This is a genomic window from Halomonas sp. BC1 (assembly GCF_002078135.1).
Taxonomy (GTDB): Bacteria; Pseudomonadota; Gammaproteobacteria; order Pseudomonadales; family Halomonadaceae; genus Vreelandella; species Vreelandella stevensii.
The window spans coordinates 1-56,160 of the sequence record NZ_LFGS01000007.1 but is presented as its reverse complement, the minus strand read 5'-3'; the positions used below and the strand labels follow the sequence as shown (position 1 = coordinate 56,160).

The 56,160-nt window shown below is 62.2% G+C and carries 51 protein-coding genes, 1 tRNA gene and 2 pseudogenes; 38 read left to right on the top strand and 16 right to left on the bottom strand.

The genetic code is table 11. The annotated features are described in order from the left end of the window. Positions 1-120: 120 nt before the first annotated feature. Complete coding sequence (locus B7L72_RS06940; protein ID WP_081193414.1) at positions 121-405, bottom strand: exodeoxyribonuclease VII small subunit; 285 nt, start codon at positions 403-405, stop codon at positions 121-123. Positions 406-679: 274 nt separating this feature from the next. Here B7L72_RS06940 and serA point away from each other — a divergent pair, with 274 nt between their 5' ends. Further along, positions 680-1,924 (top strand): phosphoglycerate dehydrogenase, encoded by a 1,245-nt coding sequence (serA, locus tag B7L72_RS06935; protein ID WP_081193412.1) that lies wholly within the window; start codon positions 680-682, stop codon positions 1,922-1,924. Between the two features lie 53 nt (positions 1,925-1,977). Here the strand turns inward: serA and B7L72_RS06930 are convergent, their stop codons facing one another. Further along, a complete protein-coding gene (locus B7L72_RS06930; protein ID WP_081135902.1) occupies positions 1,978-2,667 on the bottom strand; it encodes a pirin family protein in 690 nt (229 codons plus the stop codon). 242 nt (positions 2,668-2,909) lie between these two features. On the opposite strand from B7L72_RS06930, the gene trhO reads away from it, so the two are divergent. From trhO to ybiO, 5 genes and pseudogenes are all read left to right on the top strand, one after another. Continuing rightward, a complete protein-coding gene (gene trhO / locus B7L72_RS06925) occupies positions 2,910-3,869 on the top strand; it encodes an oxygen-dependent tRNA uridine(34) hydroxylase TrhO (protein WP_081193410.1) in 960 nt (319 codons plus the stop codon). A 223-nt stretch (positions 3,870-4,092) separates the two neighbouring features. Then, positions 4,093-4,224 (top strand): annotated as a pseudogene (locus B7L72_RS18185) (enoyl-CoA hydratase); the annotation flags it as partial. A 101-nt stretch (positions 4,225-4,325) separates the two neighbouring features. Beyond that, positions 4,326-5,150, top strand: coding sequence for an IclR family transcriptional regulator domain-containing protein (locus tag B7L72_RS06920; protein WP_081193408.1), 825 nt, complete (start codon positions 4,326-4,328; stop codon positions 5,148-5,150). A 16-nt stretch (positions 5,151-5,166) separates the two neighbouring features. Then, positions 5,167-5,598 carry a YqaA family protein gene (locus B7L72_RS06915; protein WP_081135907.1) on the top strand — a complete coding sequence of 144 codons (432 nt, stop codon included), beginning with the start codon at positions 5,167-5,169 and terminating at the stop codon, positions 5,596-5,598. Positions 5,599-5,883: 285 nt separating this feature from the next. Then, positions 5,884-8,238 (top strand): mechanosensitive channel protein, encoded by a 2,355-nt coding sequence (gene ybiO, locus B7L72_RS06910; protein ID WP_081193406.1) that lies wholly within the window; start codon positions 5,884-5,886, stop codon positions 8,236-8,238. 66 nt (positions 8,239-8,304) lie between these two features. Here ybiO and B7L72_RS06905 read toward each other — a convergent pair whose 3' ends face one another. Continuing rightward, positions 8,305-9,054, bottom strand: coding sequence for an SDR family oxidoreductase (locus B7L72_RS06905; protein ID WP_081193404.1), 750 nt, complete (start codon positions 9,052-9,054; stop codon positions 8,305-8,307). Positions 9,055-9,311: 257 nt separating this feature from the next. On the opposite strand from B7L72_RS06905, the gene folK reads away from it, so the two are divergent. Then, the gene (gene folK, locus B7L72_RS06900; RefSeq protein ID WP_081135911.1) at positions 9,312-9,731 is read left to right on the top strand and encodes a 2-amino-4-hydroxy-6-hydroxymethyldihydropteridine diphosphokinase; all 420 of its coding nucleotides are present in this window, start codon (positions 9,312-9,314) and stop codon (positions 9,729-9,731) included. 82 nt (positions 9,732-9,813) lie between these two features. Continuing rightward, complete coding sequence (locus B7L72_RS06895) at positions 9,814-10,635, top strand: flagellin N-terminal helical domain-containing protein (RefSeq protein WP_081136028.1); 822 nt, start codon at positions 9,814-9,816, stop codon at positions 10,633-10,635. A 44-nt stretch (positions 10,636-10,679) separates the two neighbouring features. Here B7L72_RS06895 and B7L72_RS06890 read toward each other — a convergent pair. Continuing rightward, a pseudogene (locus B7L72_RS06890) lies at positions 10,680-10,910 on the bottom strand (BCCT family transporter); the annotation flags it as partial. 258 nt (positions 10,911-11,168) lie between these two features. On the opposite strand from B7L72_RS06890, the gene B7L72_RS06885 reads away from it, so the two are divergent. The 3 genes from B7L72_RS06885 to B7L72_RS06875 are packed head-to-tail and all read left to right on the top strand — an operon-like array spanning position 11,169 to position 13,787. Then, a complete protein-coding gene (locus B7L72_RS06885) occupies positions 11,169-12,221 on the top strand; it encodes an ABC transporter substrate-binding protein (RefSeq protein ID WP_254893771.1) in 1,053 nt (350 codons plus the stop codon). Continuing rightward, positions 12,221-13,003, top strand: coding sequence for an ABC transporter ATP-binding protein (locus tag B7L72_RS06880; protein ID WP_081135912.1), 783 nt, complete (start codon positions 12,221-12,223; stop codon positions 13,001-13,003). Before B7L72_RS06885 ends, B7L72_RS06880 begins: the two co-directional genes overlap by 1 nt. Positions 13,004-13,013: 10 nt before the next feature. Further along, a complete protein-coding gene (locus B7L72_RS06875; RefSeq protein WP_016915378.1) occupies positions 13,014-13,787 on the top strand; it encodes an ABC transporter permease in 774 nt (257 codons plus the stop codon). 9 nt (positions 13,788-13,796) lie between these two features. On the opposite strand, the gene B7L72_RS06870 is transcribed toward B7L72_RS06875, so the two are convergent. After that, entirely contained in the window at positions 13,797-14,543 is a 747-nt protein-coding gene (locus tag B7L72_RS06870) for a DUF481 domain-containing protein (protein WP_081135913.1), read from the bottom strand. 125 nt (positions 14,544-14,668) lie between these two features. On the opposite strand from B7L72_RS06870, the gene B7L72_RS06865 reads away from it, so the two are divergent. The 10 genes from B7L72_RS06865 to urtE all read left to right on the top strand — a co-directional run bounded on the left by B7L72_RS06865 (position 14,669) and on the right by urtE (position 26,480). Further along, the gene (locus B7L72_RS06865; RefSeq protein WP_016915376.1) at positions 14,669-16,363 is read left to right on the top strand and encodes an ATP-binding protein; all 1,695 of its coding nucleotides are present in this window, start codon (positions 14,669-14,671) and stop codon (positions 16,361-16,363) included. 43 nt (positions 16,364-16,406) lie between these two features. After that, positions 16,407-17,135: a response regulator gene (locus B7L72_RS06860; RefSeq protein ID WP_039178626.1), complete on the top strand. Its 729-nt coding sequence runs from the start codon at positions 16,407-16,409 to the stop codon at positions 17,133-17,135. Between the two features lie 154 nt (positions 17,136-17,289). Next, positions 17,290-18,285 (top strand): Bug family tripartite tricarboxylate transporter substrate binding protein, encoded by a 996-nt coding sequence (locus tag B7L72_RS06855; protein WP_081193400.1) that lies wholly within the window; start codon positions 17,290-17,292, stop codon positions 18,283-18,285. 91 nt (positions 18,286-18,376) lie between these two features. Next, on the top strand, positions 18,377-18,859 hold the full coding sequence (locus tag B7L72_RS06850) for a tripartite tricarboxylate transporter TctB family protein (RefSeq protein WP_016915373.1): 483 nt from the start codon (positions 18,377-18,379) through the stop codon (positions 18,857-18,859). A gap of 49 nt (positions 18,860-18,908) precedes the next feature. Further along, positions 18,909-20,408 (top strand): tripartite tricarboxylate transporter permease, encoded by a 1,500-nt coding sequence (locus B7L72_RS06845; protein ID WP_081135920.1) that lies wholly within the window; start codon positions 18,909-18,911, stop codon positions 20,406-20,408. 342 nt (positions 20,409-20,750) lie between these two features. Beyond that, entirely contained in the window at positions 20,751-22,103 is a 1,353-nt protein-coding gene (gene urtA, locus B7L72_RS06840; protein ID WP_081135922.1) for an urea ABC transporter substrate-binding protein, read from the top strand. Positions 22,104-22,183: 80 nt separating this feature from the next. After that, positions 22,184-23,791, top strand: a complete 1,608-nt coding sequence (gene urtB, locus B7L72_RS06835) for an urea ABC transporter permease subunit UrtB (RefSeq protein ID WP_081193398.1) — start codon at positions 22,184-22,186, stop codon at positions 23,789-23,791. A 6-nt stretch (positions 23,792-23,797) separates the two neighbouring features. Then, on the top strand, positions 23,798-24,940 hold the full coding sequence (gene urtC / locus B7L72_RS06830) for an urea ABC transporter permease subunit UrtC (protein WP_016915369.1): 1,143 nt from the start codon (positions 23,798-23,800) through the stop codon (positions 24,938-24,940). After that, positions 24,937-25,773 (top strand): urea ABC transporter ATP-binding protein UrtD, encoded by an 837-nt coding sequence (gene urtD, locus B7L72_RS06825; RefSeq protein ID WP_081193396.1) that lies wholly within the window; start codon positions 24,937-24,939, stop codon positions 25,771-25,773. The genes urtC and urtD overlap by 4 nt, the downstream gene beginning before the upstream one ends. Next, positions 25,773-26,480 (top strand): urea ABC transporter ATP-binding subunit UrtE, encoded by a 708-nt coding sequence (gene urtE / locus B7L72_RS06820; RefSeq protein WP_081193394.1) that lies wholly within the window; start codon positions 25,773-25,775, stop codon positions 26,478-26,480. Before urtD ends, urtE begins: the two co-directional genes overlap by 1 nt. Positions 26,481-26,496: 16 nt before the next feature. Here the strand turns inward: urtE and B7L72_RS06815 are convergent, their stop codons facing one another. Further along, entirely contained in the window at positions 26,497-26,961 is a 465-nt protein-coding gene (locus B7L72_RS06815) for an RES family NAD+ phosphorylase (protein WP_081193392.1), read from the bottom strand. Continuing rightward, positions 26,958-27,407 (bottom strand): type II RES/Xre toxin-antitoxin system antitoxin, encoded by a 450-nt coding sequence (gene parS / locus B7L72_RS06810; protein ID WP_016915365.1) that lies wholly within the window; start codon positions 27,405-27,407, stop codon positions 26,958-26,960. Before parS ends, B7L72_RS06815 begins: the two co-directional genes overlap by 4 nt. 212 nt (positions 27,408-27,619) lie before the next feature. Here parS and B7L72_RS06805 point away from each other — a divergent pair, with 212 nt between their 5' ends. Both B7L72_RS06805 and B7L72_RS06800 read left to right on the top strand, forming a co-directional pair. Continuing rightward, positions 27,620-28,984: a diguanylate cyclase gene (locus B7L72_RS06805; RefSeq protein WP_081193390.1), complete on the top strand. Its 1,365-nt coding sequence runs from the start codon at positions 27,620-27,622 to the stop codon at positions 28,982-28,984. An 18-nt stretch (positions 28,985-29,002) separates the two neighbouring features. Continuing rightward, entirely contained in the window at positions 29,003-29,548 is a 546-nt protein-coding gene (locus B7L72_RS06800) for a copper chaperone PCu(A)C (RefSeq protein ID WP_081193388.1), read from the top strand. A 21-nt stretch (positions 29,549-29,569) separates the two neighbouring features. Here B7L72_RS06800 and B7L72_RS06795 read toward each other — a convergent pair whose 3' ends face one another. Further along, positions 29,570-30,934, bottom strand: coding sequence for a PepSY-associated TM helix domain-containing protein (locus B7L72_RS06795; RefSeq protein ID WP_139788459.1), 1,365 nt, complete (start codon positions 30,932-30,934; stop codon positions 29,570-29,572). A gap of 265 nt (positions 30,935-31,199) precedes the next feature. Next, complete coding sequence (locus B7L72_RS18180) at positions 31,200-31,637, bottom strand: DUF2946 family protein (RefSeq protein ID WP_139788458.1); 438 nt, start codon at positions 31,635-31,637, stop codon at positions 31,200-31,202. A gap of 352 nt (positions 31,638-31,989) precedes the next feature. Here B7L72_RS18180 and B7L72_RS06790 point away from each other — a divergent pair, with 352 nt between their 5' ends. The 8 genes from B7L72_RS06790 to B7L72_RS06755 all read left to right on the top strand — a co-directional run bounded on the left by B7L72_RS06790 (position 31,990) and on the right by B7L72_RS06755 (position 39,702). Next, positions 31,990-32,874 carry an urease accessory protein UreD gene (locus B7L72_RS06790; protein ID WP_081193384.1) on the top strand — a complete coding sequence of 295 codons (885 nt, stop codon included), beginning with the start codon at positions 31,990-31,992 and terminating at the stop codon, positions 32,872-32,874. 33 nt (positions 32,875-32,907) lie between these two features. Beyond that, positions 32,908-33,210 carry an urease subunit gamma gene (gene ureA, locus B7L72_RS06785; protein WP_016915359.1) on the top strand — a complete coding sequence of 101 codons (303 nt, stop codon included), beginning with the start codon at positions 32,908-32,910 and terminating at the stop codon, positions 33,208-33,210. Positions 33,211-33,447: 237 nt separating this feature from the next. Then, positions 33,448-33,771, top strand: coding sequence for an urease subunit beta (locus B7L72_RS06780; protein WP_081193382.1), 324 nt, complete (start codon positions 33,448-33,450; stop codon positions 33,769-33,771). A 58-nt stretch (positions 33,772-33,829) separates the two neighbouring features. Next, a complete protein-coding gene (gene ureC / locus B7L72_RS06775) occupies positions 33,830-35,545 on the top strand; it encodes an urease subunit alpha (protein ID WP_081135936.1) in 1,716 nt (571 codons plus the stop codon). A 158-nt stretch (positions 35,546-35,703) separates the two neighbouring features. Further along, positions 35,704-36,291 (top strand): urease accessory protein UreE, encoded by a 588-nt coding sequence (locus B7L72_RS06770; RefSeq protein WP_081193380.1) that lies wholly within the window; start codon positions 35,704-35,706, stop codon positions 36,289-36,291. Continuing rightward, complete coding sequence (locus tag B7L72_RS06765; RefSeq protein ID WP_016915355.1) at positions 36,281-37,000, top strand: urease accessory protein UreF; 720 nt, start codon at positions 36,281-36,283, stop codon at positions 36,998-37,000. Before B7L72_RS06770 ends, B7L72_RS06765 begins: the two co-directional genes overlap by 11 nt. 23 nt (positions 37,001-37,023) lie before the next feature. Then, a complete protein-coding gene (gene ureG, locus B7L72_RS06760; protein ID WP_016915354.1) occupies positions 37,024-37,656 on the top strand; it encodes an urease accessory protein UreG in 633 nt (210 codons plus the stop codon). A gap of 273 nt (positions 37,657-37,929) precedes the next feature. Then, on the top strand, positions 37,930-39,702 hold the full coding sequence (locus B7L72_RS06755; RefSeq protein ID WP_081193378.1) for a methyl-accepting chemotaxis protein: 1,773 nt from the start codon (positions 37,930-37,932) through the stop codon (positions 39,700-39,702). Here the strand turns inward: B7L72_RS06755 and B7L72_RS06750 are convergent. From B7L72_RS06750 to B7L72_RS06740, 3 genes are read right to left on the bottom strand one after another with little or no spacing between them, the layout of a single operon-like run. Beyond that, entirely contained in the window at positions 39,699-41,663 is a 1,965-nt protein-coding gene (locus tag B7L72_RS06750) for an aconitate hydratase (RefSeq protein ID WP_081193376.1), read from the bottom strand. The two genes, B7L72_RS06755 and B7L72_RS06750, sit on opposite strands and share 4 nt — an antisense overlap. A gap of 60 nt (positions 41,664-41,723) precedes the next feature. Next, positions 41,724-42,632 carry a hydroxymethylglutaryl-CoA lyase gene (locus tag B7L72_RS06745; protein WP_081193374.1) on the bottom strand — a complete coding sequence of 303 codons (909 nt, stop codon included), beginning with the start codon at positions 42,630-42,632 and terminating at the stop codon, positions 41,724-41,726. A gap of 12 nt (positions 42,633-42,644) precedes the next feature. After that, positions 42,645-43,841, bottom strand: a complete 1,197-nt coding sequence (locus tag B7L72_RS06740) for a CaiB/BaiF CoA transferase family protein (RefSeq protein ID WP_081193372.1) — start codon at positions 43,839-43,841, stop codon at positions 42,645-42,647. A 210-nt stretch (positions 43,842-44,051) separates the two neighbouring features. Between B7L72_RS06740 and B7L72_RS06735 the strand changes: the two genes are divergently transcribed. From B7L72_RS06735 to B7L72_RS06710, 6 genes are all read left to right on the top strand, one after another. Further along, positions 44,052-44,960 carry a LysR substrate-binding domain-containing protein gene (locus tag B7L72_RS06735; RefSeq protein WP_039178548.1) on the top strand — a complete coding sequence of 303 codons (909 nt, stop codon included), beginning with the start codon at positions 44,052-44,054 and terminating at the stop codon, positions 44,958-44,960. Beyond that, entirely contained in the window at positions 44,950-45,672 is a 723-nt protein-coding gene (locus B7L72_RS06730) for a haloacid dehalogenase type II (protein ID WP_081193370.1), read from the top strand. The genes B7L72_RS06735 and B7L72_RS06730 overlap by 11 nt, the downstream gene beginning before the upstream one ends. Before the next feature lie 281 nt (positions 45,673-45,953). Continuing rightward, entirely contained in the window at positions 45,954-46,934 is a 981-nt protein-coding gene (locus B7L72_RS06725; RefSeq protein ID WP_081193368.1) for a TAXI family TRAP transporter solute-binding subunit, read from the top strand. A gap of 97 nt (positions 46,935-47,031) precedes the next feature. Further along, positions 47,032-48,984: a TRAP transporter fused permease subunit gene (locus B7L72_RS06720; protein ID WP_081193366.1), complete on the top strand. Its 1,953-nt coding sequence runs from the start codon at positions 47,032-47,034 to the stop codon at positions 48,982-48,984. Between the two features lie 159 nt (positions 48,985-49,143). Then, on the top strand, positions 49,144-50,133 hold the full coding sequence (locus tag B7L72_RS06715) for a TAXI family TRAP transporter solute-binding subunit (RefSeq protein WP_016915344.1): 990 nt from the start codon (positions 49,144-49,146) through the stop codon (positions 50,131-50,133). Positions 50,134-50,408: 275 nt separating this feature from the next. Then, positions 50,409-51,362: a D-2-hydroxyacid dehydrogenase family protein gene (locus B7L72_RS06710; RefSeq protein ID WP_081193364.1), complete on the top strand. Its 954-nt coding sequence runs from the start codon at positions 50,409-50,411 to the stop codon at positions 51,360-51,362. A 70-nt stretch (positions 51,363-51,432) separates the two neighbouring features. Here the strand turns inward: B7L72_RS06710 and B7L72_RS06705 are convergent, their stop codons facing one another. The 3 genes from B7L72_RS06705 to B7L72_RS06695 are packed head-to-tail and all read right to left on the bottom strand — an operon-like array spanning position 51,433 to position 54,211. Then, positions 51,433-52,695 (bottom strand): TRAP transporter large permease, encoded by a 1,263-nt coding sequence (locus B7L72_RS06705; RefSeq protein WP_081193362.1) that lies wholly within the window; start codon positions 52,693-52,695, stop codon positions 51,433-51,435. Beyond that, positions 52,692-53,213 carry a TRAP transporter small permease gene (locus B7L72_RS06700; RefSeq protein WP_081193360.1) on the bottom strand — a complete coding sequence of 174 codons (522 nt, stop codon included), beginning with the start codon at positions 53,211-53,213 and terminating at the stop codon, positions 52,692-52,694. Before B7L72_RS06700 ends, B7L72_RS06705 begins: the two co-directional genes overlap by 4 nt. Beyond that, positions 53,213-54,211, bottom strand: a complete 999-nt coding sequence (locus B7L72_RS06695) for a TRAP transporter substrate-binding protein (RefSeq protein WP_081193358.1) — start codon at positions 54,209-54,211, stop codon at positions 53,213-53,215. Before B7L72_RS06695 ends, B7L72_RS06700 begins: the two co-directional genes overlap by 1 nt. Before the next feature lie 154 nt (positions 54,212-54,365). Here B7L72_RS06695 and B7L72_RS06690 point away from each other — a divergent pair. After that, positions 54,366-54,442, top strand: a tRNA-Arg gene (locus B7L72_RS06690). Positions 54,443-54,692: 250 nt separating this feature from the next. Here the strand turns inward: B7L72_RS06690 and B7L72_RS06685 are convergent. Then, positions 54,693-56,111, bottom strand: a complete 1,419-nt coding sequence (locus tag B7L72_RS06685; RefSeq protein WP_081193356.1) for an IS1380 family transposase — start codon at positions 56,109-56,111, stop codon at positions 54,693-54,695. Positions 56,112-56,160: the final 49 nt, after the last annotated feature.

The following is a 56,160-nucleotide window of genomic DNA, read 5'->3' as shown; positions in this document are numbered from 1 at the left end:
GCATGGCTGCTTCCAGGCGCGCCTCGACGGCGGGCCGAGACTCGAACAGCGCCGCCAGGGTGGCATCGACGCGGGCGTTGCTGGCGCGGCGCAGCGTGACCAGCGGTGTGTCGTGGGCCGTTACCATGGGGGCGTTTCCTCGCTGTCGTCGTGTCCCTGAGCAGCTGACGGCTCTGGTGCAGCATGGAAGGGAGCCACGTCCAGCTTGCCTTCGGCGGCTTCGCTGAGCGCGCGCACTTTCAGCTCGGCACTGTCGAGGCGCTGCTGGGCATCGCGGGTGAGCCGCACGCCCTGCTCGAAGGCGGTCAGGGCATCTTCCAGTGAGAGTTCGCCTGACTCCAGGCGTTCCACGATGGTTTCAAGCTCGGTCACCGTGGCAGCAAAATCTTGGGGAGGGGTGCTCATGGTCAATGCCTACCGTTTGTCGTGGGCCCAGTGCTCGGTGCGGGCGGCGAAAGTGGCCGGATGCCAGTCAAATAAACGCACAGTATACACCGAGGCAAGGGGGTGGCGTCTGCCTCCCGCTGGCGGGATTCCTCGACGTGTGCCGGGTTCATCTTCAAAACGCAGACTTTTCATCATCCGGGAGCGCTAAGAAAGGCGGGGGCTGTGCTACCATACGGGCCTTCCGTGAACCGATACACGGCGCCTGCCGCCGACCATAGAGGTTGATTCAGCCATGGCCAAAACGTCCCTGGAAAAGAGCAAGATCAAGATCCTGCTACTCGAGGGCGTCCACCAAAGCGCGGTGGACAATTTTCACAACGCGGGTTACGAAAACATCGAGTCTCTCTCTACATCGCTGGATGAAGAGGCACTGATCGAGAAGATCCGTGATGTTCACTTCCTCGGCATTCGCTCCCGGACGCAGTTGACGGAGCGCGTGTTCGATGCCGCCGAGAAACTGGTCAGCGTGGGCTGTTTCTGTATCGGGACCAATCAGGTCGACCTGGATGCGGCGCTCAAGCGCGGTATCGCGGTCTTCAATGCGCCGTATTCCAACACTCGCTCGGTGGCCGAGCTGGTGCTGGCGGAAGCCATCATGCTGCTACGCGGCATTCCCGAGAAAAACGCGCTGGCGCACCAAGGGGGCTGGTTGAAATCAGCCAAGAACTCCCATGAGGCGCGCGGCAAGACGCTAGGTATCGTGGGCTATGGCAGCATTGGTGCTCAGCTGTCGGTGCTGGCGGAGTCACTGGGCTTCAACGTGATCTACTACGATGTGATCACCAAGCTGGGTATGGGCAACGCCAGCCAGGTCGCCAGCCTGGAGGAGTTGCTGGGTCGTTCGGACGTGGTCAGCCTGCACGTGCCGGACCTGCCCTCTACCCGCTGGATGATGGGGGCGAAGGAAATCGCCGCCATGAAGGATGGCGCGATCCTGATCAACGCCGCCCGTGGCAGCGTGGTCGAGATCGAAGCGCTGGCCGACGCCGTGAAGGCTGGCAAGCTGAACGGTGCCGCCATCGACGTCTTCCCGGTCGAGCCGAAGGGCAACGATGAAGAGTTCCAGAGCCCGCTGCGTGGCCTGCACAACGTGATCCTGACGCCGCATATCGGCGGCTCGACGCTGGAAGCGCAGGAGAACATCGGTATCGAAGTATCCGAGAAGCTGATCACCTACTCGGATAACGGCACCACGGTGACGTCGGTCAACTTCCCCGAAGTGGCGCTGCCTGCCCACCCGGACAAGCACCGCCTGCTGCACATCCACGACAACGTGCCCGGTGTGCTGTCGCAGATCAACCGCGTGCTGTCGGAAAACGGCATCAATATCTCCGGTCAGTACCTGCAGACCAACGACAAGGTTGGCTACGTGGTCATCGACGTCGACAAGGCCTACGGCCCGCAGGCGCTGGAGGCATTGAAGCAGGTAGAGCACACGCTGAAGATTCGCGTTCTCTACTCGGCGCAGAACAGCTGATATTACCGACCCGCGCAGCGTCATAAAACGGCCCGAAAGGGCCGTTTTGCGTATCAGGCCAGGTCGAACAGCAGGACTTCACTGGCCTCGCTGCCTGCCACTGCAAAGTCCTCGCCTGGGTTGAAAGCCACCGCGTCGCCGGTGCGCAGGGTTTCTCCGTTCACCTCGATGGCCCCTTTCACCACATGCAGCCAGGCATAACGGGAGGGCGGCGCCGCCAGCTGATCACCCGCGCTCACCAGGCTGGCGTACAGATTGACGTCCTGATTGACGCTCACTGATCCTTCTCGGCCGCTCTGCGACGCGACCAGGCGCCATTGGCCTTGGCGTTCGGCCGTGGGGAATGCCTTCTGCTCGTAGCTGGGCGCGATGCCCCGCTGGGCTGGCTGGATCCATATCTGTAAAAAGTGCAGGCCGTTTTGCTGGGAGTGGTTGAACTCGCTATGCACTACCCCTGTGCCCGCTGACATGCGCTGTACGTCGCCGGGGCGCATGACCTCGCCGTTGCCCATGTTGTCCTTGTGCTCCATCTCACCTTCGAGCACGTAGGAGATGATCTCCATATCCCGGTGGGGGTGGGCGCCAAAGCCGTGGCCCGGGGCGACCCGGTCTTCGTTGATCACCCGCAGGGCGCGAAAGCCCATGTGCTCCGGGTCCATGTAATTGGCAAACGAAAAGGTGTGGTACGAGCGCAGCCAGCCGTGGTCTGCATAGCCGCGCTCGTTGGAACGACGAATCTTCATGAACGGTACCTCGTTATTCAGTCAGGTTGTTGCCTACTCTATGTTGCCTACTATACGTTCGAGAGCGCCCTGCGTGGGGTGAAGCTTTCTCAATGATGGCGTTGAAATAATCGACGATTGAGGGCCGTCAGGAGGGTGGCTGGCAGGCGCGTGCAGATGCACGCGCGGCGCGCTTTTTGCTATCATGCGCGGGTTTATTCACCCGGTCCGCCCTTTACGAGGGCGACTACCAGGAGCACTGCATGACGACCCCTACTTCCACACCGCCCATCGTGGTGGCGGCGCTGTACAAATTTGTCACTCTGAACGACTTCGAAGCGCTGCGCGAGCCGCTGCACCAGACTATGCTGGCCAACGGCGTCAAAGGCACGCTGCTGTTGGCCGAAGAGGGCATCAACGGCACCGTGGCAGGCAGCCGTGAAGGCATCGATGCGCTGCTGGCCTGGCTGACCGCCGACCCGCGCCTGGCCGATATCGACCATAAAGAGTCGTTCTGCGACGAGCCGCCGTTCTACCGCACCAAGGTGAAGCTGAAAAAGGAGATCGTGACGCTGGGCGTGCCGGGCATCGACCCCAACGACACCGTGGGCACTTACGTCGAGCCGGAAAACTGGAACGACGTGATCTCCGACCCGGAAGTGCTGGTGATCGATACCCGTAACGACTACGAAGTGGCGATTGGCAGCTTCGAAGGCGCGGTCGACCCCAAGACCACCACCTTCCGCGAGTTTCCCGAGTACGTGCGCCAACACTACAACCCGGAGCAGCACAAGAAAGTGGCGATGTTCTGCACCGGCGGTATTCGCTGCGAGAAAGCCTCCAGCTTCATGCTGAAAGAGGGCTTCGAAGAGGTGTACCACCTGAAGGGCGGCGTGCTCAATTACCTGGAAAAGGTGCCGGAAGAGCAGTCGCTGTGGCGCGGCGAGTGCTTCGTGTTCGATAACCGCGTCACCGTGCGCCATGATCTCACCGAGGGCGAGCACGAGCAGTGCCACGCATGTCGCATGCCGATCTCTCAGGAAGAGATGCAGTCGTCGGCCTACGAGCCCGGCATCAGCTGCCCGCACTGCATCGACTCGCTGCCCGAGAAGACCCGCGCCGCCGCCCGCGAACGCCAGCGCCAGATCGAGCTGGCCAAGGCCCGCGGTGAACCCCATCCGCTGGGCTACAACCCTCGCCAGGCGGCCCACGACAAAGCGTAACCCAACCCCGTGGCCGCTTGCCCTGCAAGAGGCCACTTTGGCCGTCGTGAGCGATCAGCACGTCGGGCGGGCAGCTAGGCTGAGCAGCACGTTTTGCTCAGGAGCCTGCCATGCCCTCTTCACACATTGCTTCCCTCGACGACTGCCTGCTGCGCGGGGCATGATTTGAAGCAGATGCGCGCCCACTCCGAGCAGGCCTATTACCAGGTGCTGTTCGCTCGCCGTGGCGATGCCTTTGGGAGAAGCCTACGCCTTTGCCGGAGACACCATGGCCTGCAACATGCTGGCTGAGGACGTGGCCGAGGGCATCGATGCGTTTATCGAGAAACGCCCGCCGGTCTGGCGGCACCGCTAGCGATCCATTGGTGGAATTTGTTTCCGTAAACGCGACATGGCTGCCGGGGCGAGTTATCCTGCTGATTTATGAATGTTAACGCGCCCTCAGGAGAGTGCCAGGTGAGTGAAGTAAAGCGCAGGTCAGTCGGACGTCCGGCGGGAGCCACCAAAGCCAGCGGCGGGCATAGCCAATCGTTGGTACGCGGCCTCACGCTGCTCGAATACCTGGCGGCCAGCCCGCTGGGGATGGCGCTCTCGGAGCTTTCCGAGCAAGCGGACCTGGCACCTTCCACGACCCACCGGCTACTCCAGGCACTGCAAAGCCAGGGGTTCGTCACCCAGGAGAGCGAGCAAGGCCTGTGGCGCATCGACGTGAAAACCTTCCGCATCGGCAACAGCTTTCTGGAAGCCCGCGACGTGGTGGCGAAAAGCCGTCCGTTTTTGCGCCGCCTGACGGCAGAGACCGGCGAAACGGCCAACCTGGGCATTCGCGATGGCGCCACGGCGGTGTTTTTGGCCCAGAACGAATCGCCGCAAATGATGCGCATGATCACGCGGCTGGGGTCGCGGGCACCGCTGCACGCCTCTGGGGTAGGCAAGGCGCTGCTGGCCTGGATGAGCGAGGAGGAGCGCGACGCGCTGTTGGCGGGTGGGTATGAGCTGGCGCGCGTCACGGAAAACACGCGCTATCAGGTCGATTCGCTGTTGGCGGAAATGGCCGCCATTCGTGCCCAGGGCTTTGCCTGTGACCGTGAAGAGCACGCCATTGGCCTGCACTGCGTGGCCGCGTGTATTTTCGATGAGCACGCCACCCCCTTGGCGGCCATTTCCGTTTCCGGGCCCATGGCGCGCATTCCAGAAGATCGCCTGCTGGCGTTGGGGGCGCTGGTGCGTCGCACGGCCGACGACATCACCCTGCAAATGGGTGGCCAGCGGCCTCGTTAATTGCCGATGATTGCTCATGTTTAGTCTGTTTTGGGTGGCACTAGCCAGTGCCACACTACTGCCGGGCGGCTCTGAAGTGTGGCTGGCCAGGCTCTGGTGCCTGGGTGAGCCCGCGCTGGGGTTGTGGCTGGTCGCCACGGCGGGCAATACGCTGGGCAGCGTGATCAACGTGGCCATGGGCCGCTATGCCCGCCAGTTTCAGGACCGTCGCTGGTTCCCTGCATCACCGCAAGGGTTGGCCCGCGCAGAGCGTTGGTACCATCGCTTTGGTGAGTACAGCCTGCTGTTCTCGTGGTTACCGGTGGTGGGCGACCCGCTCACCGTCCTGGCCGGCGTCATGCGGTTGGCCTGGTGGCGGGCGCTGCTCTGGATCGTGCTGGCCAAGGGCGCGCGCTATGCGCTGTTGATCGTCATGGCCCAGCAGTGGCTGGCCCCTTACTGCCAATAAGGCACTGCTATGCGATTGCCTGAAAACTGCGCGAGGGTGTTTTCGTTGGTGCACCGAAAGCAGTCGCGATAACCTCTCTGGCAGTCAGGCATGTTACCCTAGCGTATGTTATGTCAGGTTTGCATTCCTGATGGATGCACTATTCTGTGTGGACGTGTCTGTGTGGACGTGTCTGTGCGGGCACGCATAGACAGGTTCTTGGCAAGTCGCAGGATCGCAAAAACTCACCCAAAGGGAGGTTATGGTGTGACGTCACTACGTTTACTACCTTGGCTAGGCGTCTGGATGCTGACGCTGTTCGCCTTGCTGGCCGGGCCAGCCATGGCGCAAACCACGCTAGGCGCTGACAATGAAGCGTCGAATACGAGTGCCGAGCAGCCGCCCTCGTATTCTGCGCTGGCGGACTTGCTGGAAGATGAGCAGGCTCGCCAGGAGCTGATCGAGCTGCTGCGCCATCAGGCATCGGCGCTACCCCCCGCACTGGCCAACGAGCTCTCCCCGGAAGCCGCGGCTGCCGGTGGCAATGTCTCTCCTGAAGACGTCTCGCTGCCGCGCCAGCTGGCAGAGTTGACCAGCCGCACGGTGAGCGATGTGGGTGGGCAGCTAGAGCAGGCCGTCTCGATCGTCGGCAACCTGTTCACGGGGCAGGGGGTCGGCACCTTCAATATGGCCGACTTCACCAATGCCGCGATCAATCTCGGCATTGTCATCATTGCCACGTTTGCCCTGTTCTTTACCTTCCGTCGTCTCGCCAAGACGCTGTTTACCAAGCTCAGTGCCTGGTCGTTGGCCGGTGGCAGCCTGACCCCGGTGCTGCGTCTCGTGCTATGCGTGGCGCTTGCCGCGGTAGTAGATGTGCTGCTGGTGGCGCTGGCCTACGTGGGCGGCAATCTGATCGCCACGTTTGCGGTGGGCGAAGCGGGCGAGCTGTCTACCCGGGCCTCGCTGTTCCTGAACGCGTTCCTGATCATCGAGCTGCTCAAGGCGGCAGTGCGCATGCTGTTCTCCTCCCGCTATGAGGGACTGCGGCTGCTGCATATTTCTGCCCAGGAAGCCTCCTATTGGAATCGCTGGATCGCCCGCCTGATCGGTATGGTGGGCTATGGCCTGATGGTGGTCGTACCGCTGGTCAACTATTACCTGGCCCCGACCTTGGGGCAGGCCGTGGGCACCTTCATCATGCTGCTGGCCTTCGTCTATGCCGTGGCGGTGGTGCTGAAGAACCGTGTTCGACTGCGGAATAACCTGAACCTGATGGGCGACCGTTCGACGCTGATGGCCAGTCGTGTCTCGCTGCACCTGTTCGCTCGTACGTGGCACCTGTTTGCTCTGCTCTACTTCCTGATGGTGTTCGTACTGACCCTGACCCGCCCGGGCGATGCGCTGCCCTTCGTGCTCATGGCCACGCTGAAAACGCTGGTGGCGGTGGTGGTGGGGCTGCTGCTGTCCACCTTCCTCACCCAAACCATCGGCCGCCGTATTCAGCTGTCGGATCACCTGCGTCGCAAGCTGCCGCTGCTGGAAGCGCGCTTGAACAGCTATGTGCCCAATGCCCTGCGCGTGCTGCGCACCATCATTGTCGTGGCTGTGATCATGGTGGTGCTGGATGCCTGGGGAGCGTTCAATCTCGCTGCCTGGTACGCCTCCGAGCGCGGTGCCAACCTGGTGGGCAACCTGATCAGTGTGGCGGTCATTCTGATCGTATCGCTGGGCGTATGGCTGGGGCTGGCCAGCCTGATCGAGCACAAGCTGAACCCCGAGACGGGCGACGGGGAGCCCTCGGCGCGTGCCAAGACGTTGCTTAGCCTGTTCCGTAATGCACTGGCCATTGCCATGGTGACCATTACCGGCATGATCGTTCTGTCGGAGATCGGCATCAACATCGGGCCGCTGATTGCCGGTGCCGGTGTGCTGGGTCTGGCGATCGGTTTCGGTGCCCAGAGACTGGTGCAGGATGTCATCACCGGCGTCTTCATCCAGGTCGAAAACGCCATGAATACTGGCGATGTGGTGACCGTGGGTGGCGTTACCGGTACGGCCGAACGCCTGAGCATTCGCTCGGTAGGCATTCGCGACCTTTCCGGCACCTACCATATCGTGCCGTTCTCCAGTGTGGACACGGTCTCCAACTACATGCGTGAGTACGGTAATCACGTGGGCGAATACGGTATTGCCTACCGCGAGAACATCGACGATGCCATTGCCCAGCTCCAGTTGGCCTTCGAAGACCTCAAAGCCAACCCAGAGCACAGTCACAAGCTGCTGGCAGACATGACCGTGGCGGGCGTTACTGCGCTGGCCGACAGCTCGGTCAATATCCGTGTGGTCATCAAGACCACGCCGGGTGACCAGTGGGGCGTTGGCCGGGCATACAACCGCCTCGTCAAGATGCGCTTCGACTCGGCGGGTATCGAGATTCCGTTCCCGCATACCACCCTGTACTTCGGGCAGGACAAGTCCGGCTCAGCGCCGCCTGCCAACCTGCGCATCATGCAACAGGACTTCACCATCGATGGCAGCCCGGCCGGTCAGCCCAAGCGAGCAGAGCTCGATGTGGATGACCGTCATCGCCCTCGGCGTGGTCAGGCACCTTCCGACCAGGCTGCCGAGCACCACAAGCCCGACGACGAGGATGTCTGATCCTCGCTGCATCAACGACAAGGCCGCCTCCGGGCGGCCTTGTCGTATTCATGGCAGGCTGTTGACTCAACTGCCCGAGTAGTTCTCCGAGTGACGTCCCACCAGGTTGATGGACTCCCCGCCGTCCACGAACAGCACCTGGCCCACCACGAAGTCGTTGTCCAGCAAGTAGTACAAGGCTTGTACGAGATGCGCTGGGCTTCCCTGGTGATCGGCAGGAATACCCTCGATGCGCCACTGAACATAGTCGCTGGTGCGCTGTGATGCGGGCAGCACGACGCCAGGGGCGATGCCATTGATGCGTAGGCGAGGTGCAAACTCCAGCGCCGCCATGCGCGTCATGTCTGCCAGACTTTTCTTGGATAGCAGGTAGGCCGCATAAGGGTACTGATGGTAAGCCACCTTGTTGTCGATGATATTGATGACCTGGCCGTGTTTGACCACCTCGGCAAAGTGGCGCGTCAATAGCAGCGGGGTGAACATATTGACCCGAAACTGGGTCTCCAGCATGGCCAGGTTTGTCTGGGCGATGGGCGCAGGCTCATAGGCTGAGGCGCTATTGAGCAGCACATTCAAACCGGGAAAGCGCGCTGTCGCCCGTTGAATCAGTGTTTCCGGTGAGTCGTTCAAAAAGTCGCAGGGAAGAATCTCGCACTCCCTCCCTTTACGACGAATCACCGTGGCCACCTCTTCAGCCTCCCCTCGGGAGCTATTCACGTGCAGGGCGATATCGAAGCCTTTGTCGGCCAGGGCTTCTGCAAAATGGCGTCCAAGTCGTGTGGCGCCGCCGGTGACCAGTGCCGCAGGTGTTGGCATGAAAAGTCCCTCGCTGTCGGTATGGTGAGTCATGATGGGGGTTTGATCACCAAGACTCTGCGTGAGCGCAGCGTTTGTCAATAAATTGTACAGAGCTTGAACAAAATGCGTGGCGGTTTACTCTGTAGAAAGCCTGAGTGAGCTATTTTTTGGAGTGCCATGGCGGTTCGACAGTGTCCTGAACTGGTTACCCCATCACGGTTTTTATATGGAATGCTGCTATGCCATCAACGTCGTCACATGGAGCGACTGACACCATGCATCATGAGTGCGTGATTTCACTGGGTTCCAATATCGAACCCGAGCACCATTTTGCCCGAGCACTGGACATTTTGAGCAGCGAGTGTGAGCTGGTCGCCCACTCGGAGGCTGTTCGTACGGCGCCGGTTGGCTTTCAGCAGCAGCCCGACTTTCTCAATGCTGCGCTGGTGGTTCGCACCACGCTGGAGCGGCGCGCCTTCAAGGCCTATTTGAAGGATGTCGAGCATCGCCTGGGACGCGTGCGTGGGCTGATCAAGTCGGGGCCACGTACCATGGATTTGGACATCGTGGCCTGGGATGGCGAGATAGTGGACGAAAGCTATTTTCAGCACGACTACGTGCGTGGCCCAGTCGATGCTGTGCTAGCCGACAGCGGGCGCTCGCTAATCAGTGCGGGCCCTGTCCGACATAATTGATGCGACAGGCCTCACGTTTTCGGGGGGGCGGCCGATAATTACGCTAACCGCGCCCTGCGCGTTTACTTTCGAGGTCATGCCCGTGCTTAGCCTTGCGACCAACATCACGTCGCTGCTGGTGATGAACAATTTACGTACTAGCCAGCAGGCCATGCAGACCTCCATGCAGCGCCTGTCTTCCGGCTTGCGTATCAATAGCGCCAAGGACGACCCCGCTGGTCAGGCCATTGCCAATCGCATGGGCGCGCAGATTCGAGGCATGACCCAGGCCATTCGTAACACCAACGATGGCATCTCCATGGTGCAAACGGCGGAAGGCTCGCTGAACCAGATCAACGACAACCTTCAACGTATCCGTGAGCTGAGCGTTCAAGCCCTCAACGGCACCAACTCTTCCGAAGATTTGGCCTCTATTCAGCTGGAAATCGATCAGCGCCTGGAAGAGATCACCCGTGTCACTGAGCAGAGTAACTTCAACGGCATTCCTCTGATCAACGCAGATCGGACCCTGAACATTCAGGTGGGTGCCAATGCGGGGGATGTGATTGGCATTCGTTTTTCCGCCATGGGGCTTCAGGCGCTTGGTCTGGAAGGTTTTAGCGTGCTGGACGATGGCACGGCCACCGGCAAGCCCATGGACGTGGTGGATGAAGCCATGAAGCTGGTCGACCGCCAGCGCAGCTACCTGGGCGCCGTGCAGAACCGCTTCGAAAGCGTGATCGACGGGCTCAATACCAACATCATCAACACCTCTGCTGCCCAGTCACGCATCCAGGACGCCGATTACGCGCAGGAAGTCTCCAACCTGATTCGTGCCCAGCTGTTGCAGCAGGTCGGCATCTCCATGCTGGCTCAGGTCAACCAGCAGCCGCAGGTGATTCTGCGGCTGCTGCAAGGCTTGTAAGTCGAGATCAATCGATGAGCCCTTGCTCCCGCGCCATGGCATAAGCCGCTTGCGGCCACGAAGATGGTGGTCAGCAGCAAGATGGCCATGGCCATCCAGGTGCCGCCAGGCAGTGCCTGGGCCACGGTGAGGGTAGCCACGTCGAACTGGAAGTTTTCGAGTGCCTCGGTGATATCGATCACGTCGGTCAATTGGTAGTAAATGCCGGTACCGCCCAGCAGCGTGAACCAGACGGTCGTCGCCAAAGGGGCGAGCACCGCCACCGCCAGAACCAAAAAAAAGCGCCATTCAATGAATGGCGCGAGGACAGGAAACTGAGCACAGTATACCGTCTGGTTAGACCAAAGTCTAACGCTTTGGCCAGAAATGTTTTCTAATGGTGCGCGGCCAATGCGCGGCGCACCATTTTGGCGCTTTCGAGGGCGCTGACTGATCCATTTTCAGGCCTAAGCGCATGAATGAACAGTAAAAAGCAAAAGATGGCAGCGTTGCTGCAAAGCATCATCAATATTGTATACAAGGTGCTCACTGCCATGCCGACTCGCTCCCGTACTGCCCGTTCCTCTTTGTTTCCGCTAGCGCTATTTGGCGCGGTGCTGATGATGCCGCTCGGCGCTGCTGCCGAGACGACCTCGATTCGCTTCCAGCTGGACTGGCGCTTCGAAGGCCCGGCAGCGCCGTTTCTGATGGCAGCCGAAAAAGGCTACTTCGCCGAAGAAGGTCTGCAGGTTCAGATCGATTCGGGAAGCGGCTCTGCAGGGGCGGTGAACCGGGTGGCCTCGGGCGCCTATGAGATGGGCTTTGGCGATCTCAACGCGCTGGTCGAATTCCTTGCGGAAAACCCGGAAGGCCCCGGCATCAAGGGCGTCTATATCGTTTATGACGGCACGCCCGCGGCGGTGTTTGCGCGCAAGGAGAGCGGCATCGAGAGCCCCGCTGACCTGGCAGGCAAGACCATCGCCGCCCCGGCCTTCGACACCGGCTATCGCGCCTGGGGCATCTTTGCCGCTGCCAATGGGCTGGAGACCGACGCGGTGGCGTGGCAAAACGTCGACCCTGTGCTACGCGAAACCCTGCTGACCCGGGGCGATGTCGATGCCATCACCGGCTTCTACTTCACCAGCCTGCTCAATCTGGAAGAGCGCGGCATGAGCGAAGACGAGCTGACCATCATGCCGTTCCCCGACTACGGCGTCCCACTGTACGGCAACGCGATTCTGGTCAGTGATGCCTTTGCCGATGCCAATCCCGAGGCCGTGCAGGGTTTTCTGCGCGCCTTCAACCGTGCGCTGGGAGAGACCCTGGCAGACCCCGAAGCGGCCATCGAGTACGTGCGTAACCGCGACGGCCTGATCGATGTCGAGATGGAAACGCGTCGCCTGAAGCTGGCGTTGGAGAGCGTGGTGGATACCCCCGATGCCCGTGAATATGGTGTGGGCGGTGTGGATGACGCGCGGCTGAGCCAGGCGATTCAGCTGGTGGCGGATGCTTACGATCTGCCCACGTTGCCATCCCCCGATCAGGTCTTTGACTCCCGCTACCTGCCGCCGGTAGAAGAGCGCATGCTGCTGCCGGAGGCGGAGTGATGTCGGCAGCGTTCGTCCGCTTCGATGACGTCAGCCTGGCGTACGACGGCTCGGGCAACGCCATCGAAGATATCGACCTGTCGATCCACGAAGGCGAGTTCGTCGCCTTCGTAGGGCCGTCAGGATGTGGCAAATCCACTTTCATGAAGCTGTGTACCGGCCTGCATGCCCCTACGCAGGGAAGCATTCAGGTGGATGGGCTGCCCGTGACCGGGCCTTTGAAAATCACCGGCATGGCGTTCCAGAATGCCAACCTGCTGCCCTGGCGTACCACTCTGGACAACGTGCTGCTGCCGCTGGAAATCGTCGAGCCCTATCGGAAGCAGTTTCGCAAGCGCCGGGAAGAGTTCAAAGGCTGGGCTCGGGCGCTGCTCGAGACGGTGGGCCTGGCCGAGCATGAAAACAAGTACCCCTGGGAGCTGTCGGGGGGCATGCAGCAGCGGGCGTCCATCTGTCGCGCGCTGATTCATCGGCCGCGCTTGCTGATGCTGGACGAGCCCTTTGGCGCGCTGGATGCGTTCACCCGTGAAGAGCTCTGGTGCGTCTTGCGTGACCTGTGGGAGGCCCAGCGCTTTACCGTGGTGTTGGTGACCCATGACCTACGCGAGGCCGCTTTCCTGGCCGACACCGTCTATGTCATGAGCCGTCGTCCGGGGCGCGTGATCGAGCGGCGCACCATCGAACTGCCTCGCCCTCGGGCGCTGGAAACCACTTACCAGAAACCGTTCATTGACCTGGTGCAGTCGCTGCGCGCCCAGATCGGTGAAGTGCGCAGCGCCTGAAGGAATGCCCATGAACCACAATCGCAAGCTGGCCGAGCGGCTGGCTCCCTGGATCGCCATGGCGGGGCTGGTGGTGATCTGGGAAGTGACGGTACGCCTGTTCAACGTGCCCAGCTTTATTTTTCCCAGCGCGCTGGACACGGTTCAGGCGCTGGTGACCTACGCCGGGCCCATCGGCAAGCACTCCTGGCAAACCTTCTGGACCACGTTGATTGGCTTTGGCCTGGGCGTTGCCGTGGGGCTGTTGCTGGGCTTCATCATCGGCTCGTCGCGCTTTTTGTACAACGCCTGCTACCCGCTGCTGGTGGGGTTCAACGCCATTCCCAAGGTGGCCTTCGTGCCCATTCTGGTGGTCTGGTTCGGCATCGGCTCGGTGCCCGCGATACTCACCGCTTTTCTGATCTGCTTCTTCCCCATCGTGGTGAACGTGGCCACCGGCCTGGCAACCCTGGAGCCTGAGATGGAAGATGTGTTGAGAGTGCTGGGCGCACGGCGCATCGATGTGCTGCTCAAGGTGGGCTTGCCGCGTTCGCTGCCGTACTTCTTCGCCTCGCTGAAAATCGCCATTACGCTGGCCTTCGTGGGCACGGTGGTGTCCGAGACCGTGGCCTCCAACCAGGGCATTGGCTACCTCATGATGAGCGCGGGCTCGCAGATGCGCATGGGGCTGGTATTTGCCGGGCTGCTGGTGATCAGTGCCATGGCCATGGTGATGTACGAGCTGTTCTCGCTGCTGGAAAAGCGCATGACCGCCTGGGCACACCGAGGGCAGCAGCGCCAGTAGCCGGTCAGGCTACCAGCGGTAGAGGAGCGACGCGCTGGTGGTATGGTCGGTACGCTCGCTGGCCTCTTCGGGGGGCTGGGAGTTGCGCTTGATCTCATGAGACAGGCGCAGCGACAGCCGCGAATTCAGGCGTGCCGTGAGGGCCGACAGCGAGCGCGAGGTGGTGTTCTCATGGGTATACTCCACCGACATCTCCTGGCGTAGATCCGCGAACTGGGAGAACTCCCAGCGGTAGTCCAGCGCCGAGTAGGCCACGCCCAGCCGCTCGTTCTCATCGTCACGCAGCCGGTCATGGCGATAGCCGGGCCCTGCTTCCAGAGAAAGATAGTGGCGCTCGCCATCCACGATCTGTCGACCATAGCCGCCAATGGCGGTGAGCTGCTGATCGTAGCCCGCAAAGCGGTCCTTTTCCCAGCGGGCAAACCCAAACAGATAATGCGGGCCGTTGAAGTCATAGCGCTCCCGCCCCGCCACGAGGTACTGCTCCGCGCTGGTGTTGCCATCCTTGCTGACATTGCGCACTTCTGCCCGAAACGAGTGGGTGAAGTCGCCGGTCAGCCAAGTGAGCAGTGTTTTGCCGATCAGCGTGCGGCTGTCGGTATTGCCGGAGAGCTGGTTGAAACCAAGCTCGGCGTCGCCGCTGAAGATGGGCGCATCTTCCTGGGGCGGCGGTGGCGCATAAAAGGGGTTGGCTGCGGCAGCCCCCGCCCACAGCGGGCAGCTGGCCAGTAACAGGTAGCGTGAAAGGTGTCGCACTTTTCTCCTCCTTGAGTGTTGCGGTGGGCAGGGAGTATATAAGCCGCTGGGTGAAAAAGCGCAAAGCCTAACGCCGCCTGGCGGTGCGTGCCATAATGACGCTCTTGCGCATCACGAGTTCCCTTATGACCGAGCCCCGCCCACGCACCCTGGCCGAACTGCAGCGCTGGCGTCGCACGCGCGCCAAGCGACGCTGGTACAAACGCAGCTTTCGCTTACAGGTCATGATCCTGGTGGGCCTGCTGCTGGCGGGTATGCTGCTGGCCCAAGGGACCTACCTGAACTACCGTAAAGCCGACATTATCACCTATCAAATGGGCGAGCGGGCGCTGGCGGTCGCCAAGACCGTGGCGGCCATGCCGCAAATCGTCGATGCCTTCTCCACGCCCGAGCCCTCCCACTTCATTCAGCCGCTGGCCGAGCGGGTGCGCCAGGAAACGGGCGCGCGCTACGTGGTGGTGGGCAACGCCCAGTCGATACGCTACTCCCACCCGGTGCCCGAGCGCATCGGCGAGCGCATGGTGGGGGATGATAATGATCAAGCGCTGATCTATGGTCAATCCTACGTGTCCGAGGCCACCGGCACCCTGGGCACCGCCATGCGCGGCAAAACGCCGATTTGGGATGAAGAGGGCAACATCATCGGCGTGGTTTCCGTCGGCTTCATGCTCGACCGCGTGGACATGGACGTGGCGCGCTACACCAAGCTGGGCTGGATACTGGTGGCCATGATGATCGTGCTCGGGTTTGCCGGCGCTTATTGGCTGTCGCAGCACCTCAAGAAGATCATTCTCGGCCTCGAACCCTACGAAATTGCCCGTCTCGCCATGGAAAAGGAAGCCATCCTGCAATCGATTCACGAAGGTATTCTGGCGGTCAATCGAGACGGCCACATTACCCTGGTGAACCAGCAGGCGCGCCGCTTTTTAGAGCTGCCCGACGAGCACGTGCTGTTGGGGCAGCCCATCCGCGAGGTAGTGCCCAACTCCCGCCTGCTGGAGGTGCTCAGACGCGGTGAACAGGAGTTCGACCAGGAAATGTGGCTGGGGGATCACCCGGTAGTGGTCAACCGTGTGCCCATCATTCACGAGGGCGAGATCGAAGGCGCCGTGGCGACCTTCCGTAGCCGCCGGGAAATCATCGACCTCTCCCAGGCGCTGACCCAGGCCAGCCGCGATGTGGACATGCTGCGCGCCCAGGCCCACGAGTTCTCCAACAAGCTCTACACCATTTCCGGGCTGCTGCAGTTGCAGCGCATCGAGGAGGCGCTGGCCCTGATTCATCAGGAAACCGAGCGTGCCCAGGCACAGATGAACTTTCTGATGCGCCATGTGGCCGATGCGGTGCTGAGCGGCACGCTGCTGGGTAAACTGACCCGCGCCCGTGAACTGGGCGTGGCACTGGAAATCGACGAACAAAGCTCGCTCTCCTGCCCGCTGACCGCAACGGGGCAAGAGGTCATGATGAGCGTGGTGGGCAATTTGCTGGATAATGCCTGCCATGCGGCACTGAACGGCCCCCACGCCAGCGAACCCAAGGTACGGCTGTTCTTCACCGATTTGGGCGAACAGCTGTTGGTCGAGGTCGAAGACAATGGGGCAGGGGTCCCTGCGGAGCACGCCGGGTCGATCTTCAAGGAGGGCTTTTCGACCAAGACCGGCAAGCACCGCGGCATTGGCCTGGCGCTGGTGGAGCGGCTGTGTCGCCAGCACGGTGGCGCGATCACCCTGGAAGAGAGCGAGCTGGGGGGCGCCTGTTTCATTGCCGTGCTGGACCGCTCGCTATGTGCCCGCAGCGATGAACCCGGCCCACCAGGCTAAACGGTTCACACTCATAATAACGAAGTCAACAAGAGGATGACGCATGTCTGCGACGCAATACGGCATTCTGGTCGTCGAAGACGATTTCCGCATCGCCGATATTCACCGCGCCTTCATCGAGCAAAGCGACGGTTTTTATGTGGTGGGTATGGCGCGCAACGGCAGCGAAGCCAAAGCGCTGATGGCCGAACACGCCTCGCAAATACAGCTGATTCTGCTGGATGCCTACCTGCCCGACGTGGAAGGGCTGGAGCTTTTGTGGTCGATTCGTCGCGACCATGTGCACGTGGATATCGTCATGGTGACGGCGGCCCGTGAGGTGGAGACCATCAGCGAGGCGCTGCGTGGCGGGGTGTTCGATTACCTGATCAAACCCATCGAAGCGGCAAGAATGAACCAGATGCTGGCGCGTTTTCGGCGCGAACGGGAGGCGCTGGCCAACCGAGCCGAGCTGAACCAGGACGAGCTGGACCATGTGCTGGCCCGGGTGACGCCCAGCGAGCCTGCACGCGCCCCTCAGCGCAGCTTGCCCAAGGGCATCGACCGCTTGACCCTGCGCCGTGTGGTAGAAGCCTTGGCAGCAGACAGCGGCGCCCTGACCGCCATGCAGGTGGCGCGTACCATGGGCGCCAGCCGTTCGACGGCACGCCGCTATCTGGAGTTTCTCGTGGCCGAGCAGGCCGTAGGCGCCGAGCTGGGTTACGGGGATGTTGGGCGACCCGAGCGGCGCTACCGCTTATTGAAGGGCGATCACGGCTGGCTGGATGCGTGAACAAAATGAACAAAACGACCATAAAGAACAATTTGTCGTTTATGGTCACAAGCTTGTCCTGAAAGGTGGCTTTCTTCTAACGTTCGCAGTGTAACCACAATTGCCGCGTGTCGATCACCGCGCATAACAACATAATTGACTGTGGAGAACGCCCATGATCTCGCTTTCCTTCAAGCGCGCCGCTGTATTTGCTCTGCCTCTGGCAGCCCTCGCCATGACCACTGGCGTACAGGCCCAGGAGTGGACCCCAAGCCGTTCCATCGAATTCGTCGCACCTGCCAACCCAGGCGGTGGCTGGGATACGCTGGTGCGTACCGTTTCCCGCGTGTTGCAGGAAGAGCAGCTGGCAGACCGTAACTTTGCGGCCATCAACGTGCCTGGCGGCGGCGGTGCCGTGGCATGGGCGCAGATCGCCCGTGACAGCGGTAACCCGCACAAGCTGTTCGCCACCAGTCCGCCCATCATCCTGGTGCCGCTGGCAGGTGCTTCGCGCTACGACCACACGGATTTCACCCCCGTGGCGCGCCTGATCACCGACTACTCCATCATTCTGGTAGCGGCGGATTCCGAATATCAGACCGTCACCGACCTGTTCGATGCGCTGAAAGAGAACCCGCGTCTGAGCGTGGGTGGCGGCAGTGCGCCAGGCTCGATGGACCACATCTCGGTGGCTGGCCTGGCCTCTGCGGCGGGTCTCGATGCTTCCTCGGTGAACTACATCCCCTTCTCGGGGGGTGGCGATGCCATGACCAACCTGATGGGTGGCCATATCGAGGCGGTCATTACTGGCGCGGGTGAGTCCGTGGGCCAGCTGGGCGAAGGCAGCCAACTGCGTGCGCTGGGCGTATCTGCCCCTGAGCGCCTGGGCGGTGCTCTGGCCGACGTGCCCACGTACCAGGAACAGGGTGTGGACTACACCTTCGATATCTGGCGTGGCGTGATGGGCACCCCTGACATGCCTGCCGAAGCCGTGGCCTACTACGAAGACCTGTTTGCCGAAATGCTCGAAACCGATGGCTGGCAGCAGGCTCGCGACCAGTTGGGCTGGATCGATGCCTACCAGGATAGCGAAGCGTTTGGCGCCTTCCTGGATGAGCAGAAAGAGCAGTTCAGCAGTGTCCTGAGCGACCTGGGCTTGCTGGCTCAATAACCCCCGTTTCACCGTGCTGCCCCGGGCCAGCCAGGCCCGGGGTCACTGCCTGTGACCGTAAGCGCAACCTGCGCCTTCGGAGAGACTCCCCATGACTCGATTGAACACTAATCAGTGGCTGGCCCTCGTGCTGGCGCTTCTAGCTGCCGCCTATCTAGCAATGGCCTGGCAAATTCCAACCTTTCCCCTGCCGCGCCCGGTGGATTCAGACCTGTTTCCAAAAGTGCTGGGAATTACCTTGTTATTGCTAGCAGGGCTGCTCTTCTTTGAAAAACCGGTACCGCTGGCAGGCGCTGACGAGATCGACGAAGAGGCCACCAACGGTCCGCTGCTGTTGACGCCCTGGGCGCGTGTGGTGGTCACCGCCGTGGCCATCGCCGCCTATGCCTTCCTGCTGGTGCCGCTGGGGTTCGTACTGGCGTCGACGCTGCTGTGCACCGGGCTGACGGCCTATTACGGGTATCGTCGTCATGGCATCAACCTGGCGGCTTCGCTGGGGGTAGTGCTGGCGCTGTATATCACCATGACGCGCGTCATGGATGTGTATCTGCCCACTGGCCTCCTGCCGTTCTGAATACGCCGTGCCCACGCACCTGCCGTAGTTTTTTAAGAGAGATACGCCCATGGATGCCTTGAACAACTTGATGTACGGCTTTGGCATCGCGCTCGAGCCCATCAACATCGCTTACGTCTTTGCCGGTGTGTTTGCTGGTACCATCATCGGTATGTTGCCGGGCCTCGGCCCGATCAGTGCCCTGGCGCTGATGATTCCGATCACCTTCTCAATGGAGCCTGCATCAGGCCTGATTCTGATGGCGGGTGTGTATTACGGGGCCATTTTCGGTGGCTCGACTTCTTCTATTCTGCTCAATGCGCCGGGGGTGGCGGGCACGGTCGCCACCTCTTTCGATGGCTACCCCATGGCCAAGCAGGGGTTGGCGGGCAAGGCGCTGGCCATTGCCGCCTACGCGTCGTTCATTGGCGGCACCGTCTCCATCGTCTTCTTGATGCTGGTGGCGCCGCTGCTTTCCAAAGTGGCGGTCAGCTTTGGGCCTCCCGAATATTTCGCGCTCATGGTGCTGGGCCTGACGGCGGTCGTCTCGCTGTCGGACAAATCGCTGGTGAAGGGCCTGATTGCGGCGGTGATCGGCGTCATGATCTCGATCGTCGGCATCGACATGCAAACCGGCACCGAGCGCTACACCTTTGGCTCGATTCAGCTGCTCGACGGCATCGACTTCCTGGTCGTGGCGCTGGGTATCTTCGCCCTGGCGGAAGTGTTCTACATGCTGCTGCGTGGGGGCGGTGGCAAGGAAGCGCCGCGCAATGCCATTGGCTCGCTCAAGCTGAGCGGTAGTGAAATGAAGCAAATCGCAGGTCCTGTCAGCCGCAGCTCGGTGCTGGGCTTCTTCACCGGCGTACTGCCGGGGGCCGGTGCCACCATTGGTTCTTTCCTGGGCTACAGCATGGAAAAACGCCTGGCCAAGGATGGTGACACCTTCGGCAAGGGCAACATCAAGGGCGTGGCAGCTCCCGAAGCGGCCAACAACGCTGCCTGTACCGGCTCGTTCGTACCGCTGCTGACCCTGGGGGTGCCTGGCTCGGGCACCACGGCGGTGCTGCTGGGTGCGCTGCTGGTCATGGGCGTGACGCCTGGCCCCATGATGCTGGAGCAGCGCCCGGACGTGTTCTGGGGGGTCATTGCCAGTATGTACATCGGTAATATTTTCCTGCTGGTACTCAACCTGCCGCTGATTCCGCTGATCGCCAAAATTCTCGATATGCCGCGTCCGCTGCTGCTCTCGATGATCCTGATCTTCTGCATGATCGGTGTTTACGGCATGAGCTTCAGCGTCTTCGACCTGCTGCTGCTGCTGGGCTTCGGCCTGATCGGCCTGGGCTTGCGGCTGTTCGGCTTCCCCACGGCGCCGCTGATTCTGGCGCTGATCCTGGGCAGCCTGATGGAAGAGTCCATGCGTCGCGCACTGCAGATTTCCGGCGGTGACTGGTCCATCTTCATCGACAAGCCTATTTCACTGTCACTGCTGATCATTGCGGCTCTGTCGCTGGGCATGCCGCTGCTGAAAAAGCGCCGCAAGCAGAAGGCCATGGCCGCCAAATAAGCGATTGTTGGGTGGTGGTGATGGAGTGAGTTTTGGCGTTGTCAGCGCCCGGGGGGAACCCCGGGCGCTTTTTTGTGTGCATGCACCCCTCTTTGGTGCAAGGCGCTTTGCTGGTGCATGACAACTGTGCATGGTGCCTCTCGGCTTGCCCTGAATTAGTGCGTCTGGCGCAATGCGGGTTTTTTTGAGTATCGCTAACTGTCTGATTGTCATTGTCTTAATAGGCTTTGATTCAATCTGGCGCACCCCTTGCAGTGTGAAAGGTGGATTAGCCCACGGCGGGCGAATGCCCGCTCTACGCGCCTATAACAAGCCCCTTCCAAGGGGTGCAAGGAGGTTCAAGTGACCACATCGCAACGCAAGACACACCCTCGTACCCTTGGCCGTTTTGCCACGGCCGCCTTGGCCGCCGCCATCATGGGCGCCAGCGCCCAGGCCGTTGCCCAGGACAACGACCCAATCAAGGTGGGTATTCTGCACTCCCTCTCTGGCACCATGGCCATCAGCGAATCGACTCTGAAAGACACCGTCGAAATGCTCATCGACCAGCAGAACGAAGCCGGTGGCCTGTTGGGGCGTCAGTTGGAAGCCGTGGTGGTCGACCCCGCTTCCAACTGGCCGCTGTTTGCCGAGCGCGCCCGCGAGCTGCTGGCCCAGCATGAGGTAGACGTGGTGTTCGGTAACTGGACCTCGGTATCCCGCAAGGCGGTATTGCCGGTGTTCGAAGAGCTGAACGGCCTGCTGTTCTACCCGGTACAGTACGAAGGGGAAGAGTCTTCCGAGAACGTCTTCTACACCGGCGCGGCACCCAACCAGCAGGCCATTCCTGCGGTGGAGTATCTGATCAACGAAGTCGGGATCGAGCGTTTCGCGCTGATCGGCACCGACTACGTCTATCCGCGCACCACCAACCGGATTCTGGAAGCCTTCCTGAAGGATGAGCACGGGGTGGCCGAAGAAGACATCATGGTCAACTACACCCCGTTCGGCCATTCGGACTGGCAGAACATCGTCTCTGAAATCCGTCGCTTCGGTGAAGAGGGCAAGCCCACGGCGGTGGTCTCCACCATCAACGGCGATGCCAACGTGCCGTTCTACCGTGAGCTGGCCAACCAGGGGATCGATGCCGCGGATATTCCCGTCATCGCCTTCTCGGTGGGTGAGCAGGAGCTGTCCGGTATCGATACCGGGCCGCTGGTGGGCCACCTGGCCGCCTGGAACTACTTCATGAGCGTGGACACCGACGCCAACTACGACTTCATCGACGCCTGGATCGACTGGACGGGCGATGAAGAAGCGGTCACCAACGACCCCATGGAAGCCCACTACATCGGCTTCAACATGTGGGCCGAAGCGGTGCGCAAGGCGGGTACCACCGATGTCGACGCGGTGAAAGATGCCATCATCGGCGTGACCGTGCCTAACCTTTCCGGTGGCTATGCCGCCATGATGCCCAACCACCACATCACCAAGCCGGTATTGATCGGTGAAGTGCAGGACAACGGCCAGTTCGACATCGTCTGGCAAACGCCGTCCACCGTGGCAGGCGATGCCTGGTCGGATTACCTGCCGGGTTCTCGCGACCTGATTGCTGACTGGCGTGCACCGATGCGCTGCGGCAACTTCAACGTCGCCAACGGCTCGTGCGGTGGCAGCACCGCAGCAGAAGAAGCCGAAGCGGCACTCGCCGAGTAACCCCCCTCCCTTGCCGCGAGCCTTCGCGGCAAGGGAGCACGCTATCTCTCCCCATTGATGATCACCAAAGGAAGAACCCCATGAGGCGTTTCCTTTCTGGGGTGTTGTGTCTGCTGCTGCTCAGCATGGCGACGTTGTCGCAGGCACAAACCCCCACCACACCTTCTGATGACGACGCGGCACTGGCGCTGCTGGAAGCGCTGGACGTGGAGAACTTCCGCGCCAAAGGCGAGGCCATCAACGCCATTGTGCAAAGCGACGACGAACGCGCCCGGGATTGGCTGCAAGCCTTGCTCGATGGCCGCCTGCAGCGCACCAGCGAGGGTCGCTTCGTCGTGGTGTTGAACAACACCGGGCGTGACTGGCCCGTGGCCGATGCCTTGACCGACGAGCCGCTGGGCGAGATGTCCCGCCGCGACCTCAACCGTATCGGCATCAACAACGCCCTGCGCAACCAGCTGCGCAGCGCCATCGCCGTGGTCGACCTCTACTCCCCCAACGTGGAACGCCGCCGTACCTCCGCCGAGCGCCTGCTGGGCGAAGTGGACGAGACGCTGGCCGAGCCTCTGGAAGCGCTGATTGCCGAAGAAGAGGATAGCCAGGTGCAGCGCCGGTTAGCGCAGGCACTGGCCATTTATCAAACCGAAGCGGGCCAGATGGAAGGCGTGGAAGCGCTGCGTGGCAGCCTGCATCCGCGTGCCCGTGTGGCGCTCAATCGCGCGGCCAATGGCGATGACCCGGTGGTCGCCGACGCGGCCAGAGAAGCGCTCCTCAGCATCGAGCAAAACCTCAAGCTCAATCGTGGCCTCGAAACGCTCTACTTTGGCCTGAGCCTGGGGTCGGTACTGGTGCTGGCGGCCATCGGCCTGGCCATCACCTTTGGCGTCATGGGCGTGATCAACATGGCCCACGGCGAGCTGATGATGCTGGGCGCCTATACCACCTGGATGATGCAGCAACTGCTGCCGGGCCAGCCGGGGCTGGCGCTGATTCTTTCCATTCCGGCGGGCTTCATGGTGGCCGCCCTGGTGGGCATTGCCATCGAACGGGGCGTGATCCAGTTCCTCAAGGGCCGCCCGCTGGAAACGCTGCTGGCCACGTTCGGTATCAGCCTGATTCTGCAGCAGCTGGTGCGCACGGTGATCTCTCCGCTCAACCGCACCGTGGTGACGCCCGAGTGGATGAGCGGCTCGCTGGTGATCAACGATGCGCTCTCGCTGACCCTCAACCGCATGTTCGTGCTCGGCTTTGCGCTGGTGGTGTTTGCCGGGCTGATGCTGATCATGCGCCGCACGCGGCTGGGGCTCGAAGTGCGCGCCGTGACCCAGAACCGCGCCATGGCACGCTCCATGGGCATCCGGGCCACTCGGGTGGACATCATGACCTTCGCGCTGGGTTCCGGCGTGGCGGGGCTGGCCGGTGTGGCGCTGTCGCAGCTCACCAACGTCGGCCCCAACCTGGGCCAGAACTACATCATCGACTCGTTCATGGTGGTGGTGTTCGGTGGCGTGGGTAACCTGTGGGGCACGCTGGTGGCGGGGCTTTCACTGGGTATCATCAACCAGGTGCTGGAGCCTTGGGCGGGTGCCGTGCTGGCCAAGATCATCGTGCTGGTGTTCATCATCCTGTTCATTCAAAAACGCCCGCGTGGACTCTTCCCGCAGAAGGGCCGGGCTGCGGAGGGCTAACCCATCATGATGACATCATCTTCTCAACGGTTCTGGCTGCTCCGCCCGTTCGGCGAACGGGCCACTCAGCTCTTTCTCGGCGTGCTGCTGGCCGCCCTGGTGCTGGTCACCGTACTGCACGTGGCAGTGCCGCAAGGGCATCCGCTGCATGTCAACGCCTACACCGTGAACCTGTTCGGCAAGTACCTGAGCTATGCGCTGCTGGCCGTGGCGGTGGACCTGGTGTGGGGCTATCTGGGCATTCTGAGCCTGGGCCACGGAGCGTTCTTCGCCATTGGCGGCTACGCCATGGGCATGTACCTGATGCGCCAGATTGGCGACCGTGGCACCTACGGCCACCCGGTACTGCCCGACTTCATGGTGTTTCTGAACTGGGACAGCCTGCCCTGGTACTGGCTGGGCTTCGATATGGCCTGGTTCGCCTTTGCCATGGTGCTGCTGGCCCCTGGCCTGCTGGCGCTGGTGTTCGGCTTCCTGGCGTTCCGCTCGCGGGTGACCGGGGTGTATCTGTCGATCATCACCCAGGCGCTGACGTTTGCCCTGATGCTGGCTTTCTTCCGCAACGAGATGGGCTTCGGCGGCAACAATGGCCTCACCGATTTCCGTGAGCTGCTGGGCTTCAACTTGCGCAGCAACGACACGCGGCTGGGGCTGTTCATTGCCACTGGGGTGGCGCTGGCGCTGGGCTACATCCTCTGCCGTGCCATTGTCACCAGTAAGCTGGGCCGCGTGTGCGTGGCCACCCGCGATGCCGAAGCGCGTACGCGTTTCATCGGCTACCGGGTCGAACGCTTCCAGCTGTTCGTGTTCGTGGTCTCGGCCATGCTGGCGGGCCTGGCGGGGGCGCTTTATGTGCCTCAGGTAGGCATCATCAACCCCAGCGAATTCTCGCCGCTGTTCTCCATCGAAATCGTGCTCTGGGTAGCACTGGGTGGGCGAGCCACGCTGTATGGGGCCGTCATTGGGGCGATTCTGGTCAACTACGCCAAAACCGTGTTTACCGGGGTCATGCCGGATGCCTGGCTGTTTGCCCTGGGCGCGCTGTTCGTACTGGTCACGGTCTTCCTGCCCAAGGGCGTCGCGGGCCTTTTGAGCCACGTGAAGCGCCGTCGCAAAGCCGAACAACCGCCTACGGAGGCTGCAGCATGAGCCTGATACAATCGCTGAAAGCACGCGACCGAGTGTTCGACTTCATGGCGGGGGAAGCCTCGCCGGTGGACGTTCGCCACGGCCCGATTCTGTACATGGAAGACGTGACGGTGAGCTTCGATGGCTTCAAGGCCATCAATAACCTCAACCTGACCATCGACGACGGCGAGTTGCGCTGCATCATTGGCCCCAACGGGGCCGGTAAAACCACCATGATGGATATCATCACCGGCAAGACCCGCCCCAACCAGGGCAGCGTCTGGTTCGGCAGCCGCCATAACCTGCTGCAAATGAACGAGCCGGAAATCGCCAGCCTCGGCATTGGCCGCAAGTTCCAGAAGCCCACGGTGTTCGAAGCGCTCAGCGTGTTCGACAACCTGGAGCTGGCCATGGCCGCCGACAAGCGCATCTTTCCCACGCTGACCGCCCGCATGACCAGCGAGATCAGCGACCGCATCGACGACGTGCTGGACACCATCGGCCTGACCGCGCTGCGCTTCCAGCCTGCCGGGATTCTCTCCCACGGCCAGAAGCAGTGGCTGGAGATCGGCATGCTGCTGATGCAGCGCCCGCGCCTGCTGCTGGTGGACGAGCCGGTGGCCGGGATGACCGAGCAGGAGATGGAGTGCACTGCCGAGCTGCTTACGGGGCTGGCTGGCAAACAGTCGGTGGTGGTGGTGGAGCACGACATGGGCTTTGTACGCTCGATTGCGCGCAAGGTGACCGTGCTGCACCAGGGCAGCGTGCTGGCCGAAGGCAGCATGGATCAGGTCTCCAATGACCCGAAAGTGGTCGAAGTGTACCTGGGCGCGGACGAGGAGGAGATGGCCTGATGCTGACCGTCGACAAGTTGAACCAGTTTTACGGCGAAAGCCACACCCTGTGGGATCTGGACCTGGAGGTGCCCACCGGGCAGTGCACCTGCGTGATGGGCCGCAACGGGGTGGGTAAAACTACCCTGATGAAAGCCATCATGGGGGAAGTGGCGGTGAAGAGCGGCCAGCTGCGCTACCAGGGCAATGATGGCGAGATCGAACTCACCAAAAAAGCCGTGGAGGCGCGCTCGCGCCTGGGTATCGGTTTCGTGCCCCAGGGGCGGCAGATTTTCCCGCTGCTGACGGTGGAGGAGAACCTGCGCACAGGGCTTGCCGCCCGAGGCGACGGGCTGAAAAAAATTCCCGAGCGCATCTACGAGCTGTTTCCGGTGCTCAAGGAGATGAAACACCGCCGTGGCGGCGATTTGTCCGGTGGGCAACAGCAGCAGCTCGCCATTGGCCGCGCGCTGGTCATCGAACCGAAACTGCTGATTCTGGACGAGCCCGGCGAGGGCATTCAGCCCAATATCGTCGCCCAGATTGGTCAGGTGATTCGCCAACTCATCAAAGAGGACGGCCTGACGGTGCTGCTGGTCGAGCAGAAGCTACCCTTCGCCCGCAAATACGCCGACCGCTTCGTGATCATGGACCGCGGCCGCCCGGTGGCCAAAGGCGATATCAGCGAACTCTCCAACGAGCTGATCAAACAGCATTTGACGGTTTGAGTTATCCACACCCGGTTTACAGCCGCGGATCGGGTTGAAACGGCAATTCCTCGACGCTGGCGACGGCGTGCTCGAACAAGGGGTGGGCCGGGTTGAGCATGTAATTAAGCTCTCTCGGCACCACCACGCTGGGCAGGGCCAGCGCCAGGCTCTGGCCGGAGGCTAGCCAGCCATCGCCCAGGTCGGCGGTTTCCGCAGGTGCTGGCGCTTCCCGCCAGTTTTCGGGTAAATCTTCCGTTCCAACGCTCAAAATGCTCTGATTGGGCAGCGTCAGTCGCAGCAGCGCATAGGCATTGAGCAGCCGATAGCTTTCCAGATGCACCATGATTTCCAGCAGTGCCAACGACTCTGAGCTGGCTACGTACACACAGGCATTGCCTGGGCTGTTCCAGCGCCCGCCGTAAAGCCGTGCGCCCTCGCCATCAAACGCGCTCTCCTGAAACTTGCGCTTCACCAGCCGGTAAGCGGTGACCTCGCTCATACCGAGACCCCGTGCTCCAACCGCCCGATCAGATTCAGCACCGTCTGGTACTCCGCCGAGGTGGCGCTCATTTCAACGGGGCGACGTCCGCCTAGCCCGGCATTGGGTTTGAGCAGCCAGGCGCGGGCACCCTCCGCGTCCCCCTCGAACAGATCCAGCGCCGCTTTGAAAAGCTCGGCAAAGCGATACAGCCGGTCGCTTTCCGCCATCTTGAAGCGGCCTGACTTGGCGCGGCGGCTCAGTGTGGCGGAAGGGATATCCACATAGCGCGCCAGCGCCTTCTGCTCGATACCGGATACCTTGGCAAGCCTTGGGTATACTCGGTACTCCACCCCCTCATGCAGCAGCTCATGCAGCTTACGCCCTCGGGCAGGCAGGCCAATTTGCTGCCAATAGCCGGAGGCCACGGCTTTGGTGGGTTGATATTGGGAGAAGGTAGCGGTCATTGGGGACCTCCTGTTGATATATTGCCTCTATATCAAATGGTATATTCGAGGTTGGTCTCCGCGTCAAGGCAGCGCTTGCCTCTGGGTGAGTGAACGATGAAGTTAGCGCCACAAACCGCACCAAAAGGCCCAAAACCTTGCTTTGGGTGCGTATTGACTCACCTTGTTTATGTGTAACATGGTCGCTTTCCGCAAAGGTTATCGGGTGGGGTATGCGCTACAAGGATAAACATCAGCTGGCTGCTGAGTGGTTGACGCTGCTGGAGCGTACGCCGGTGGCACTGCGCCAAGCCGTCGAGCAGCTGGCCCATGCCCGCCGGGCGCCGTTTGCCGAGCACTTTTACCGGGTCATGCTGGATGACCCCCATGCCTCGCTGTTTCTCTCCAACGAGCAGGTCGAAAAACGCCTGCATCCTTCCATGCAGCGTTGGCTCAGTGCCATGTTTGCCGTCGAGCACGCGGATCTCGAGGCGCTGGTAGAACACCAGGAGAAAATAGGCCAGATACATGCGCGCATCGACATTCCGGTAAACCTGGTGCTGAGCGGTGCCCGGCAGCTGAAGCAGGTGTTTTACGAACAGATCAATCGCTCGATCCAGGCGCCGCTGTCGGCGGGCGAGGCGGCCGTGTACGTTTCTGACCATATCGACATGGCCATGGAGATCATGAGCCATGCCTATTCGGTGGCCAATAATCGCCATGCGCGCACCGAAGAAGCCTACAAGCTTTTTTCGCTCACCCAGAGTATCGGTGATGAGCGCGAACGGCAGCGGGCGGCGCTGCTCAACTGGGAAAATGCGCTGATGTTTGCCGTGGCGGCGCAGCAGGAGACCAGCGCCTTGCCCCGCCTGGCCAGCTCCGAATTTGGCCTGTGGTATTTGCACAAGGCGTGCCATGCCTTCGAAGGCGCGCCGGAGGTTGCCGTCATTTCGCGACATATCCATCTGGTGGACGACCAATGGATGGCGCAGTTGACGGATGCCGACAGCGCATTGCGCCTGGCCGCGCTGAGCCATATTCGGGATGCAGCGCGCACGATTCTGATGCTGCTGGACGATATTCTGGACCGTGCCTCGGGGCTGGACGCGGGTCGCGATAGCCTCACTCGCTTGCTGAACCGTAAATTTCTGTCGGTGGTGCTGAACCGTGAAATCGAGCTGGCTCGGCGCTCGGAGAAGTGTTTTGCCTTGCTCATGGTGGACATCGATCACTTCAAGTCGATCAACGATACCCATGGCCATGATGCGGGCGATAACGTGCTGCAGCAGGTCGCCAGTATTCTGGATCGCTCTACCCGAGGCGGCGATTACGTGTTTCGGATGGGCGGTGAAGAGTTCTTGATTATTCTGGTGGATACGGACCCGGACGGAAGCCGCCTGTTCGCCGAGCGGCTACGCCAGGCGGTGGCCAAAGAGCCGATGCTGGCGGCGGCGGATACGCTGCTGAGCGTTACCGTGAGCGTAGGACTCACGTTGCACGACGGCCACCCGGATTATCAGCATTCCATGCAGCGCGCCGACCAGGCGCTCTATCAGGCAAAACGCAGTGGACGTAACCGTGTGGTATGCGTCAATTGAAAACAGGGAGTTCATCCAATGATACGCCGTTTGACCTTGGGTACCGCGTTGGCGAGTGCCATGATCATGCTGCAAGCCCCTCTGCTTGCGGCGCACCACGGTGGTGAACACCACGAAGTGGCTCCTGGGCATGCACCGGATATGGTGGTCAGTCAGCCATGGAGTCGGGCAACGCCGCCAGGGGCGGGGGCTGGGGGAGGTTTCGTGACGATCACCAATCAGGGCAATGCCGACGATACTCTGGTAAGTGCTTCCAGCCCGCTGACCGAGCGGGTGGAAATACACACCATGGAGATGGATGGCGATGTCATGCGCATGGCACAACTGCCTGGTGGCATTGAAATTCCGGCCGGTGAAACCGTCACCCTGGCGCCGGGTGGTCTGCACCTGATGTTCATGGAACTCGCGTCACCCATCGTCGAAGGGCAGGCGATTCCTGTGACACTGGAGTTTCGCCATGCCGAGCCAGTGGACATCACGCTCGAGGTGTTCCCGGCAGGTGAATCGCCGGAAGGTGGCCACCACGGGGATGGCCACACGCACTCGCATTCCCACACCCACTAGGTGCTGGAAACGGGCGTCTCGCTAGCCAGCGCCAGCGAGACGCCGGGCTTGCAACGGCCGCACGATGCACCAATCGATGACCAGCATCACCAACAGCGACGCGCCTACCAGCGGAAACAGCAGCCCGCCGATGACCAGCAGGGCGATGAGCCCGCGGAACACCCGCGTGTCGGCAGGCAGGGGCGGTACGCCCATGGCGCCCGAGGGGCGGCGTTTCCACCACATCACACCTGCCGCCACGCACATCACGATGATAGCCAGGCAGACGGCCAGCAGGAACAGCTGATTGGCCAGACCAAACTCCTGACCCAGATGGACGTTGATGCCGAACTCCAGCCAGCGGCCCAGGGGGCCGTAATCGGCGTAGCTCATGTCGATCAGCGGCTCGCCGCTGTACTGATCGAGATGGATTACCCGCTGCTGGGCCAGGTCATCCGGATAGAGGGAGCCGGTGTAGACGCCTGCCGCCGTCGTGGGCAGGTTGACGACATAGCCCTGCTGTAGCCCCAGCTCATCCAGAATGGCCACGATGCTGTTTAGCCCAAGGCGGGGCGTGGGCGCCGCCGGTGGGGTGGACTCCGGCACCTGGGCCTGCTCCAGCGACCAGCTGGTGGTGCCTTGTTCGCTCAGGTAAGCATTGGACATGGGCACTTCCACCCGCACCCCCGAGGAGTAGCCGAAGTTGTTGCCATTGGCCCACTGGTTGACCTGCCCACCCCATACGCCCGACCACGGCATGCCGGTAATGGCCAGAAACACGATAAACCCACCGATAAAGATCCCCAGCACCGCATGCAGATCACGCCAGAACACCCGGCTTTTGGGTTTGCCGCGCACGCTCACCACGCCGCCGCTGCCTTGGCGCGGCCACCAGAGGTAAATGCCGGTAGCGACCAGCAGGATCGACCAGCCCGCCGCTATCTCGATCAGCTTGCGCGGGGTTTGTCCGAAGAACTTGAAGCTATGCAGGTAGCGCACGGTCCACATCACCGTGCCCCGGTCGTCCAGCGAGCCCAGTACCTCGGCGGTATAAGGGTTCACATAGATCGCCAAGCGTTCGCCTGACAGCGTGTTGACGGTGATCTCTGCCGAGCTGTCGGGCGTGGCGGGGGACGTGTATTTCACCGCCGTGCCGGGGTACTCCTGCAGTGCCGCACTGACCTGAGCGGCGGCGGGCTGGGCGGTTTCTTGAACCGCCACGCGTTTGAGATCGGAGTGGATGAGGGCGTCCAGCTCGTCATCGAATAAGTACAGGGCGCCTGTCAGGGAGAGGGTGATCAGAAAGGGCAGTACCAGCAGCCCGGCATAGAAGTGCCAGCGCCAGACGGCGCGATACAGATCCAGCGCGGCTTTGCGCGTCGGGGGAGATGCGGAAATAGTCGACATGTGAGTGCTCCAGAGCCGCTGCATAGCGGCGAGCAGCAACACCTCCCGGAGGAGGCGTTGCCACTGGGTAACAGGTGGGCAAGGCGCTAAGAGGGTGTCTACAAACTACTGCGCTAGGCCATGCGGCGTTGAAATCAGCCTCAAAATGCTCATTTACACCTCGTAAACTCCGCTTTTTCGGCTGATTTAGCCTTGCCTTGCCTGGCCGTCGCTCGTGACATTTGTAAACACCCTCTGAGTGCGCCTGCCCCGCGCAGTCATGGGGTTAACTGGCCTGCTGCAAGGGGGGAGCACGCGGGCAAGCGTGGGGGTAATCGAGCCACACCACCGCCCGTTGGGAGAACGTGTTTGGCAATGGCGACGCGTCGATAAACGCCCTGCTGCCAATGGCTGGGAGGTGGTTGGGTGCCGAGGGTGACTGCTGCCAGACACCGCAGTAATCACACTGGTGGTGCCAGTGCTCCAGCGCGTGGGAAGAGGGTGGTATCGGGTCGGCGTGGCGGTGGCACAGGGCATGTTCGTCGTGATGGGCATGACCTGAGGCGTGGGAGGCCTGCAGTTGGGAGAGCAGCGGCCCGGCAAACAGCAGGTAGATCGCGACGAACGCCAGATAAAGCGCTGCGCGATACCAGAGAGAGTCGGCAGACCGAAATGGATGCATCCCTACCACACTGATGAACGTTGTCAGGGCAAATGATGTCATGCCACGAGCTTGGCATGACACGAATCTGGCCGTGAGAGTGCTGTACCCGCAAGCCACGCCCGCACAGTTTACAGGGTTCGCGCTGAACACAATACGGTTAGCTCATTGCGTCACGGTGTCGCGCGGACCTTGGCATGACTTTTTTTGGTGCGTACTTAAAGCGCCGCGCTTTTTTTATGTTCTTTTTTGGTGCAAAAAGCGACTGGTTTCCCTGGTGGGAGGGGGCCTGCCAGCAAAGAGCCTGTGCCGAGACAGGGGCTATGACAAGGGCTATGGCGGCGCTTTCACCATTTTGGCGCATTCCTTGCATTTATCAGGCCATGTCTTGTTCAACCAGAAGTGACGACACCCCATGACGACAAGCGAATCCGCCCTGCCAGAGGCTGCCTCTGGCCACCGCTTTGATGCAGAGCGCCGCTGGGCTGCGTCATTGGCGCTGCGCTTCGCGGATCGCCAAGGCGTGACGCGGCTCATACAAGCGCGCCACCAGGGGCCGCTACGGGTGCAGCGCCCGTTCTACCCGGAAGGCAGCCAGGAAGCGTGCCACGTTTACGTGTTGCACCCGCCCGGCGGGCTGGTGAGCGGTGATGCGCTGACCATCCGTGCCCATGTGGAACGCGGCGCCCACGCGCTGCTCACCACGCCCGCTGCCAACAAGCTTTACAAAGCCGACAGCCAAGGAGTTGCCTGGACCCAGCTCACCGAACTCACGGTGGAGGCGGGCGCTACCCTGGAGTGGCTGCCTCAGGAGACCATTGCATTCAATGGCTCCAGGGGCCACCAGCGCACCCATATTGCGCTGCACGGTGACGCCCGCTGCTTGGGCTGGGAAGTGATGGCGCTTGGCCGCCCGGCCAGCGATTTACCCTACGTTTCCGGGCAGATCGAGCAGCACTTCCGCCTGACTCTGGACGGCAAGCCGCTATGGCTGGAGCGCCAGCCGCTGGACCCCGCACACCCGCGCTTCGTGGGCCGCTGGGGGCAGGGCGGCGCGACGGTGCAGGCCACGCTTTGGGCCGTGGGGCTCGATGATGCCCCGGCGGCCATCGAAGCACTGCGCGAGGCGCTGCCGGATAACCCCCGCTGGGCAGTGACGGAGCGCCATGGCGTACTGCTGATGCGCTATTTAGGTGCATCCCGAAACGAAGCCTGGGCCCTGTGTGAACACGCCTGGCAGCTACTACGCCCGCGCTGGATCGAACGCGATGCGCATACCCCGCGTATTTGGCTAACCTGATTGGCAACACCTCGATGATGCTGGAGACACTCCATGGAACTGACCCCAAGAGATAAAGACAAGCTGATGCTGTTCACGGCCGCCCAGCTTGCCGAGCGGCGCAAGGCGCGCGGCCTGAAACTCAACTACCCCGAGGCGGTGGCGCTGATTAGTTTTGAAATTATGGAAGGCGCACGAGACGGCCGCAGCGTCGCTGACCTGATGAGTTACGGCCGCGAGATCCTCACCCGTGACGATGTCATGGAAGGCGTGGCCGAGATGGTCGATGAAGTGCAGGTGGAAGCCACCTTCCCCGATGGCACCAAGCTGGTCACCGTACACACCCCTATCAACTAGGCTCTACCTGAAAACTGGCTGCGCTTGACCATACGGCGTTAAAAATCGGCTCAAAGTACTCATTTACAGCTCGTAAACTCCGTCTTTGGACTCGCGACATCCTTGTCGCTCGCTCTTTGAGCAGCGGAGCTGCCCAAATCGTCAATCCTGACGATTTGTCGCCGATTTTTGCCTTGTCTGGTCTTCGCTCGCCGACTTTTCAGAAAAAGCCTAATCATCCACCGCTAGGAGAGCGCCATGATTCCCGGTGAGTATCAGTTGCACGAAGAGGATATCGAGCTGTGTGCGGGTCGCGAACGCATCAGCGTAGAGGTGGCCAATACCGGCGACCGCCCTATTCAGCTCGGCTCCCACTACCATTTTGCCGAAGCCAATCCGGCGCTGGTGTTTGACCGCGATAAAACCCGTGGCTACCGGCTGGACGTCGCCGCAGGCACCGCCATCCGCTTCGAACCCGGCCAAACCCGCGAAGTCACGCTGATACCGTTCGTCGGCAAGCGGGAAATCTACGGCTTCCGTGGCGATGTGATGGGGCCGCTGGATCGTCCTCTGAATAGCTAATGGCGTCAGGCGATTAGGCTCCCCACTGCCAAGCTTCATCTTTTAGGAGAGGCAATACATGAAACCGGTAAACAGAATCAGTCGGCGCGCCTACGCCGATATGTACGGCCCCACGGTAGGCGACCGCGTGCGCCTGGGCGACACCGAGCTATGGATTCAAGTCGAAAAAGACGCCACCCACTACGGTGAAGAAGTGAAGTTCGGCGGCGGCAAGGTGATCCGCGATGGCATGGGCCAAAGCCAGCGCCAGGATGCCTCGGTGATGGACACCGTGATCACCAACGCGCTGATTCTCGACTGGTGGGGCATCGTCAAAGCCGATGTGGGGCTGCAAAATGGCCGCATCGCTGCCATTGGCAAGGCAGGCAACCCCGACACCCAGCCCGATGTCGAGATCGTCATTGGCCCCGGCACCGAAGTGATTGCCGGTGAAGGCAAGATCCTCACCGCTGGTGGCATCGACGCCCATATCCACTTCATCTGCCCCCAGCAGGTGGAAGAAGCGCTGATGAGCGGCGTTACCACCATGCTGGGCGGTGGCACTGGCCCCGCCACCGGCTCCAACGCCACCACCTGCACCCCCGGCGAGTGGCACATTGGCAAGATGCTCCAGGCCGTGGACGACCTGCCCATGAACATCGGCCTGCTGGGCAAAGGCAACGCCAGCCTGCCGGAAGGGCTCGAGGCGCAGCTGGAAGCCGGTGCCATGGGCCTCAAGCTGCATGAGGACTGGGGCACCACCCCCGCCTCCATCGACACCTGCCTGAGCGTGGCGGAAAAGTACGATGTGCAGATCGCCATCCACACCGATACGCTCAACGAATCCGGCTTCGTGGAAGACACCCTAGCGGCCTTCAAAGAGCGCGGCATCCACACCTACCACACCGAAGGTGCAGGCGGCGGCCACGCCCCGGACATTCTCACTGCCTGCTCCAAGGAGTATGTGCTGCCGTCCTCCACCAACCCCACGCGGCCCTACACGGTGAACACCATCGACGAGCATCTCGACATGCTCATGGTCTGCCACCACCTGGACCCCAATATTCCCGAAGACGTGGCCTTTGCCGATTCACGTATTCGTCGCGAAACCATCGCCGCCGAGGATATCCTCCACGACCTGGGCGTGATTTCGATGATCGCCTCTGACTCCCAGGCCATGGGCCGGGTGGGTGAAGTGGTTTGCCGCACCTGGCAAACGGCCCATAAAATGAAAGTGCAGCGCGGCTTGTTGCCGGAAGATGAAGCGCTGGGGGCTGACAACCTGCGCGCCAAGCGCTATATCGCCAAATACACCATCAACCCCGCCATTACTCACGGCATCGCCCATGAAGTAGGCTCCATTGAAGTGGGCAAACTGGCCGATTTGGTGCTGTGGAAGCCCGCCTTCTTCGGCGTCAAACCGGCGCTGATTTTGAAAGGCGGCATGATTGCCGGAGCGCCCATGGGCGACCCCAACGCCTCGATTCCCACGCCGCAGCCGGTGCACTACCGCCCCATGTTCGGCACCTTTGGCCGGGCGGCCAGCCAGGTAAGGCTCAACTTCGTCAGCCAGGCGGCCATCGATGCGGGCATCAAGGAGCGGCTGGGCCTGCAAAGTACGCTGTCGGCCTGCAAGAACGTGCGCGGCGTGCGTAAAAAGGACATGAAGCTCAACGACGCCTGCCCAGAGCTCACCGTCGACCCGCAAACCTACGAAGTACGCTGCGACGGCGAACTGCTCACCTGCGAACCCGCCACTGAACTGCCGCTGGCGCAGCGGTATCACTTGTTTTGAATGTAAGACATATCCTAGGCGACACGAGAGCCGGGGGCAGCCCGTAGAGAGGGTCTTTTGCCATGGATGGCAAAAGTAGCGTACAGGGAGGTATTTACAGCGCCCTCTCGTAGGGCTGCTCCCGGCGAGCCCCCCAAGGCTATAACAGGACGATATCGATGTTGAAACTGATTGAACGCCTCGGCCCCGTAGATGAGGACACCGCCAGCGACACGCTGACACTGCCCTTCGAGCTGCGCATTCGTGGCCGCTTGAAAGCCGAAAGCGACAGCGGCCAGCCGCTGGGCCTGTTTCTGGATCGCGGCCCGGTATTGCGCGATGGTGACGGCTTGAAAGCCGAAAATGGCGAGATCGTGCGCGTTTGTGCCGCCATCGAGCCCGTGGTGACCGCGCGAGTGAGTACTGGCTTACCCCTAGCACGGCTGGCGTACCACCTCGGCAATCGCCATGTGCAGCTGGCGCTGGGAGAAGACCAGCAGGGCGGCTGGGTGCGTTTCCCACCCGACCACGTTCTCGAAGAGCTGGCCGAGCTGCTGGGCGCGACGCTCGAGCACCACAACGCCACCTTCGACCCCGAGCCGGGCGCCTATAACCAGGTGGGGGGTGGGCATTCGCACGGCCATGGTCATAGCCATGGCCACGGGCATTCCCATGCTCACGACCACGACCACGAGCACGACCACGAGCACGACCACGACCACGACCATGGACATGGACATGGACATGGACACAGCCATGCCCACTAAGCCAGACACCTCGCCGGACCTGGCGCTGCTGGGCTTGCTGCAACTGGTGAGCCCGGCGCTGCCCATCGGCGCCTTCGCCTTTTCCCAAGGGCTGGAAAGCGCCTTCGAGCTGGGCTGGGTCCGCGATGAAGAGAGCCTGAGCGAGTGGCTGTCTGGGGTGCTGGAAGATGGCCTGACCCGCTGTGAGCTGCCGGTGATCGACCGGCTATACGGCGCCTTTGCCGACCAGCAAGGCGACACGGTCGCCGAGTGGGACCACTGGCTGGCCGCTACCCGTGAAACCGCCGAACTGGCCGCAGAGGATAGCCGCCTGGGCGCGTCACTCACGCGGCTGCTGGGCAGCCTGGCGCTATTGCCAAACGATGAACGGCTGCCAGGTGAAGACTCACTGACGCCGCTTTTGCCACCGCAGGCGGGTTACGTCACGATGTTCAGCTGGGCGGCTTATCAACGGGGCATTCCCGTTCATCAGGCGCAGCTGGGGTTTGCCTGGGCCTGGCTGGAAAACCAGCTGGCCGTGGCCTGTAAAGCGCTGCCGTTGGGGCATACTGCGGCACAACGTATCATCGAGCGGCTACGCAGCGAACTGGTCGTGGCCGTCGACCGGGCGAAGTACCTGGACGACGACGCGCTGGGCCCCGTGCTGCCCGGTGTGGCCCTGGCCAGCGCCCTGCATGAAACCCAATACTCCCGCTTATTTAGAAGTTAACTGGCATCATTCAGGAGAAGACAATGACTCACTGTTTACGCGTTGGCGTGGGTGGCCCGGTAGGTTCCGGCAAAACCGCGCTGCTCAAGCAGCTCTGTTCGGCGCTGCGCGACCACTACGATATTGCCGTGGTCACCAACGATATCTACACCCGCGAAGACGCCGACTTCCTGCTGCGCCACGATGCGCTGCCAGCCGACCGCATCCTGGGGGTGGAAACCGGCGGCTGCCCGCACACGGCGATTCGGGAAGATGCTTCGATGAACCTGGCGGCCATTGACGAGCTGCACGCCCGCCACCCCAGCCTGGAGCTGGTGCTGGTAGAGTCCGGTGGCGACAACCTCTCCGCCACCTTCAGCCCCGAGCTTTCCGATCTCACCCTGTACGTGATCGACGTCTCCGCAGGCGACAAGATTCCACGCAAGGGTGGCCCGGGCATTACCAAGTCGGACCTGCTGATCATCAACAAGATCGATATCGCCGAGCAGGTACACGCGTCGCTGGAAGTGATGGAGCGAGATTCGAAGAAAATGCGCGGCGAACGCCCGTTCGTGTTCACCAACCTCTACGATGGCGTTGGCCTCGAAGAGATCATTCGCTTCATACTCGACAAAGGCATGCTGGAAGAGCGGCGCCCAGCGGCAGCAAGCGCCTGATAAAAAGCTGCCCTGACCAGGCGGTAAGCGGTCAGGGCAGCGGAAGAGTGTGGTCAGCCTCGTGCCAAAACGGGCCGTCCCTGGCCACCACTCAGCTACATTGAACTGATAAGTCCCTGATAGCCTTAACCCATGTTATGAAACCGCGTGTCAGCTATTAATTATTTGTTAGCAAAGTAATAAATGTCGAAAAGTGGCTAAAGATGGCACATTCCTGGTCGATATTAATTGGATAAAAAATCCAAATTTCCTCTGACCTCAAGGGATGTCTCCATGCCCACCCACGCTTCTCCTGCGTCTCGCTCCTTTGGCTTGCAAACCAAAGTATTGGCCCTCGTGCTGCTGCCCCTGCTGCTGGTGACCATTGCCCTGGTCAGCTTCGATGCTTACAGCCGTACTCAAGATACCCGCGCTTCGCTGGCGGAGCAGCGCGAGCTGCTGATTACCGAGCGGCGTAACTCCGTACGTGACATCGTCCAGATGGCCACCACTGCCATTGCGCCGATTTATGATGCTGCTGATGCCAACGATGCCGAAGCCAAGGCACAGGCGGCCGAGATGCTTCGGGCCATGCGGTTTGAAGGCAACAACTATGTGTTCGTCTATGAGTACGATGGCACCAATATCGTGCTGCCTTTTTCTCCGGACCGCCAGGGCACCAATCTGATCGACCTCCAGACACCTTCGGGTGACTACATGATTCGCGACATGATTCGTATCGCTCAGTCTGGCGGCGGCTTCTACGAGTATCCTTGGGAATACCCAGGCACCAGCGATGTGGAAACCAAGCACTCCTATATCGACCGCCTCGAAAAATGGGGCTGGATGATCGGGGCAGGCGTTTATGTGGTGGATGTCGATGTGTCGGTGGCCGAGCTGGAAGCGGCTGCCAATGCCAATCTGCGCGACTCGATTCTGTTTGCCTCACTGCTGGGTGCTGGGCTGTTTTCCGGGGTTGCCCTGTTGGCGTTTGGATTCGTGCGTCGCCTGGTGGGGCCCATCAAACGCACGGCCAGCGCCATGCATGATATTGCCCTGGGGCGCGGCGACCTGACGCGTCGCCTGGAAGTCGAAAGCCGCGATGAAATCGGCAATCTGGCGGTGCAGTTCAATGCATTCGTAGCGCGCATGCAGGAAACGCTGCGCGACGTGCGTCGCAGCACCGTGAGCGTCTACCACTCAGCAGGAGAGATTGCGCGCAGCTCCGAAGAGCTGGCTACCCGCACAGAACAGGCCGCTGCCAACCTGCAGCAGACGTCTGCCTCCATGGAAGAAATCACCTCCACCGTGAACCATAGCGCCGACAATGCGCAGCAGGCCAACAAGCTGGTGCAGTCGACGGCGGAAGTCGCCCAGCAGGGTGAGCGGGCCATGGGGCAGGTAGAGAGCACCATGCGCGATATCAATGACTCTGCTACGCAGATCAGCGACATCATCACCATGATCGATGCCATTGCCTTCCAAACCAACATCCTGGCACTCAATGCCTCGGTGGAGGCCGCCCGTGCGGGTGAGCATGGCCGTGGCTTTGCGGTGGTCGCCGAAGAAGTGCGCACCTTGGCCAGCCGTTCCAGCAGCGCCTCGAAAGAGATTCGGGCGCTGATCGATACGTCCGTGCAGCATACCCACTCGGGTGCCGAGCTGGTACGCAGCGCCGGCGCCACCATGCGTGAGATCGTCGAGAGCGTGTCCAAGGTGACCGACGTGATCGGGGAAATCAGCGCGGGTGCAAAAGAGCAGAGCAGCGGGATTGGCCAGATCAACACCGCCGTGGCCGAAATGGACACCATGACGCAGCAGAACGCGTCCATGGTGGAAGAGGCCACCACCGCCGCGGCGGATATGCGCCGTCACGCCGAGCATTTGAACGAGCTGATCAACTCGTTCGTGCTGGGAGAAGACAGCGCCTCGGCGCCGTCACGCAGCGGGGCGCGCCAAGCGTTGCCCGCCAACGGCATGGGGGCGGCCCAGGAACTCAAGCGCCCAGCCCTGGCCGCCAAGCCGTCGTCTGTCGGGCACAGTGCAGACGACTGGGAAGAGTTCTAAGCGTGACGCTGGCGCAGGTGGTTGATCACGCCACCTTGCGCAATCAGCTCCCGCTGGCGGGGGCTGAGCCCATGATGCAGCGTCAGCTCGCCCTTGCCGGGGATATGCGCGGTCAGCGTGTCCCCGCGTTCCAGCTGCGCGTAGAGCCCCTCGATCACCAGGCAGTCGCCCTGGGTTAGCCGGGCGCTGTCTTCCTCGCGGGTAAAGGTGAGGGGCAGGGCACCAAAGCAGATCAGATTTTGCCAGTGAATCCGCGCAAAACTCTTCGCGACCACCACCTGTAGCCCCAAATAGCGCGGCACCAGTGCGGCATTCTCGCGGCTGGAGCCTTGGCCGTAATTCGTTCCGCCGATAATCGCGTGTCCACCCTGGGTGCGAGTGCTTTCTGCGCGCTCGGCATAGTGCGGGTCGACTGCCTCGAAGGTGAAGGGGGCCGAGGCATACACGCTGCTCCAGTAGGGCAGCACCCGCTGCCCGGCAGGCATGATGTCATCGGTGGAGATATTGTCGCCGGTGACCAGGAGCACCGGCACTTCCAGGCGGTCCGGCAATGGGGCGAGCTCTGGCAGGGCCGGGGTGTTGTCGGTCTTCTGCAGCGCTTTCAGCTTTGCTTCATGGGGAGGCAGCGGCGCGTTGAACAGGGCACGGTTTACCTCGATTCGGGCGGGCTCCTGGGGGCGAGGGTAGGGCATATCGAGGGTGCGTGGGTCGGTGATCACCCCGGCCACCGCCGAGGCGGCGGCGGTTTCCGGGCTGCACAAAAATACGCTGTCTTCCCGCGTGCCGGAGCGCCCGGGAAAATTGCGCGGCACGGTACGCAGGCTGTTGAGCCCCACGGCGGGCGCTTGTCCCATCCCGATACAGCCATTACAGCCCGCCTGGTGCAGCCGTGCGCCGCTGGCGACCAGGTCGGCCAGGTAGCCCTGCTCGATGAGCGAGGTCAGCACCTGGCGGGAAGAGGGATTGATATCCAGCGAAACGCCGTCGGCCACCTGCTTGCCGCGCACGATCTCGGCCACCACGGCAAAATCGCGGAAGCCGGGGTTACCCGACGACCCGATGTACGCCTGATGCAGCGGCTGGCCCGCCGCCTCACGCACGGTGACGACGTTATCCGGGCTGGAGGGCAGCGCAATCATGGGTTCCAGCTGGCTGAGGTCGAGGGTCTCGTGCAGGTCGTAGTGGCAGCCGGGCTCGGCAGCCAGCGGGCTCCAGTCGGCTTCCCGGCCTCGGGAGGCCAAAAAGCGCCGGGTCTCGTCATCGCTGGGGAACACCGTGGCCGTTGCCCCCATTTCGGTGCCCATGTTGGCGAGCACATGGCGGTCCATGGCGGAAAGGTGCTTTAGCCCCGGCCCGTAATACTCAATCATGGTGTTTTTGCCGCCTGCCACGCCGTGGCGGCGCAAAAGCTCCAGCACAATATCCTTGGCTGAGACCCAGTCGGGCAGTTGGCCTTCAAGCTTAATGCCCCAGATTTTCGGCATGGTGATATACAGCGGCTCGCCCGCCATCGCCATGGCCACTTCAATGCCGCCTGCGCCAATCGCCAGCATGCCGAGCGCGCCTGCTGCCGTGGTGTGGCTATCGCAACCCACAATGGATTCACCGGGCACACCGAAGTTTTCCATATGCACCGGATGGCTGATGCCGTTGCCGGGGCCTGAATACCACACGCCAAAGCGTTCGCAGGCACTTTTCAGAAACAGGTAGGTTTCGGCGTTCAGGTTGTCGGCCTGGACGAGGCCGTGGTCGATGTACTGTACGCTGGGCTCGGTGTGTACACGGTCGAGCCCCATGGCTTCCAGCTCCAGCATCACCAGCGTGCCCAGCACGTCCTGCAGCAGGGCCTGGTTGATGCGCAGGGCGATTTCACTGCCAGGGGTCAACTCGCCGCTGACGAGATGGCGTTGGAGCAGTTGCTGGGCAAGGTTTAACGGTTGAGCAGGGGAGGTTGAGGTCATGGTCAGTTATCCGATTGTCGTTGTTATCGAAAGCTCAGAGGAGGTAGGGGAAAAACGTGTTCAGGGCAGGGCGTAGCAGCGGTCCGCGCTGCCGGCTTTCACCACCTGGCCGGGCGTGTCGTGGCCGATCAGCGCTGGCAAGGTGGCGGAAATATCCAGTAACGCGGGCAGGTTGACACCGGTGGCGACGCCCATCTGCTCGAACATGTGCACCAGGTCTTCGGTGCAGACATTGCCCGTGGCGCTGGGGGCAAACGGGCAGCCGCCCAGGCCACCCAGCGAGGCATCGAATCGCAGGATGCCCGCTTGCCACGCCGCCAGGGCGTTGGCCAGCCCCATGCCCCGGGTGTTGTGGAAATGCAGCGTGAACGGCACGCCGGGAAAACGCTCCAGCACCTGGCGGCATAGCGCGCCGACCTGGGCGGGGTTGGCCACGCCGGTGGTATCGCACAGCGTGATGCCTTCCACGCCTAGCGCCAGCTGCTGTTCGATCAGGCTGAGCACGCGGGCGTCGGGCACCTTGCCTTCGAAGGGGCAGCCAAAGGTGGTGGAGAGCGAGGCATTGATGAACACGCCGCTCCCCTGTGCCAGCTGAATGATCGAGGCGAACTGTTCGAGCGACGCCTCTGGCGTCATGCGCAGGTTGGCGCGGCCATGGGCGTCACTGGCCGACATTACCAGGTTGATTTCATCCACGCCGCAGGTCAGCGCCCGCTCGGCTCCCTTGACGTTGGGCACCAGCACGGTGACCTCCACGCCGTCGCGGCGCTGAATGGCATTCACCACGTCGGCGGCATCGCGCAGGTTGGGAATGGCCTTGGGCGAGACGAAGGAGGTGGCCTCGATGCGCGCAATGCCGGTGGCGGTGAGAGCGTCGATCAGCGCGACTTTCTGCTCGGTGGGGATAAAGCGCTCTTCGCTCTGAAAACCATCGCGGGGGGCCACTTCGTTGATTTGCAGGGTAGTCATGGGGGTCTCCGGTTAGATGATGCCCGCTTGGCGCAGCTTGTCGCGGGTGGCGGCATCGATGCCCAGCTCTTCCAGTACGTCATCGGTGTGGGCGCCCAGCGTCGGCCCGCCTTGCCCCAGCCTGCCGGGGGTGGCGCTCAGCTTGGGCAGCACGCCCGGCACCTTGAGAGCGCGGCCATCGGCGCGGGTGACGCTCTGGATCATCTCCCGGGCAAGGTAGTGGGGGTCGCTGGCGATATCGGCGGCGGTGTAGGGGAAGCCTGCCGGTACGCGGGCGTCGTCCAGGGCGCTGAGAATATCGTCGCGGCGGCGGGTCTGGGTCCAGGCTTCGATGGCCGCATCGATTTCGCTGGCGTGCTGGCTGCGGCCATCGTTGTGGGCCATGGCGGGGTGGTTGGCGAGATCCTCACGGCCAATCACACCCATCAAGCGCTTGAAGATGCTGTCGCCATTACCGGCGATCAGCACGTATTCGCCTTCGCAGGTGCGGTAGGCGTTGGAGGGCGTAATGCCGGGCAGCGCGCTGCCGCTGGGCTCCCGCACCTGGCCGGTGGCATCGAACTCCGGCAGCAGGCTCTCCATCATGGCAAACACGGATTCGTACAGGGCCACATCAATCTCTTGCCCCAGGCCGCTGCGCTGGCGCTCCTGCAGGGCCAGCAGGGTGCCGATCACCGCGTAGAGCGCCGAGAGCGAGTCGCCGATGCTGACCCCCACCCGCACCGAAGGCTCGCCGGGGTGGCCGGTCAAGTAGCGCAGCCCGCCCATGGCCTCGCCAATCACCCCAAAGCCTGGCTTGTTGCGGTAGGGGCCGGTCTGGCCAAAGCCGGAAACCCGCACCATGATCAAGCCAGGGTTCCGGGCTGCCAGCGTGTCGTAGCCTAGCCCCCAGCTTTCCAGCGTGCCGGGGCGAAAATTCTCGACGATCACATCGGCTTCGGCGGCCAGGCGGCGCACTACCTCCTGACCCTGTTCACTGCGCAGGTCCAGCGTCACCGAACGCTTGGTACGGCTCTGGACGTGCCACCACAGCGAGGTGCCCTCTTCGAGAATACGCCATTTGCGAAGGGGGTCGCCGGTGCCGGGAGGCTCGATCTTGATCACGTCCGCCCCGAACTCCCCCAGCAGCTTGGTGGCAAACGGACCGGCGATGAGCTGGCCAAGCTCTACGACTTTAAGTCCATCGAGAGGAAGCTGTCGCGTCGTCATAATAGAGACTCCTGGTAACGCTTGAGCGAGCAAGCGAGTCTGGATGCAGACTCGACTGTTGTTGTCCATCAAGCATCTGCGAGCCTGCCGAGCACCACAATTAGGCAATCAGGAAACGGGCGTTCGTCACTGGCGAACCCTGAGGCGACGCGCGGTACTTTTTCCAACGATGTTTTCGACCACGTTTCCAACCACTGACCAGGTAATGCCATGCTGCGATTCGATTTTGTCACGCTCAGACTGTTCGTCGCGATTGCCGACGAAGGGCGCCTGACCGCTGCGGCGGAGCGTGAGCACCTGGCGCTGGCGGCGGTCAGCAAGCGGGTCAGCGACCTGGAGACGTTGGTGGGCACCGAGCTTCTGTATCGTCGGCCACGCGGCGTTGAGCTGACCCCCGCTGGCAGGGCCTTCCTGCACCACGCCCGGCGTATTCTGGAAGATGTGGCTCGGCTGCAGGCCGAGCTGAGCGAGTACGGCGAAGGCGTGCGGGGCCACGTGCGGATTCATTCCAATACCTCGGCGATCATTGCTTTTCTGCCCCAGGACCTGAGCGCCTTTGCCCGGGAGTACCCGCAGATCAAGATCGACCTGCAGGAGCGCACCAGCAGCGAAGCGATTGCGGCAGTGCGCGACGGCGTGGCCGATATCGGCATCTTTGCCAGCCACGTGGCCGCCGATGAGCTGGAGGTGCGCCCCTATCGGCGGGACCAGCTGGTGCTGGTCACCCCGCAGGACCACCCGCTGGCGGAGCACGACAAGCTCTATTTGCACCAGGCGGCGGAGTACGATTTCGTGGGGCTGCAACAGGACGCCTCGCTGCAATCGCTGCTGCATGAACAGGCCAGCCAGGCCGGTAGAAACCTACGCATGCGCATACAGGTGCGCAGCTTCGATGCCATCTGCCGCATGATTCACTACGGCCTGGGCGTGGGGGTACTGCCCCAGCGCACGCTCTATCGAGACCTGAAAGACCTCAAGCTACGCATGATTCCGCTGGCCGACGAATGGGCTACCCGGGAACTGGTGATTGGCATGCGCCATCACGCGGGCCTTCCGGTGGTGGCGCGTCATCTGGTCGACCATCTGCTATCCCCTCAGGAGACACCCCATGACCACTGATTTCTTTGATGACATCAAGGCGCTCACCTTCGATGTGTTTGGCACCGTGGTGGACTGGCGCGGCAGCGTCATTCGCGAAGGCGAACAGCTCAACGCCGCCAAGGGCCTGGCCATCGACTGGCCGGCGTTTGCCGACCGCTGGCGGGCAGGCTACGCCCCGGCCATGAACCGCGTACGTCAGGGGGAGCTGCCTTGGACCAAGCTGGATGCGCTGCACCGCATGACGCTGGATACCCTGCTGGAAGAGTTCGGCGTGGCCGACCAGCTGAGCGAGGCCGACAAGCAGTACCTGAACCGCGTATGGCATCGCCTCACGCCCTGGCCGGATAGCGTCGAAGGGCTGCAGACGCTAAAGCAGCGCTTCATTCTGGCCACGCTCTCCAACGGTAACGTGTCGCTGCTGGTGAACATGGCCCGCCACGCGGGGCTTCCCTGGGACTGCGTGCTCTCCTCCGAGCTTGCCGGGCACTACAAGCGCGACCCCGAGGTGTACCACATGGCGGCCAATCTCCTCGACCTGAAACCCTCGCAGATTCTGATGGTGGCCGCCCACCAGGACGACCTGCAGGCCGCCCACCGGGAAGGCATGCGCACGGCGTTCGTGAAGCGCCCGCTGGAGTTTGGTCCCACGGCCACGCCGGACCTGAGCATCGACCCCTGCTTCGACCTGGTGGCCGAGGACTTCCTCGACCTGGCACGGCAGCTGACATGAAGCTCGACCCCACGTCACTCAGGCTGTTCGTCAAGGTCGCCCTCGACCTGCAGATGCGCGACTACGCCATCGGCCCCGCCTGAGTCATGACACCATGGTTCTGCTTTCGCGTTTGGAGAAGGCAGGTTCATCAATCACCAATATACAGCCTGTCGCTTTGGCGTTATCACTTTAAGCACCACTAAGCGATCCCCTTGCTTAACTGGTTATCGGGAGAGGCCCAGAGCCTTTCGCAGCACATAACAGCACAACATGCTTCCCGACGCTTCGAGGATATAACAATGACGACGCTAACCTTACGCCACTTGCTTCCCGCTTCCCTGCTTGCCGTAGGCGCACTGACTGCCGCCATTGCCCAGGCCAATACCTCGCTCAACATTGGCGCGGTGCCCACGGGAACCGGCTGGTTCTTCGGCATCTCCGAAGGCGCTCGGGTGATCAGCGCCAACACGGACTACGAAATCACCGTGCGTGAAACAGGCGGTACCCGCGAGAACGCCATCCGCCTGACCCGTGGCGAGCTTGACCTGGCCTTCACCGAGGCGCTGGTAGGCTACGAAATGTACAACGGCACCGGCCGCTTCGAAGACACGCCCAACCCCGATGCCCGCCTGATCTACTGGATTGCCCCCTCCACCATGCACTGGGCCGTGCGCGAAGACTCCGGCATCGAGAGTTTCGAAGGGCTCAACGGGGCGCGCTTCAACCCTAGCAGCATCGGCGGCGGCGGCGAGTACATCACCGAGCTGGTGTTCGATATCCTGAACATAGAACCCGACTTCCAGCGCATGCGCATCGATGATGCCGCCGAAGGGGTGATCGACGGACGCCTGGTCGGCTTCAGCTACAACGGCGTGCCGCCCATTCCCGCCTTCACCGAGGTGCACTCCTCTCGCACGCTGCGCCTGCTGTCGCTGACGGACGAACAGGTCGAGGCGGTCACCGAAGAACTGCCTTTCCTGGCCAGCACCGTGATCCCTGCCGACACCTATCGCGGCATGCCCGATACCACGTCGCTGGGCATCTACATGGGCGTGGCCGCTAACGCCAGCCTGAGTGAAGACTCGGTCTATGACATCACCAAGGCTTACTGGGAGAACCACGAGCAGGTGGCCAACTCCTTCCAGCCTGCCCAAGGGGTGACGCCGCAGGTGGTGATCGACAATGCGACCTTCCCACTGCATGCCGGTGCCCTGCGCTACTACCGGGACGACCTGGGGCTCGACATCCCCGAGGAAATCATCCCTCCTGAAGCGCAGTAACCCTCTACTTCTGCGGGCCCATCGCCCGCAGAAGCTTCTGATGCCCTTATCCTGACGCGCCGCCATCCTATCGTGCTGCGGTGCGGGAGCTATCCCAATGGACACCCCTGCAAACCCCAACGTCGTTGAGAAATATTCGGAGGACTCGGGCAAGCGCCAGCTGTCCGGCTTCTGGTTCATGGTCACGCGCCTGGCGGCGGTCTCCATGGCGCTGTTTCATCTCTATACGGCCCTCACCGGCCCCATGAACACCCAGAATGCGATCCACTTGCTGTTCGCGCTGCCGCTGATTTTTCTGGCTTACAGCTGCCGTAGCCGCGATGCCAACCGCATTCCCTGGTATGACCTGGTGCCGATCATCCTCGGCGTGGTCGTCAGCATCTATTACGTGATCCACTTTGACCGAATCATCTATCAGCTGGGCTATTTGATGCCCACCCAGTTGGATATCATTTTTGGTGTCTCGGCCATTCTGCTGCTGCTGGAAGCCTGCCGCCGAGCCATCGGCCTTGCTTTCCCCATCCTTGTACTCATCGCGCTCTCCTATGCCGCCTTCGGCCAGCACCTGCCGGGCGTTTGGGGGCATGGCGGCTTCCGCTGGGATGACCTGGTAGCGACCTTCTACCTGAGCCCTACCGGCGTCTACGGTAGCCTGATGCGCACCTCGTCCACGGTGATCGTCGTGTTCATCATGTTCGGCGCCCTGCTGGTGACCACCGGCGGCGGCGACAGCTTCATGCGCCTGGCCAATGCCGCCACCGGTCGCCTCTCGGGCGGCCCCGCCAAGGCCGCCACCCTGTGTAGCGCCATGTTCGGCAGTATCAGCGGCAGTACCGCTGCCAACGTGGCCACCACCGGGGTGTTCACCATCCCGATGATGAAGAAGAACGGCTACAGCCCGCGCTTTGCTGCGGCCACCGAGGCAGCTGCCTCTACCGGTGGTCAGATACTGCCGCCCATCATGGGGGCCGCCGCCTTCGTCATGGCCGACGTCATTTCGACCAGCTACCTCGCTATCATCAGCGCCGCCCTCATTCCCGCGCTGCTCTTCTATCTCGCGATCTGGATGAGTGTGCACTTCGAGGCCAAGCGCCTGGGTCTGTCGCCGATTCCCAAATCCCAGCGCCCCAGCCTGCGCGAGGGTCTGTTCAACATCGAGACCCTGTTGATTCCTCTGATCGTGCTGATCACCCTGTTGGTGATGCGCTATACCCCCACCACGGCGGCGGTGGCCGCCTACTTCACCGCCATGGCGCTTTACCTATTCTCCTGGCGCAGCCCGGGCACCTTCGTGGAGCGCCTCAAGTCGCTGCCCGCAGCGCTGGAGGCGGGTGCCATGACCGCCGCCATGATCGCGGTCATCATCGGCAGCGTGGCGATCATCGCTTCGGTGATCAGCCTGACCGGCCTGGGGCTGAAGGTTTCCTCGGTCATTCTGGTGGTCAGCGGTGGTGACGTGCTGGTGACCCTGGTGCTGGCCATGGTGGTGGCGATCATCCTCGGTATGGGGCTGCCCACCGTGGCGGCTTACATGCTGGCCGCCTCGGTGGTGGCAGGGGCCTTCATCGAAGCCGGGCTGCCGAGCCTTTCGGCGCACCTCTTCATTCTCTACTTCGCGATTCTCTCCGGGGTCACGCCACCGGTGGCGCTGGCCGCCTATATCGGCGGCGCCATCGCGGGCTCCCACTGGTTCCGCACCGCCTTGACGGCCACCAAGATCTCGCTGGGCGGCTTCCTGATTCCCTACATGTTCATCTTTCACCCGCCGCTGCTCGGCAACGGCACAGTGCTGGAGATTGCCCTGGCGGTGGGCTCCGGGGTGATCGGTATCACGGCGCTAGCGGCCTCCACCATCGGCTACTTCCTGCGCCCCTGCTCCTGGCTGGAACGCGGCCTGCTGTTCGCGGCAGCGTTGATGCTGATCAGCGGCCAACTGATCACCGACGTGGCGGGTATTGGCGTCATCGGCGGGTTGTTCGCCTGGCAGTACCTTAAAAATCAGCGCTCAGAGGTAGCTATGACGCCCCCCACCCACAAGGAGTCCGCCTAATGAGTGATCGACAGGACACATTGGACCCGAATGGCCTGGCCACCCGCCGCGAGGTGTTGGCCGCCTGGCGAGAGGAGCAGAACGGCCGCTGAGGCCGTGTTTCGACGACCCGGCCGCCACCGGGCGAACGACAACAATAACTGAGTATGGAGAACTGCCATGACGCTATTCCCAAAACGTCTGCTCACCCCGTTGGCCACCGCGGTGCTGACCGCCGGTGTCGCCTCGGGTGTGGCTACCCAGGCCGTGGCCAACGAGGCCCTCGGCATCGGCGTGGCACCGGCGGCTTCTGGCTGGTACTTCGGCTTTTCGGAACTCTCGCGGCTGGTGAGCGGCGATTCACCGCTGGAAGTCTCGGTGCGCGAAACCGGTGGTTCCAGGGAGAACGCCATCCGCCTGGGCCGTGGCGAGATTGACCTGGGATTGATTGACGCCCCGGGCGCCTACGAGGCCTACAACGGTGAGGGCCGCTACGAGAACGACGCCATCGAGCAGATGCGCGTCGTGCTGTGGGTGGCACCTTCCACCATGCACTGGGCCGTGCGCCAGGACAGTGGCATCGAGACCTTCGAGGGCCTGGAGGGCGCGCGCTTCAACCCCAGCAGCATTGGTGGGGGCGGCGAGTACATCACCGAGCTGGTGTTCGATGCGCTGGGAATCTCGCCTGACTTCCAGCGCATGAGCATGTCGGACGCCGCCGATGCCGTGGTGGATGGGCGCATCGTCGGCTTCAGCTACAACGGCATTCCGCCTATCCCGGCGTTCACCGAAGTGCACTCCGCCCGCCCGCTGCGGGTGCTCTCGATGACTGAGGATCAGGTGTCCACCGTCACCGAGGCGCTGCCTTTCCTGGCCGCCACCGAAATTCCTGAAGGCACCTACCGAGACATGACCGCCGCCACCACGCTCGGCACCTACATCGGCATCGCCGCCACCCATGAGCTCTCTGAAGAGGCGGGCTACGCATTCACCCGTGCCTACTGGGAGAACATCGAACGGCTGGGCGAAACGTTTGCCCCCGCCCGGGGGATGACGCCGGAGATCTCGGTGGAGAACACCACCACGCCGCTGCACGCCGGTTCGCTGCGCTACTACCGCGAGATCGGTATCGAGGTGCCCAGCGACCTCGTGCCGCCGGAGGCGGAATAAACCCAGCAACCATGTGCCTGTGGAGTCATGGTATGTCGGCAGCGTGACCTCGAATGCCGCCACGAAAATGTCCTTGGGCGGCTTCCTGATTCCGTTTATTGTTGACGAGCGGGCAGGCCCTCAGCGCCCAGGTGGGCAGGGCGCTGACCTTGAGGTATGAGCGTGAGGTATGAACGTAAGGTACGAGCGAGAGGTATCTGCCTGACAGCGTGATGTCAGCCATGCCGTGAAACAGGGCACTTCCCTAAGCAGGCAGCAAGCAAGGAGCCGCTTTGATGAACATTGTCATTCCCGATGATTACCAGGATTGTGTGCGCGACCTGGATGCCTTCGCCAAGCTGGCGGGCCACCAGGTGACGATTTACAACGACACCGTCACCGATGAGGACGCGCTGGTCGAGCGCTTCAAAGACGCCGACGCGCTGGTGCTGATTCGTGAGCGCACGCCGATTACCGCGTCCCTGCTGGCGCGGCTGCCCAGGCTCAAGCTGATCAGCCAAACCGGCGGCGGCGCGGCGCATGTGGACATGGCAGCCTGCCGCGAGCACGATGTGGTGGTGCTGGCCGGTACCGGCTCGCCCTATGCGGCGGCGGAGCTCACCTGGGGGCTGGTGCTCTCGGCCATGCGACGCATTCCCGAAGAGGTGGCAAACCTCCAGGCAGGCCGCTGGCAGCGGACCCTGGGCATGGGCCTGAAAGGGCGCACCTTGGGCGTGTTTGGCTACGGCAAGATTGGCCAACTGGTGGCCCGCTACGGCCAGGCGTTCGAAATGAACGTGCTGGTATGGGGCCGCGAGGGCACCCGCCAGCGGGCCGCCGAGGCGGGGCTGGAAGTCGCCACCTCGCAGGAAGCATTCTTCGAACGCAGCGATGTGCTGAGCCTGCACCTGCGACTGAACCCGGAAACCCGCGGGATCGTCACCGCCGCCAACCTGGCCAGCATGAAGCCGACCGCCGTGCTGGTGAATACCAGCCGCGCCCCGCTGATCGAAGCGGGTGCACTGGAAGCGGCGCTGAAGGCTGGCCGCCCCGGCATGGCCGCCGTGGACGTGTTCGACGAAGAGCCGGTGACCGAGCATCCGCTGCTGGCGCTGCCCAACTTCCTGGCCACGCCCCACCTGGGCTACGTGGAGAAAGACAGCTACGAGCTCTACTTTGGCGATGCGTTTGAGAACGTGCTGGCATTTGACGCAGGCACGCCAGGGCGTAATCTGGCAGAAGAGGGCTAAGCCTCTAACGCATATCCCGCGAGCGGTGAAAGGTCACCGCCCGCGAGGTGATAGAGGCCGAGGCGTAGGTTCAGTGGCCCGACCAGCCCAGCAGGATGGGCACGTAAACCACCAGCAGCAGAACGCCAATCAGCCCTAGCAGGTACGGCAGGATGGCTTGCGTAATGCGCTCCAGCGGCAGCTGGGTCACCGACGAGGCCACGTACAGGTTGATGGCCACGGGGGGAGTAATCATGCCAATCGAGAGCCCCACCACGATGATCAGCCCGAAGTGGATCGGGTCGATGCCCAGCTGCAGCACCAGCGGCAGCAGCACCGGGGTTAGGATGATCAAGGCGCTGGCCGTCTCGATGAACACCCCGGTCAGCAGAATCACCGCCACCACCAGCAGCATGATCACGTAGGGGTTGGTGGAGAGCGACAGCACCGACTGGGCAATCGCACCGGGCACCTGCCAGCTGGAGAGCGTCCAGCTCAGCACCGCCGACATGGCAATCACCAGCATGATCACGGCGGTGGTCATCGCCGAGCGGATCAACAGCTTGTACACCTGGGGCAGGGTCAAGTCCCGGTACACGAACAGCGACACCAGCAGCGCGTAGTTCACCGCCACCACCGCCGCTTCCGACGGCGTAAAAATCCCCGAGAAGATACCCCCCAGAATGATCACCGGCGTCATCAGCCCCCAGCTGGCCGCTTTCAACGTGCGCCAAATGGTGGCCAGCGAGAGCGGTGTGCCTTTCGGGTACTGGCGCTTGTACGCCTGGGTGATGGCAATGGCCATCAGCGCCAGGCCCATGGCCAGCCCCGGCAAGAAGCCGTTCAGGAACAGCTTGGAGACCGACTGTTGGGCGATCACCGCGTAGATGATCATCGGCACCGAAGGCGGGATCACCACGCCGATGGTGCCGCTGGCGGCGATCAGGCTGGCCGCCGAGGCGGGGTCGTAGCCCTTGCGCTTCAGCTCCGGCACCAGGCTAGACCCCACCGCCGCCGTGGTGGCCGCCCCCGAGCCGGAAATGGCCGCGAAAAACATGCCCGCCATCACCGAGACCACCGAGAGCCCGCCGCGCATGAAGCCCACCAGCGAATCGGCAAAGCTCACTAGCCGCTCGCTGACCTTGCCCTGGGCCATCAAATCACCGGCCAGGATAAACATGGGAATGGCCACCAGGGCGAACGAGTTGATGCCCTGGAACATCTGCTGGGTGACCACCATCAGTGGCACCCCCGACTGATGCAGGGCGTAGAGCGTGCTGGCGCCAATGGCAAAGGCAATCGGCACGCCCAGCAGCATGAACAGGAAGAACAGCCCGAACAGCACCAGCGTCATAGCACTTCCTCCTGGGCGGTGATGGGCTGCCCGTGAACCAGCACCTCGACCATGTCTACCAGCGCATACCACGCCATGATGCCCGCCGAGAGCGGAATGACGGCGTAGACGTAGGTCATCGAGAGACGCAGCGCGGCCGACTTCTGAAAGCTTTGTACCTGCATGTAGCGATGGCCGATGACCACTAGCGTGACCATGAAGGCCAGCACGATGGCCAGCGCGGCCAACCTGGCCAGCTTGCGCAGCGGCAGGGGCAGGGCATCCACCGCAAAGGTGACCGCAATGTGCCGCCCACGCTGGAAGGCCAGCGTGCCCGCGAGAAAGGTGATCCATACCAGCAGAAACCGCGCGACCTCTTCGGTCCAGCCCACGGCACTGAAAAACACCCGGGACACGATTTGTAGCGTGATCACACCGATCAAAGCTGCCATGCCCGCAAACACGACGGGCTGGATGATGGCATCCAGCCCACGTTCAATGCGTTGCAGCAGCGTCAAAAGAGGCTGTGCAAAGGGCATCACTGATTCAGCGCCTCCTGAATGCGCGGCAGGTAATCACCGAACTGCTGGCCGTACTTCTCATAAACCGGCGCAACGGCGGCCTGGAAGGCTTCCATATCGGGGGAGTCGTTGATTTCCATGCCCGCCTCGCGCAGGGCAGCCAGCTGTTCGGCTTCCATATCGGCGTTCACCTGACGCTCATGCTCGGCGGCTTCCTGGGCGGCCTGGCGGATGACGTCCTGGGCGGCTTCCGGCAGCTGGTTCCAGGCGGGCATGCCCATCACGAAAATTGCCGGGGCGTAGGTGTGGCGTGAGAGGGTCATGTAGTTCTGGGTTTCATCCAGCTTGAACGAGTGAATCACGTTCACCGGGTTTTCCTGGCCGTCGATGGTGCCCTGCTGCATGGCGGTCAGCGCTTCGGTCCAGGCCATCGGGATGGCGTTGGCCCCCAGCTCGCGGAAGGTATCGGTGTAAACCGGGTTTTCCATCACGCGAATGCGCAGGCCATCCAGGTCTTCCGGCGAGTTCACGGCGCGCTCGCTGTTGGTCAGGTTGCGGAAGCCGCGCTCGGCGTAGGCCAGGCCTTTCAGGTTCACGTCGGCCAGCTTGTCCAGCAGCTCCTGGCCGATGGGGCCATCCAGCACGCCATAGGCGGCTTCGGGAGTGGGGAACAGGAAGGGCAGTTCGAAGACCGCCATCTCTTCCACGAAGTTGGCCACCGGCCCGTTGGTGATCACGCCCATGTCCACGGTGCCGATCTGCATGCCTTCCAGCAGCGTGCGCTCATCGCCCAGCGAGGCGTTGGGGAAGATCTCGATGTTCACCTTGCCTTCGGTGCGCTCTTCCACCAGCTCTTCGAACTTGGTGGCGGCAATATGGAAGCCATCCTGCTCGTTCACCACGTGGGCCAGGCGAAGGGTGACGGGGTTCATGTCGGCAAATTCGTTGGCGTTCGCGGCGCCAACCAGCGCCAGTGAGATGCCCAGTGCCAGCGTACTACGTGCAAATGTTTTCATTTATTATGTTCCCAAACGGATCAGGGTAGGTGCGAGGCGCAAAAGTGCCCCCAGAGCATGCACCACCGCAGGGAAAACGGTCAATCATCTACGCACCGAAAACCGCCAAGCGGCTGGACACCACGCGCCCACACGGGTACGATACGCACCCAAAGCGCCCGTAGCTCAGTTGGATAGAGTGTCGGCCTCCGAAGCCGAAGGTCGCAGGTTCAATTCCTGCCGGGCGCGCCAAACATATCAAGAGCTTACCCCGCCTTATTCATGAGGGCGCTGGCTGAGTGGATTTTCAGCCCTCGCTGCCAACACCGGCCCACCGGCACCGCCGTTGGCAGCATGAGAACCCGCTGTCATATGCAAAAAAGCGCAAATTCTCGCTCTATTTATAGCCTAAAGGAATGAATTGCCGTCATTCGTGCAGCCGTCACCGTCAGCCGAAGTAGAGCTGCTTGGCGCAGGGATCGGGGGTGATATCGCCGACGAGTCAGCCCAGCGCGGTCAGCTTCGGCAGCCCCTTCAGCAAGGCAGGCCACCATTTGTCAGCCGCATCGCCGAGGTGAACGGTGATGCGCCGGGCGTGCAGCTTCAGCGTGGCGGCGACCTTGAGTACCTGCTCGCGCAGCCGGCTCAGGCTCCAGCCCTGCCGGGTCTGACGCACCAGCAAGCAGCGCAGGCCATGCAGGACCTGGTAGGCGTAGAGGCTCAGCAACAAGCTCACCTCGTTGCGGGCCATGACCTCCTGAACCGTGGAGGCACCGCGATCCGTCGACGACAGGTGCACGTCCAGCGCCGACTTCACCTCGCCCATGTGGGCCTCGGCGCTCCCGCGCTTGCGGTAGAGCGCCAGGACCTTCTCTGGCGGCCAGTCGAACTTGCCGAGGTTGGTGACCAGGAAGAAGGCATGCAGCAGCAGGTCATCGGGGCGCTCCTGCACCACCAACACCACGCGACGCGGTGCCGACCAGGAACCCGCTTGGTACTCAAGGTCATGGCACCATTCTCGAGGCTGTTCAGGCGGTCGGCCGCGGGGCCGCTTCAGGAAGGGCGCTGCCAGTTTTTGAAGGCCCTTGTGGCTACGTAACCGGCCCAGGTACTCGATGTCGCGCGCTTCCAGCGCCTCCAGCGTGTCATTGTCGGTGAATCCGGCATCGATACGCACCCGAACCTGGGCACCGGTGCTCTCGTTGAGCCGCTTCACCAGGTGGGGGATCCAGGTGTCAGCATTCTCGGCCGGGCCGGCGTTGCCCTCGCGCAGCAGGCCGCCCACCATGTCACCGGTTTCGGCCAGCGAAGCGACCAGCGGCGAATAGATCCGTGCGCCGTACAGGCCATGATAGGCCGAGCCGCCCTGGTGGCCGTGAACCTCGATCGGCAGGCCGTCGATGTCCAGCGTCAGCTGCTTGGGACGTTCGCCGTTCTTCAGCGAGGTCAGCCGCCAGACCACCAGCCGCAGCAGGCCTTCGTGCACGGCATCGATGTTGTCGTCGCTGCCGAGACAGGTCAGCAACCGCGACAGCGTGGCTTGGGACGGCCGCTCCTGGGCGAGGGGCGTCATCCCCCGTGCATCACTGCAGGCCAACTGCCAGACCGGGTCATGGCACAGCGTGTCGGTATCGCTGAGATCGATCCAGCCCATCGCCCGTTGCAGCACCAGGGTACGCAGCTGGCTGGCCAGCGAGTGGCGGATGCGTAGCGGGTTGCGGAAGTCGACCAGATTGTCTTCCAGCGCCTCGATCACGCCGCTGCTGTCGAGGGCTTCGCGCAGCAACAAAGCGCCGCTGTCGCTGGTGGTGCGGTGGCCGCTCAGCTCGACACGGACAGAGCCGTTGCACGAGGGCGTCCAGGTGGATAGGCTTTCACCCATGGCGAGTGGTCCTCTTGAATCGTGTTCTGGCAGGAACATCCTGATTCTACAAGAGAAAACCACTCGCCATCTTCGTTTTCAGGTCGGC

Coding starts and splice junctions, on each gene's coding strand:
- B7L72_RS06940 (WP_081193414.1), bottom strand. CDS start 405: ATGAGCACCCCTCCCCAAGATTTTGCTGCCACGGTGACCGAGCTTGAA.
- serA (WP_081193412.1), top strand. CDS start 680: ATGGCCAAAACGTCCCTGGAAAAGAGCAAGATCAAGATCCTGCTACTC.
- B7L72_RS06930 (WP_081135902.1), bottom strand. CDS start 2,667: ATGAAGATTCGTCGTTCCAACGAGCGCGGCTATGCAGACCACGGCTGG.
- trhO (WP_081193410.1), top strand. CDS start 2,910: ATGACGACCCCTACTTCCACACCGCCCATCGTGGTGGCGGCGCTGTAC.
- B7L72_RS06915 (WP_081135907.1), top strand. CDS start 5,167: ATGTTTAGTCTGTTTTGGGTGGCACTAGCCAGTGCCACACTACTGCCG.
- ybiO (WP_081193406.1), top strand. CDS start 5,884: ATGCTGACGCTGTTCGCCTTGCTGGCCGGGCCAGCCATGGCGCAAACC.
- B7L72_RS06905 (WP_081193404.1), bottom strand. CDS start 9,054: ATGCCAACACCTGCGGCACTGGTCACCGGCGGCGCCACACGACTTGGA.
- folK (WP_081135911.1), top strand. CDS start 9,312: ATGCATCATGAGTGCGTGATTTCACTGGGTTCCAATATCGAACCCGAG.
- B7L72_RS06885 (WP_254893771.1), top strand. CDS start 11,169: ATGCCGACTCGCTCCCGTACTGCCCGTTCCTCTTTGTTTCCGCTAGCG.
- B7L72_RS06880 (WP_081135912.1), top strand. CDS start 12,221: ATGTCGGCAGCGTTCGTCCGCTTCGATGACGTCAGCCTGGCGTACGAC.
- B7L72_RS06875 (WP_016915378.1), top strand. CDS start 13,014: ATGAACCACAATCGCAAGCTGGCCGAGCGGCTGGCTCCCTGGATCGCC.
- B7L72_RS06865 (WP_016915376.1), top strand. CDS start 14,669: ATGACCGAGCCCCGCCCACGCACCCTGGCCGAACTGCAGCGCTGGCGT.
- B7L72_RS06860 (WP_039178626.1), top strand. CDS start 16,407: ATGTCTGCGACGCAATACGGCATTCTGGTCGTCGAAGACGATTTCCGC.
- B7L72_RS06855 (WP_081193400.1), top strand. CDS start 17,290: ATGATCTCGCTTTCCTTCAAGCGCGCCGCTGTATTTGCTCTGCCTCTG.
- B7L72_RS06850 (WP_016915373.1), top strand. CDS start 18,377: ATGACTCGATTGAACACTAATCAGTGGCTGGCCCTCGTGCTGGCGCTT.
- B7L72_RS06845 (WP_081135920.1), top strand. CDS start 18,909: ATGGATGCCTTGAACAACTTGATGTACGGCTTTGGCATCGCGCTCGAG.
- urtB (WP_081193398.1), top strand. CDS start 22,184: ATGAGGCGTTTCCTTTCTGGGGTGTTGTGTCTGCTGCTGCTCAGCATG.
- urtC (WP_016915369.1), top strand. CDS start 23,798: ATGATGACATCATCTTCTCAACGGTTCTGGCTGCTCCGCCCGTTCGGC.
- urtD (WP_081193396.1), top strand. CDS start 24,937: ATGAGCCTGATACAATCGCTGAAAGCACGCGACCGAGTGTTCGACTTC.
- urtE (WP_081193394.1), top strand. CDS start 25,773: ATGCTGACCGTCGACAAGTTGAACCAGTTTTACGGCGAAAGCCACACC.
- B7L72_RS06815 (WP_081193392.1), bottom strand. CDS start 26,961: ATGAGCGAGGTCACCGCTTACCGGCTGGTGAAGCGCAAGTTTCAGGAG.
- parS (WP_016915365.1), bottom strand. CDS start 27,407: ATGACCGCTACCTTCTCCCAATATCAACCCACCAAAGCCGTGGCCTCC.
- B7L72_RS06805 (WP_081193390.1), top strand. CDS start 27,620: ATGCGCTACAAGGATAAACATCAGCTGGCTGCTGAGTGGTTGACGCTG.
- B7L72_RS06800 (WP_081193388.1), top strand. CDS start 29,003: ATGATACGCCGTTTGACCTTGGGTACCGCGTTGGCGAGTGCCATGATC.
- B7L72_RS06795 (WP_139788459.1), bottom strand. CDS start 30,934: ATGTCGACTATTTCCGCATCTCCCCCGACGCGCAAAGCCGCGCTGGAT.
- B7L72_RS18180 (WP_139788458.1), bottom strand. CDS start 31,637: ATGACATCATTTGCCCTGACAACGTTCATCAGTGTGGTAGGGATGCAT.
- B7L72_RS06790 (WP_081193384.1), top strand. CDS start 31,990: ATGACGACAAGCGAATCCGCCCTGCCAGAGGCTGCCTCTGGCCACCGC.
- ureA (WP_016915359.1), top strand. CDS start 32,908: ATGGAACTGACCCCAAGAGATAAAGACAAGCTGATGCTGTTCACGGCC.
- B7L72_RS06780 (WP_081193382.1), top strand. CDS start 33,448: ATGATTCCCGGTGAGTATCAGTTGCACGAAGAGGATATCGAGCTGTGT.
- ureC (WP_081135936.1), top strand. CDS start 33,830: ATGAAACCGGTAAACAGAATCAGTCGGCGCGCCTACGCCGATATGTAC.
- B7L72_RS06770 (WP_081193380.1), top strand. CDS start 35,704: ATGTTGAAACTGATTGAACGCCTCGGCCCCGTAGATGAGGACACCGCC.
- B7L72_RS06765 (WP_016915355.1), top strand. CDS start 36,281: ATGCCCACTAAGCCAGACACCTCGCCGGACCTGGCGCTGCTGGGCTTG.
- ureG (WP_016915354.1), top strand. CDS start 37,024: ATGACTCACTGTTTACGCGTTGGCGTGGGTGGCCCGGTAGGTTCCGGC.
- B7L72_RS06755 (WP_081193378.1), top strand. CDS start 37,930: ATGCCCACCCACGCTTCTCCTGCGTCTCGCTCCTTTGGCTTGCAAACC.
- B7L72_RS06750 (WP_081193376.1), bottom strand. CDS start 41,663: ATGACCTCAACCTCCCCTGCTCAACCGTTAAACCTTGCCCAGCAACTG.
- B7L72_RS06745 (WP_081193374.1), bottom strand. CDS start 42,632: ATGACTACCCTGCAAATCAACGAAGTGGCCCCCCGCGATGGTTTTCAG.
- B7L72_RS06740 (WP_081193372.1), bottom strand. CDS start 43,841: ATGACGACGCGACAGCTTCCTCTCGATGGACTTAAAGTCGTAGAGCTT.
- B7L72_RS06735 (WP_039178548.1), top strand. CDS start 44,052: ATGCTGCGATTCGATTTTGTCACGCTCAGACTGTTCGTCGCGATTGCC.
- B7L72_RS06730 (WP_081193370.1), top strand. CDS start 44,950: ATGACCACTGATTTCTTTGATGACATCAAGGCGCTCACCTTCGATGTG.
- B7L72_RS06725 (WP_081193368.1), top strand. CDS start 45,954: ATGACGACGCTAACCTTACGCCACTTGCTTCCCGCTTCCCTGCTTGCC.
- B7L72_RS06720 (WP_081193366.1), top strand. CDS start 47,032: ATGGACACCCCTGCAAACCCCAACGTCGTTGAGAAATATTCGGAGGAC.
- B7L72_RS06715 (WP_016915344.1), top strand. CDS start 49,144: ATGACGCTATTCCCAAAACGTCTGCTCACCCCGTTGGCCACCGCGGTG.
- B7L72_RS06710 (WP_081193364.1), top strand. CDS start 50,409: ATGAACATTGTCATTCCCGATGATTACCAGGATTGTGTGCGCGACCTG.
- B7L72_RS06705 (WP_081193362.1), bottom strand. CDS start 52,695: ATGACGCTGGTGCTGTTCGGGCTGTTCTTCCTGTTCATGCTGCTGGGC.
- B7L72_RS06700 (WP_081193360.1), bottom strand. CDS start 53,213: ATGCCCTTTGCACAGCCTCTTTTGACGCTGCTGCAACGCATTGAACGT.
- B7L72_RS06695 (WP_081193358.1), bottom strand. CDS start 54,211: ATGAAAACATTTGCACGTAGTACGCTGGCACTGGGCATCTCACTGGCG.
- B7L72_RS06685 (WP_081193356.1), bottom strand. CDS start 56,111: ATGTTCCTGCCAGAACACGATTCAAGAGGACCACTCGCCATGGGTGAA.